Below are 54,314 nucleotides of genomic sequence, written 5' to 3' on the forward strand. Positions count from 1 at the left end.
GCACCTACTGGGACCTCTTCTACGCGGGGCACACGGTGGAGATGGCCAACCTCAAGGCGATCCTGGAGCACCGGCACCGCCATGGCCTGCCGGTGAGCGTGCCGCCGCGGTCGGCGGCCGCCGCCGCGGAGCCGGGCGCGGGGGCGGGGGCCGAGTGAAGACCGTCAGTCTCACCGACGTCTCCGGGCACCTGCCCGGGGAACCGGTGCCCGCCGCGTTCTACACCGGCCGGCCGGGGGCGGAGGACAGGCTCAGGGACAGCCCGATGTTCCGCGTCCCGGCGCTGCGGCACCATGTCGCCGGGGAGAGCAACGTGGACCTGGTGGAACAGGCCGTCCAGCCGCTGATCGAGCGGCACGGCCGGGCCGAGATCCGTGCGGTGGACGTCCTGCTGGTGCACAGCCAGCTGCCGGACAGCCCGTTCGTCGGAGCCGGCACCGAGGTCGCCCGCCGGCTCGGCCTCAACCCGTCCTGGCTGGTCGACGTGGCCAACGCGGGCTGCGCCTCCTTCGTGCACATGCTGGAACTGGCCGGGCAGATCCTCCGCACCACCGAGGCGAGGACGGCGCTGATCTGCAACGCGCAGACCGCCGCCGGGCAGCTCTTCACCCAGTCCGAGGTGCGCCGGCTCGCCCAGGCCGCGATCCCCGGGGACGGCTGCGGAGTCGGCTACCTCACCACGTCGGCGGCCTCGCCGGTGCTGGCCGTGGCCGGCCGCCACATCGGCGCTCACGGCGGCGACATGACCGCCGTCCTGGAGGACGGCCGGCGGTACTGGGAACCGGGGCGGTCCCAGCTGCGGATCGGCTTCACCGAGGAGAGCGTCGACACCGTCCTCGAACGCGGCAACCGGCTGGTGCCCGACCTGGTCTCCGAGGTCTGCGCGCGGATCGGCGTCCCCACCGCGGAGATCGACCTGCTGGTCACCAACCAGCCCAACCGCACCTTCCTGGGGAACTGGCGGCGGTCGCTCGGACTCCCGCCCGAGCGGCACCCCGACACCTTCGACCAGTGCGGCAACCTCTTCGGTGCCGCCATCCCCGTCACCCTGGACCGGGCGCTGCGCTCCGGCCAGGTGAAGGACGGCGACCTGGTGGTGCTGGGCGGCTTCGCCCACGCCGGCGACTACGCGGGCGCGGCCGCCGTCCGCTGGGGCGGCGGCACCGCCTGACGGTGCCAGGCGGAACGCGCCGTCCGCGCGGACGTTCGGACGCCGTGTCGTTCAGGATGCGGTGGCGGTGCGGACGGCGACCGGGAGGGGGAGGGACGCACCCTCCTCGAAGGCCGCGGCGAAGCGGGCCGCGCCGAGGGCGGTGCGAACCGCGGAGCCGATCCGGTCCACGTCCGCGCGTTCGCCGGGAGGAAGCGGGCCGCCGGTGCTTCGTCGGGCGGCGTCCGCGGCGCCGAGGAGCAGCGCCGCGCGGGTGGCCGCGGACGTGCCGCCGCCGGCCGCGGCCGCACCGGCCGTGCCTTCCAGGGAGAGGGCGAGGGCGCGCGGCTCGGCCAGCTGCCGGGCGTGGGCCAGGCCGCGTGCCTGGTGGGCGGCGGCCTGCACGGGCAGGCCGCGGAGTTCGGCGACGAAGCCGAGTTCCACCTCGATCAGGTGCTTTCCCGCGGTCGACGACGGGTAGTCGTCCCGCATCGCCGTGAGGTGGCGTTCCGCGTCGTCGAGGTCACCGGCGCGGCGCGCGCCGAGGGCCAGGCCCATGACGGCGAACACCTCACCGAAGAGATGACCCTGCTCGACGGCCGCTCGGCGGGCCCGCTCGTGGAGCAGCCGGGCCCGCTCCCAGTCGCCGGTGAGGAGCGCGAGGCGGCCGAGGCCCGCCAGGCAGGCGGAGGCTTCCACGGCCAGGCCGAGCTGCTCGGCGAGGCGCAGCCCGGCCGTGTGGCGGGATTCGGCGTCGGCGTAGTCGCCCTCGATCTCGGCGAGCGCGGCGAGGGGCGGCACGGTCTGCAACTCGCCCCATTCGTCGCCGAGTTCGCGGAAGTCTGCGGCGGCCGTGCGGCCGTCGCGGCGGGCTGCCGCCAGGTCGCCGGTGGCCAGCGCGGTCCGGGCCAGCAGGGCGTGCACCGCGGCGGTGCCCCAGCGGTCGCCGGCGGAGGCGCAGTGGTCGAGGGCGCGGGCGCCGACAGCACCCGCCGCGACCGGGTCACCGGCGTGGTGGAGGCCGTAGGCGAACAGCCACAGGGCCCGGCCGCGCCGGACGGGGTCGACGATGTCCGCCTCGGGGCAGTCCCCCACGGGCGGACGGTGGCCGGTGAGCATGGCGAACGCGGCGTGCAGGATGTGGAGTTCGGCGGCGGCCGGAGCGGAGGCCGGAGCTGAAGCAGCGCCCGAGGCGGACGCGGGTGCGGCGGCCGGATGGCGGGTGACGGCGTCCAGGACGGCGGCGAGGGCGCGTCGGGCCTCGTGGAGGCGGCCGCGCAGCAGCCACCAGGGGCACAGGGCTGCGGCCATGCGGGCGGCGCCGTCCGGGTCGCCGGTGCGCACGAGGTGGTCGAGCGCGGCGCGGATGTTGGCGGCCTCCGCATCCAGGCCGACGAGTTGGCGGCGCTGTCCCGGCCCGCGCAGGGAGACGTCGGCCTGTTCGGCCAGGTCGCGAAAGTACGCGGCGTGGCGGGCCGCGGTGGCCGAGGACTCCCCCGCCTCGTGGAGCCGGTCGCGGGCGTAGGCGGCGACGGATTCGAGCAGGCCGTAGCGCGGGCCGTCGCCGGTGTGCGAGGCCTCGACGAGCGAGCGGTCGACCAGCCGGCCGACCAGGTCGAGGACGTCGTCAGGGGTGAGGTCGTGCGAGGCACACACCGCCTCGGCCGCTTGCAGGGAGCAGCCGCCGACGGGGACGGCCAGCCGCCGCAGGACGGCCTGCTCGGACGCGGTGAGCAGGTCCCAGCTCCAGTCGATCACCGCGCGCAGGGTCTGTTGCCGGGCCGGGAGACCGCGCTGCCCGGAACCGAGGACCCGGAAACGGTCGCCGATGCGGGCTGCCAGCTCCTGCACGCCCATGGCCCGCACGCGGGTGGCCGCGAGTTCCAGGGCGAGCGGGATGCCGTCCAGGCGGTGGCAGATCTCGGCGATGGCGGCCCGCGTCCCGTCGTCTCCCGTTCCTTCGGGCCGCGCCTCGGCATCTCCCGATCCTCCGGGCCGCGTCCCGTCACCGGCAGGCGGGACGAACCCGGGCGCGGCCGCGGCGGCCCGTTCGGCGAACAGCTGCGCGGCGGCCACCGGGTCGAGCGGGGCGACGGGGAACACCGCCTCGCCGGGCAGCCGCAGCGACTCCCGGCTGGTGGCGAGGACTTTCAGCCCCGGTGCCCCGTCCAGCAGCGTCGCGACGAGGTCGGCGGCCGGCTCGATCACGTGTTCGCAGTTGTCGAGGACGAGCAGGGCCCGGCGGTCGCGCAGGACGGCGGCCAGCGCGGGGAGGGGGTCGGCCGCGGGCGCAGCCTGTCCGGCGGTCTGGCGGATGCCGAGCGCCGCGGCCACCGCCTGGGCGAGGTCGGCGGCGTCGGCGGGCAGGGCCGCGAGCTCGACGAGCCGCACCCCGTCCGGTGCGCCGCCTCCGGGATCGTCCGCGAGGCGGTGTGCGAGGGCCAGCGCGAGCCGGGTCTTGCCCACTCCCCCGGGGCCGGTGAGCGTGACCAGACGCTCGGTACGGACGAGACGGGCGAGGGCGTCCAGTGCGGGGCCGCGCCCGACGAGCGTGGTCCGCGGGGCGGGCAGGTTCGTGTGGCGGAACGCGCCCGGATCCGGGTCGCGGACGGCGGCCGCGCCGGGGGGCTCGTCGAGCGGGCGGGCCGGGACCGGACGGACGTCCGGCACGGCGGCGGGCAGCAGGGCGGCGTCCTGTCGCAGGATCGCCTCGTGCAACGCCGCCAGTTCGGGGCTCGGGTCGAGACCCAGCTCGTCGACGAGCAGCGCCCGCAGCTCGCCGTACGCGGCGACGGCCTCGCTCTGCCGGCCGGCCCGGTACAGGGCCCGCATCTGTACGGCGCGCAGGCGCTCCCGCAGGGGGTGGCGGTCCACCAGTTCGGCCACCTCGCCGAGCAGCAGCGGATCGCCGAGGTCCAGTCGGGCCTCCGCCAGTTCCTCGACGACGGCGAGCCGTTCCTCGGCCAGCCGCTGGGCGGCCGGGCGGACGAACTCCTCGTCGGCGAAGTCGGCGTACGGGCGGCCGCGCCACAGGTCCAGCGCCTGCGTGAGTGCGGCCGCCCGGGCGCGGACGTCGGTCTCGCCGCGGGCCTGTTCCGCCAGGGCCCGGAAGCGGGCGTCGTCGACCTCGGTGGCGCCGTCGAGACGGATCCGGTACCCGGCCGGCTGGTGGGTCACCCGGTCGCGGCCGATCGCCCGCCGCAGTTGGGAGACCTTGGCCTGGAGCGCGTTGGCGGGGTTGGCGGGCGCGGCGTCCCCCCAGATGTCGTCGACGAGGCGGTCGGGCGGCACCGGCCGGCCCTCGTGCAGCAACAGGTCGGCCAGCAGGGCGCGCACCTTGGTCTCGGGCACCCGCACGGGCCTGTCGTCGTCGTCCCACACTGCCAGCGGGCCGAGCACCCCGAACCTCATGGGGCCCACCCTACACATGATGATCATCGACTGATCGGTCCGGACTGCCGTCGGACCGTCAGCAGAGCATCAGCAGAGCCGAAGCGGGCTGCGGGATCGTCGGATCAGCCGGCCGGACGGCCCGGCAGACACCACCACGGACGACGAAGGAGCACGATCATGAGCACGCACACCGCGGTTACGGCGGCCACGGACACCGAGGCGGCCGGCACGGAGTCCCCGCTGTTCCAGCCCACCCGCCTGGGCGCCCTCCGGCTGACGAACCGCCTCGTGATGGCCCCCATGACGCGCAACCGCGCGGGCGCCGACGGCGTACCGGAGCCGATCATGGCCACCTACTACGCCCAGCGCGCGTCCGCCGGGCTGATCATCGCCGAGGCCACGACGCCGAACGCGGTGGGCGCCACGTACCCCAACATCCCGGCGATGCACGACGATTCGCACGTGGCCGGGTGGCGCCGCGTCACCGACGCCGTCCGGGCGGCGGGCGGGCAGATGTTCCTCCAGCTGCAGCACGGAGGCCGGGTCGGGCACCCCGAGACCAGCGGGCACCACCCGCTCGCCCCGTCACCGGTGCCGTTGCCCGGCACGATCGTCACCCCGTCCGGGCACCGGGAGAACGTCGTGCCGCGCGAGATGACCGAGCAGGAGATCCGCGCCACCGTGGCCGACTTCGCCGCCGCGGCGCGCCGGGCGGTGGCCGCCGGCTTCGCGGGGGTCGAGGTCCACGCCGCGAACGGGTACCTGCTCCACCAGTTCCTCTCCCACCACACCAACCACCGCACCGACGGCTACGGCGGGACGGTCGCCAACCGCATCCGCTTCACCGTCGAGGTGGTCCGCGCGGTCGTCGAGGCGATCGGCGCCGAACGGGTCGGGGTACGCATCGCCCCCGGCGTCACCGCCAACGACATGGCGGAGGACGACGTCGACGAGGTCTACCCGGCACTCCTCCGGGAGCTCGACGGGCTGGGCCCGGCCTACCTGCACGTCGTCTTCGCCGACCCGGACCAGCCGCTCTTCCGCACCCTGCGAAACGCCTGGTCCGGCCGGCTGATCGCGAATCCGGCCCTTCCCTGGCCCGGCCCGCTGCCCGCCGACGGCGGCCGCGCCGCCGCCGAGCGCCTGCTCGACGCGGGCGCCGACCTGGTCTCCCTCGGCCGCTCCTTCCTGGCCAACCCCGACCTGGTCACCCGGCTGCGCACCGGGGCGCCGCTCAACCCGATCCGGGACGCGCACCTGATGTACGTGGGCGGCGAGACCGGCTACACCGACTACCCGGCCCTCGGCTGAAGCCACCCACCGGGCGGGGAACGGCCGGCCGCCGGCCCGCGCCCGGTCGGCCGGCGGCGCCGGGGCGGGCCACCCGGGCGAGGTTCCGTCCAGGCATCGGCCTGTTCGCAGAACCTCACCTCGTGCCGGCGCTGTCACTCCTGCTCGTGCCGATGGCCTGCCAAGTCGTCGAGCAGCAGGTCGGCGACCACCTCCTCGACCACGGCGATGCGCCGTTCGGCCATCGCGTCGACGAGTGCCCCGTCCCACGGTGCGGGTGTGAGGCGCCCGGGATCGGGGGCTGCGGGAACCCGGGCCGCGGCGGTCCGGTAGTCCTCGGATGCCATGCGCCACGGGACGGCTCCGGTCTTGGCGAGGACGTGGGCCGCGATGCGGATGCCCTCGCCGTCGAAGTCGCCGTGGTAGCGCAGGGAGGCTCCCTCGTCGGCGAGTCGGCGCAGCAGGTGGATCACGGCGGTGTTGGGCCAGCCGGAGGTACAGACGAGCGGCGGGCAACGGGGGCCGAAGCGGCGTAGGGCCAGGGCCGGCACGCTGGGGTTCTCGGTGACGTGCACCGGTCCTGCGGGGCCGGTGAACCCGCCGGGTGAACGGAGTTGGGCGAGGGTGAGGCCGACGGGGTGACCTGCTTCGGCGCAGATCCGGGAGATCCTGGCGACCGGGCCGTCTCCTCCGGGGCGGAGACCGACGGCGAGCACGGTGGCGGACAGGTCGTCGTCCGCCACGCCGGCCCGGCTCCAGAGTGCGCGTCGCCCCTCGGCGGCGTCCGGCATGTCCGTGCCGTACAGCACCGCCAGGGCGCGCAGGACGAGAGAGGACAGCCGGGTGCCGTCGTCGAGGGCGTGGGAGTCGCCGTCGAGGAGGCGGGCGGCGAGGACCGGCAGGGGCTCGCCGCCGGCCGGGAGTGCGGCAAGGACGGTCAGTGCGGCGGTCAGGAGGCCCCGGGTCCGGTCGGGTGACCCGTCGACGAGGCCGTTGGTCCGCAGGTGGCCGGCCCATTCCAGGAGAACGGGCTGGGCGGTGACCACCTCATGGCCGGCCAGCCACCGCCACAGGGCGTCGCGCTCACCGGTCCTGCGTTCGCGCTCGGCGGCGCGGTCGGGGATCGGGCCGAGGATCGCGGTCACCACCTCCCGGACGGGCCGGCCGCAGGCGTCCAGCACGGCGCCGTCGAGGCCGGCGAGCGGGATCGTCGGTTCGGCGCCGGGGAGCCGGTCGAGTCCGAGGAGGTCGGCCAGGGCCTCCCGGCCGGCGTCGTCGAGCGGTCCGGACCTCACCCGGCTGACGGGCCGGCCGGTCGAGAGGCGGTCGTGGACGGCCGACCAGAGGGGCCGGAGTTCGGGGACGTCGAGGGGGTGGCGGTCCGTCATGCCGGTCCGTCCGCGCCGGCGTCGTCGGGCACGAGGTCGGTGCCCGTCCAGGTGAAGCGGGCGCTGGTGACGGCGTCGTCGCCGTCGCCTCCGGTGATCAGCTGGTGGACGGCGATGCCGGAGAGCTCCCGGTAGGTGCACCACTCGTGGTCCGACGTGAGCACCAGGTCGAGGTCGAGTGCCGCGAGGAGGGCGAAGACCTGCCCGCGGTTGACGGTGTCGACGCCGACGAAGACCTCGTCGAGGAGGATCAGCCGCGGGGCCTCCGGCACCGCCTCGTAGTGGGCCGCCACGGCGGCGAAGAGCGGGAGGTGGAGGGCGATGGCCTTCTCGCCGCCCGACAGCGCGCCGTGGAGCTTCTTGGTGAGCAGTTGCCACCCGGAGCCGTTGGCACGGTCCAGCTTGACGACGAACTGGTGCCAGGCCGTGTAGTCGAGGACCTCGGCGAGCTGCTCCTCCCACGTGGCGGCCGTGTTGCGGGTCTTGGCCTCCTCGATGCGGCCGCGGAAGAACGCGTGCAACGCCTCGCGGTCGGCCTCGGTGATCCGGGCCGGGTCCTTGAGCAGCAGTTCACGGGCCGTCCGGGTGCCGGCGGGCAGGTCGGGGTGGATCTGCCACACCAGGCGGACGGCCACCCGTGAGGCGGTGCGAACCCGTTCGAGGTGGCCGTTCATCCGCTCGACGAGCTCACCGGCCTGGCGGATGCGGGAGGCGAGGTGGCGGCGGGTGTCGCCGGTGAGGGTCCGGTCGAAGAGACCGCGTTCGGCGGCCGTGATGTCGTCCTGGCTGCGGTCACGGTCGCCGGTGAGGATGGAGAGCAGGCTGCTCGCCCCGACCCGGATGCCGTCGACGGTGGCGGTGAGGACGTGGATGTCCGCCTCGGCTTCGAGTTCGAGGTCGGCACGGCTGCTGAGGCTCTGGCGGGCGCGGTGCACGGCTTCGGAGAGACGGTTCAGGGCGTCGCCGAGGTTCCTGGTCCCGTGCGGCAGGCCGGGCCACGTGGCAGCGGTCTCGCGCGCCGCCTCGAGGGTGGCCCGGGTGCCGTCCGCGGAGGTGAGGACGACGCCGAGGCCCGCGTCCTCGGGGAATCCGAGGACGCAGAGGCGCCGGAAGGCGCGGGCGGCCTCGTTGCGGGCCGTCACGGCGTCGTCGCGCCGGGCCGCGTCCTGGGCCGTGGTGGCGCTCAGCGCGCCGATCCTGCCTTCCAGGACGAGGAGCGCCCGGGTGCCGGTGTCGATCTCGCGGCGGGTCCGGCCGGAGGCCTGCCGCAGGTCGCTGATCCGGTCGGCCACCTGCCGGTAGTCCTCGCCGACGGTGCTCTCGACGGCCTGCAGCGTCGACCGGAGCCCCCGGGCGGTGGCCTCGGCGTCCTCGGCCTCGTCCAGGCTCTCGGCTGCCGCGCCCCGGGACGTCTCGGCGTGGCTGCGGGCGGTGTCCCAGGCGTGCTGGGCGGCCGTCCACGCGAGGTGGGAGTCGAGCCAGACGTCGGCCTGCTCGCGCAGTGCGTCGACCGCCGTAGTGGTCGCTTCCAGAGCGGCGCGTTCGGTCGGCAGGGCGTGCTCGGCCGACGCGACGGCGAGTGCGCGCAGCGCGGCCGCGACCGTGCCCTCCTGCCGTGCGAGCCGTTCGACGGCTTCGCGGACGGCGTCCTCGCGGGCGCCCACCTCCGACTCGGACCGCTCCCAGGCGTGCCTGGCCTGGTCCACCTCCCGGTGGTGCGGCCGGGAGCGGAGGTCCGCGCCGAGGCGCGCCCGGCGGTCGGCGAGGGTGCGCAGGCGTGCCTCGAAACCGGTGACGGCGGCGTCCGCCTCGGCCAGTTCTGCGGTGAGTTCGGCGATCCTCCTCCGCCTGGTGCGTTCCCGGGCCGCTGCTCCGATGTGGCTGGACTCCTCCTTGGTCCAGGAGCCGACCGCCGCCGCCAGCCGCCAGCTTCCGTCGGCCGCCACGGCGGCCGGGTGGCCCGCGGGGAGTGTGCGGCCGTAGGCGATGCCGGCGAGCAGCCGTTGCACCTGACCGGCCGGCACCGGGCCGTCGGGTTCGGGCGACAGGACGTCGAGCAGCGAGGGGCCCGGTGCGGGCACGGCCGAGGCCGGGTCGGCCAGGGTGTCGTGGCCGTCGACGACGACGCCGCCGTCGGGGGTCATCCAGGCGTCCAGCAGGCCGGCCGCTTCCAGGGCCGCCTCGACGCCCGCCTGGTCGGCCGGCGGCACGTCCGGCCGGAACGCCAGCAGCCGCCACAGTGGCGCTCCCGGCAGGGCCGACCGGTCGGCCGTGCGGGTGCGGGGCGGGACCGGCGGGAGATCGGCCGCGGCCGCGGTGCGTTCCAGCTCCTCGGCGCACCGGTCCCGCGCGGCGCGGGCGTCGTCCCGGCCGGCGCGCACGGTCGTCTCGCCGGCGGTGATCGTGCTCTCCGCCGCACGGGCGGCGGCCTCGACCAGCGCGAGAACGTCGGTCTCGACGGCGGCGCGGGAGGCGAGTTCCTCGGCGTCGCCGATGTTCAGCTCGGTGCAGTCGGCCGTCGCCCACCGGCGGAGCAGGCCGGCGTGGGCGTCGACGGCGGACTCGTAGGTGCGGGCGTTGCCGTCGCGGCGCGCGGTCACCTCGGCCAGCCGCTCGCGCGCCGTGTCGAGGTGGTGCTCGGCCGTGGTCCGGTCCGCGACGGAACGCTCGTGGTGTTCGAGCGCCGTGCGGACCTGGGCGATCTGGCCGTGCCGGGAGGCGACCGCACCGCGCAGCAGGCGTCGTGCGGTGCGCCCCTGTTCCCCGAGGTCTCCCGACGGACCCGGTGTGGTGCCGAGCACCGTCTGCACCTCGGTGCAGAGCGACTCCATGGCCGCCCGGCGCGCCGCGGCCCGGGTGTCCTCCCGGGCGGCGCGGGTGTGCTCGGCGCGCTGCTCGGCACGCAGCCTCGCCCCGTCGGCGCGCTCGGCGTCCTCGGTGGCCGCGTGGACCTTCCGGTCGGCGGCGGCACGGATGCGGGCGGCGGTCTGGGCAGCGTGGTCGGCCCTGCGGCGCAGCTGGTCGAGTTCCTGGCCCTGCCGGTAGACCTCGGAGTCGAGCAGCCCCTCGATGGCGCCGTCGATCTCCTGCCGCCGGTGTTCGAGCTCCTCCTTCGCCTCCCTGCCCTCCGCGCGCTGACGCAGGGCTGCGGCGTGCTCCTCCTCGCTCTCCCGGGCGATGCGGGTGAGGTTGTCCATCTCGGTCGTCGCCGAGATGAGCGCCGCCGCCCCGGCGCGCAGGACGCGCTGGGCGTAGCCCCGTTGCTGGTTCGCGACGGCGGTGGCCGCGGCCACCTCGTCGTCCAGGGTCTTCAGGTGTTCGCGCTGGCGGTCGAGGCGTTCGAATCCCTCGGCCAGTTCGGTGATCTCGCCCTGGCCGAGCGGGGGCAGGGCCCGGGACAGCAGGGAGGACAGCAGTGAAGGATCAAGGCGCTCGGAGAGCTTGGGGGTGCGGAGCTGGAGCAGGGCGGTGATCAGGGCGTCGTAGCGCTGCTCGCTCAGCCCGGGGAAGAGCGTGCTGCGGACCGTGGTGCGGTAGTCGGCCGGTGATCCGTGCAGTTCGCCCCGGCCCTGCAGGGCTTCGGCCAGGGCCGCGCGGGTGAGCGGCTGGCCCGCGTCGTTGACCAGGGCGAGGCCGCCGGGGCGGTCGATCCGCGCGCTGGTGGTGAAGTAGTCGGCGGTGACACCGGGGGTGTGCACGCTGGCCTGGAGTCTGGCACCGCAGGTGAACCGGACGGGGTCGCCGCCGCCGCCGTGGACGAACTCCAGCCAGACGTAACCGACGCGGGTCTTGCCGGAGGCGCCCTCGCCCATCAGGTTCCAGTGCATCGTGCGCTCGGAGCCGCCGAAGGTGGAGAGCCGGTTGGGGCGCAGGCTGGCGTCGAGCAGGAACGGCAGCAGCACCTCCAGCGCCTTGGACTTGCCGGTGCCGTTCTGCCCCCGCAGGAGCAGCCGGCCCTCGTGGAAGGTGAAGGTCTCGTCGTAGTAGCGCCAGACGTTGAGGATGCCGGCCCTGGAGGGCTGCCACCGCGCCGCTGCCGCCGCCGTTCGGAACGCGGAGGACTGCGAGAGCTGGGTCACGGTCATCGGGAGTCCTCCCTGGTCAGGTTGCGGGGCCGTCGGTCACGGTGCTCCGGTACCGGAACGCCGCGGGCCGGGGAACGGTGCGGTCGCCGGTCCGGCGGGCCAGCCCGAATTCGCCGAGGACGCGGACGGCATCGGCCGAGAGGCGCTGGGCGCCGTCCTCCGACTGGTAGCTCTTCGCCCACTGGGGGAAGCGCCGCAGGAGTTCGCCCGCCTCGGCGGTGAGCTGTTCCGGTGTCAGCCCGCCCGGGGCGGCCGTCAGCGGTTCCAGCAGGAGCAGGGCGGCGACGCGGGCCGTCGCGGAGTCGTCCGGGAAGCGGCTGTCGGTGGCGATCCCGTCCGGGTCGACGAGCAGCAGGCCGTCGGCCCGTTCCTCCAGCACGAATCCGCCCTGCTCGGCGGCGCGCCGGACGATCTGGCGCCCGGTCGGCGAGGTGAGGTAGGCGAGTTCGTCGGCGCGGAGCTCGTCGTGGTGGAGGACCGGGTCGTCGAGGAGGCGGCGCAGCACCGTGTGCCGCAGCCGGAGGTTGCGCTGGGCGTCGGAGGCGTCGGCGCCGCCGTACCGGCTCTCGTGCACGGTGCCGCGCAGGAGTTCCTCGAAGCGCAGCGGCACCTCCTCCGCCGGCACGGCCAGCCGGGACGGCCCGACGGGTGCGGCGAGCAGGCGCATCAGTACGGTGGCGTCCACCCGGTAGAGCACCTTGGCCTGCGCCGAGTCGGCGAAGCTCTCCGTGACGCCGTCCACGGTGAGGAGCGCGCCGTAGGACTCCAGCAGTTTGAGGACGTCCACGAAGGCCATGCGCTCGGGCCTGCTCGCCGTGTCGAAGGGCGGCAGTGCCTCGTCGGTGGCGCAGGCCTGGACGACGCGGTCGGCGATCAGCCCGACCGTCGTCACCGGGACCGGGAGCAGCTCGGCCGCGACGACGCACAGCAGGGTGTAGCGGCGGCGGTCGAACGGCGCCTTGCCGGACCGCAGCCGGCGGGCGGGTCGCGAGCCGTCGGGGACGGTCCGGATCTTGAGCAGACGCGCGTACCCCAGGCGGGGCTCCACCACGAGCTGCCAGCCGCAGTTGTAGTCGAACCACTTCGTCAACGGGCCCTGCCGGCGGCGGATCAGCTCGAAGGCCGGCGGGTCGCCGCGCTCCGTGATCAGTGGCCGGCCGAGGAGCAGTCTGACGCCGCGGGCGACGTCCTGACGCTCGGCCAGGACCAGCTGATTGGCAAGAGTGCTCATGTGCCGCTCCTGGTGGTGGTCGCGCTCCACCCGCTCATGCGGTGTCCTCACGGGTGACCGCGCGCGGGGCTCCCGGACTGCGGATCTCCACCAGGACGTCGGGCCCTTCCAGCCGACCGCGGGAGGTCCGCAGGACGGCCCGCCCACCGCCGGGAAGCGGCCGGAGCACGATCTCGACGCGGCCGTCCGAGGTGACCGCCCGACGCGCTCCGCTGCCGTCCGGTCGCTCGGCGAGCGCCCGGCCGAGGAGGTCGAGCAGGCGCTCGAAGACGGCATGATCCAGCATGCCGAAGTCGGAGAGCCGCACCGGCCCGTCGGTGCCCAGGACGTCCCAGGCCGCTTCGAGTTCGGCCCGCTCCTTGCGGGCCCGTTCGGTCCGGGCGGCCTTGATCCCCCCGATGTCGCGCACCCTGCCGGTGCGGGTGAACCGCTCGGTGCGGCCGCTGGTGCGCAGCAGGGCCGACACCTCCACCGGCGGGGCCTCGGCCCAGCCGGCCGACGACGGCACCAGTTCCGGGTCGGGATGCGCGAGATGGGCGTGGCGGGCCGGGCCGAGACCGAAGGCGGCCGACCACAGCCGGTGCAGGTCGTCCTCGGCGGGCGCCGCGGCGAACCAGCGGGCGAGCTCGCGGAAGTCCTGGACGGCGCTGGACGAGCGGCGCCGTGACTCGGTGATCCGGTCGAGGACTTGGAGGAGCGTCACGATCGCGCGGCGCGCCACGTCGTGCAGCTGCTCCACCCGCGGTCGCGACCCGTCCGCCGGCCGGAACCAGGCCTGGAGCCCCTCCCAGCGCGCCCGTCGCCGCTCCAGCCAGGCCGGCGCGGGATCGCCGTCGGCGACCGGCGGCAGCTCGGCGCCCCGCAGCGCCCGCTCGTGCAACATCCCCACCCCGCGCTGCTCCAACCGCTCCACGGCAGAGGAGACCGACTGTCCTCGCTGGTCCAGGTTGACGAGGAACTCCTGGAGGTAGGCCACCGTCGCGGCCTTCACCTCGCGAAAGGTCGCCAGGTCGGCACCCTCGGCGCGCAGCAGGCGCTGCAACTCGCCGTTGAACGCCTTGGTGTTGGCCAGCAGCGCCTCCAGGTGGCCCTCCAGCTCCTGCAGCGTGGTGAAGACCCGCCGGTCCGAGGACGCCGGGTCGCCCAGCAGGACGTACAGCTCGTCGAGCCGGTCCGTGATCGCCTCCAGCACCGCCGTCTGCAGCGCACCGGTCGAGGCGAGCACGGACAGGGCGTGCTCGACCCCGGCGAACGCGGCCTCGCCGCGCCGGGTCAGCGAGTACTGGAGGTTGCGGCGCTCGTACTCCTCGGCGGTGCGGTAGTTCTCCGCGTGGTTCTGGACCACGTCCAGCAGCTGCCACTCCCTGAGCTTGTGCAGCGCGTCCCGGAGGTCGTCGTCGTGGACCGCATCGAGCCAGCCCACCGTCCGCAGCCGGGTGCGGACCTCGTCCAGCCCGAGCGCGGTCTCCAGCCGCTCGTTGGCCGCGCCGAAGGCCTGCAGGATCGCACCGTAGAGTTCGGCCCTGTCCCCCGTCGTGAACCGGAACATCTCCGGCGGCACCCTGTGCAACGGCTCCCCTCCCCTCCGTCGGACACCACAGTACGCGGACGCACCGACACCCGGCCTCGATCAACTCCCGATTCAGCCCGGTCCGGTGCGCGAGTCGCTCCAGCTGCTTCGTGACCACCCGGCGAGCGCGCCGACCGTCCGGGGACGTCGGCGGGAACCCGGCCACGCCCCGGCCGCGCGGGCGGGCCCGGGCGGATGAGAGGGTGGGCCCCGTGAACGAGACGATCATGGCAGCCGCCCGCGAACGGGTCGCCGGACACCGGCGCCGGTTCGACCTCCGTTTCGCGGCCTACTTCGCCGCCCTGCCGGAACGCCTCGACACCCCGCCGCTCAGCCGCTTCACCCCACGCTGCCTGGAACTGCTGCGGGAGCTGTCCCTGCGCGGCGGCAAGCGGCTGCGGGTCGCCCTGCTGTACGAGGCCGCCCGGCTGGTGACCACCGACCCGGTGCCCGGCCTGGCCGAGGCCGCGCTGAGCATCGAACTGCTCCAGACCCACGGGCTCGTCCACGACGACGTCATCGACGACTCGCCCCTGCGCCGCGGCGGCCCGTCCACCTACTACGCCTACCGCCAGGACTTCCCGGAGGCGGACCGCACCGCCCTCGGCCTGGCCGTCCTGGCCGGGGACCTCGCCGCCTTCCTCTCGATGCGGGTCCTGCTGGACGCGGACGTCCCCGCCGAGCTGCGCCAGGCGATGCTGGAGGTACAGCTCGACGCCGCCGCCGAGACGGTCACCGGCCAGATCGTCGACCTCGAACGCGACTTCCGGCCACTCCCGGACGAGGAGTTCCTGCACACCGTCTGCGAGTACAAGTCCACCCGGTACTCCGTGCTCGCCCCGCTGCGACTGGGGCTGCTCGCCGCGGGTGAGGACGTGGCCCGCCACGACGCACGGCTGCGCCGGTACGCGACCCTGGTCGGCATCGGCGGCCAGCTCCGCGACGACTACCTCGACCTGTTCGGCGACGACGGCAGCACCGGCAAGTCCACCGGCAGCGACCTCCGCGCGGGCCGCCGCAGCTACGCCGTGAGCGCCCTGCTCGCCGCCGCGGACGAGACGCAGCGGGCCGTGGTGGAGTCCGCGCTCGGTGACCCGCGCTGCCCCGCCGACACGGTCGAGCACCTCCGCGAGCTGGCCCGGCGGCTGGGCGTGGACGGGAAGCTCCGCTCCGACATGCGCCGCTGCGCCGATGCGGCCCGTACCGAGGCCCGGGGCTGGCGCCCGCACTGGCGCGAGGAGGCGGTGGCCTTCTTCGAGGGCCTGCCGCTGTCGAACGTGATCCCGGGCGGGTGAACGGAGGGCCCGGGCTCCGGTGGTCACCCGGTCAATCGGGAGCCCCTCCTGTGCACCTCCCTGCGCAGCCTCCGTCCGCCGCGTGATCACGCCTCCGAGCAGGCCGTTCGGCTTGCTCTCGAGGGCCCGCCGCCGCGCGCGTACGGTGGATGTACGGCCGGACGGGCAGCCGGTGGCAGGCCCTGCGGCCCGCCACTGCGGGTGACCGCACACCGCGCTGCGGCGTTCTGCTCCCCTACAGGAGGGAATGGCCATGCCCGAGCACAGGATCGGCACGCAGGAGGAGTTCGAGGCGGCCCGAGCGGAGCTGCTCGCGGAGGAGAAGAAGCTCACCCGGCGAAGCGACGAGCTCGCGCGGAAGCGGCGGGAGCTTCCCTGGGTGCCGGTCGAGAAGGACTACGGCTTCGAGACCGCGGGCGGGACCAAGTCGCTCGCGGACCTCTTCGGCGGACGCTCGCAGCTGCTCGTCTACCACTTCATGTTCGGCCCGCCCTACGAGGCCGGCTGCCCGGTCTGCTCCTCGATCGCGGACACCCTCAGCCCCAACGCGGTCCACCTGAAAGCCCGCGACGTGACGCTGATCTGCTCCTCGCGGGCGCCGATCGACAAGCTCCTCGCCTACCGGGAGCGGATGGGCTGGCGCTTCGACTGGGTCTCCAGCGGCGGCAGCGACTTCCACCGCGACCTCGGCTTCCAGTACACCGAGGAGGAGCTGGGGCCGTTCCTCGCGGGTGACATCCCGCCGACCGTGCGTCAGATGGCGGCGGCCTGCGGCACCGACGTGCTCGGATACGTCACCGAGGGACCCGGGCTGAGCGCCTACGCGCTCGCGAACGGCACCGTCCACCGGACGTACGTCACCACTGCGCGCGGCCTTGAACCGGCCATGGCCTACTACGGCCTCCTCGACCGGACCCCGATGGGCCGGCACGAGGAGGGCGAGGAGAGCCACTGGCTGCGCCGCCACGACGAGTACGGAAACGCCTGATCGGCCGGCCACCGCGCTCGACGGTCGATGGCGTGATATCGACCGGCCCCCTTGTCGGCGCATTCCGTCTCCGTAACATGACCGGATGTCGGATTCGATCGCGCAAGGAGGATCCCACTGGAGCTGCACTTCAGCACGCTCGGACCGCTCAGGGCCCGGCGCGGCGGTCGGGAGCTGCGGCTGAACCGGGCCCGGGACCGCGCGGTGCTCGCCGTCCTGCTCGCCCACGCCGGGCGGCCGGTACCCGTGGCGGAGATCATCGACGGCGTCTGGGGCGAGGAGGCGGACGAGGCGCCGAACCGGGCCAGGGGGCTGCCCCCCACCATGTACCGGCTGCGCAACACCCTGGCCGGCGAGGACGACACCGTCGAGGGTGGCAATGTCCTGCGCCACGTCGGCAAGGCGTACCGGCTGGACGTGGACCCGGCGAACATCGACCGCACGGTGTTCCTCGCCGAACTCGCCGCCGCCACCGCCGCCCGCCGGAACCGGCAGCCCGAGCGTGCCCACGCCCTGCTCACAGCCGCGCTCGGCCGGTGGTCCGCTCCGGTGGCCCTGGACGGCGTGCCGGGCCCGTTCGCCGAGCACGACCGCCGGATGCTGGCCGGGCGCCGGGAGGAGGCCCGGTCGGCCCGACTCGAACTCGACGTCGAACTCGGACTCGACGTCGGGCTCGACGTCGGGCTCGGACTCGACGTCGGGCTCGGACCGGCGCTCACGGCGGATCCCGGGCCGGAGCCGGCCGCCGTCGTCCCCCACGCGCTGGCGCTGGCCCGGGCCGGCCGCACCGAGCAGGCCCTCGCCCTGCTCGCCGGCTCCGCCCCCGGCGGTGAGGCGGCGGCCCTGGCGGCACGCCTCCGCGGCCGGGCCCCGGACCTGGCGAGCTGGACGCCCTGGGCCTCCCGGACCGCCCCGCGTCCGGTTCGCCGACCGTTCCAGCTCCCGCCGGACATCGCCGACTTCACCGGCCGAGCAGCCTTGCTGGCCGAGCTCGCCGCCGCCCTGGCCGCGCCGGGCCCGCGCTGGGTCACCGTCACCGGGCCGCCCGGCTGCGGCAAGAGCGCGCTCGCCGTACACGCCGCCCACCGGCTCGCCCCCGGCTATCCCGACGGTCAGCTCCACGCCGCCCTGGACGGGAGAGTCCCCGGCGCGGACCCGGCCGCCGTCCTGGCCGGCTTCGTGCGGGCCCTGGGCGTCGAGGAGCAGGCCGTCCCGCCCGGTCTCGCCGACCTGCGCACGCTCTACCTCCGGCTGCTCGCCGGACGGCGCGTCCTGGTGCTGCTCGACGGCGCCGTCGGTGCCGAGCAGGTCCGCCCGCTGCTGCCGGCCGAGCCCGGGAGCGCGGCTCTCGTCACCACCGGCCGACCGCTGCCCGGTGGACACACCGTCACCGTCGGCCCGATGACGCCCGACGAGGGGATCGAACTGTTGTCCCGCGCCGTGGGTCCCCGGCGTCTGGCCCGGGAACCGGACGCGGCCCGGGCCCTGGCCGCTGCGTGCGACCATCAGCCCCGCGCCCTGCGCCTGGCCGCGAGCCGTTTGGTGGGCCGTCCCGCCTGGCCTGTTTCCGCCCTCCTTTCGAACGCCCGCGCATAAGATCCGTCTGCGAATAAACGCCAGCGTTCATCCCTCGTCAACCGGCCCATCACAAAATCCCGTCGGCGGCCGTGACCACCGTCTGATCAGGCAGGCCACTCGGGACCACCAGCGATGGAAAGAGGACGAACAGATGAATGGGACCATCACACGCATCAGCCGCGCGTCGGCCGGCACCACCGCCGTCGTGATGGCCGCGACCGGCGTACCGGGGAACCCGCGGGCCGGCCTGAGCCCGTGGCGCCACGGGGACGTCCTGATCGGCAGCGCCTGCGGCAGTACCGTCCGGCGGCACCTGCCCGGCCGGACCCACGTCGGCGGCCGGCTCCACGGCGGGATCGCCGGCCCGGGTTCCACCGAGAGCCCCCATGTCGTCCGGCCGGCGCCGGAGGCCTGCTGAGCCCCCACACGCCATGCCCCCAGCGCTTCGCGGTCAGTCTCAGCCCGCTGCGCATCCCCACGCGCCACCGCCGTCCACCAGCTCCGGCGCGCAGGCCCGGCCGGGGCCCGACGAGCCTCCGGGAGAGCCGTCATCGCCACCGAACGCGCACCCGCCACCGAACGCGCACCCGCCACCGAGCCCGCACCCGCACCCGCACCCGCACCCGCCACCGAACGCGCACCCGCCGGCACGCCGGACCTGCACTTCCACCTGCTCGGCCCGCTCACCGCCCGGGCCGGCGGCCGCCGCCTCGACCTGGGCCGCAGCCAGCAGCAGGCCTTCCTCGCCATGCTGCTCGCCCACCCGGGCCGGCCACTGACCGCCGCCCGCCTCGCCGAGGGCGTCTTCGACGAGGACAACCCGCCCGCCCGGCCCAGGTCCGTCCTGGCCACCCACGCCTACCGGCTGCGTCGCGCGCTGCGCGACCACCACGCCGAACACCTCCTGGTCACCGTCGACGGCGGCTACCGCCTCGACGTCCCCGCCGAGTCGCTGGACTCCGTCGCCTTCGACCGCCTCGTCTCGCAGGCGGACGACGCCCGCGCCGCCGCCGACCGGCCACGGGCCCGTGACCTGTTGACCCGGGCCCTGGCCCTGCACGACGGCGAGCCGCTGGCCGGACTGCCCGGAGGCCACGCCGTCGCGCTGCGCCGCCACCTGACCGAACGCCGGGTGGACGCGCTGGAGGCCAGGCTCGCCCTCGACGTCGACCTGGGGGACAACCCGTCCTGCCTGGTCGAGCTGGACCAGGCCGTGTTCGCCCACCCGTTCCGCGAGCGGTTCCGCTCCCTGCTGATGCTGGAGTACCACCTGACGGGCCGCCCGGCCGAGGCACGGGCCGCGTACGCCGATGCCCGGCGCGACTACCACACCGAGGGGCTGGACTGCCCGGAACTCGACGCCCTGCACGCACGGATCCGGCGCGCCGACCCCACGCTCGGCACGGACGCCCGCCTGGCGGCACGCCCGGCCGCCGCCCACGACCAGCCGGTCCCCGGCCGGGGGACCACCTCCGGGCCCCCGGTCCCGGAACGACTTCCCCCTCCCCTCGCCGACTTCACCGGTCGGCAGAGCGCCGTCACGGAGCTGACCGCTGTGCTCACCCGGCCCGACCCGGGCGCCGTGGTCATCGCGGCGGTCAACGGAATCGGGGGTGCCGGAAAGACCAGCCTGGCCGTCCACGTCGCCCACGCCCTGCGCGAGCGGTTCCCCGACGGGCGGCTGCACCTGGACCTGCGCGGCGCCCAGGCCGACCCGCTCGACCCGGCCGAGGCACTCGGCCTGCTGCTGACCGCCCTCGGCGTCGCGGAGCGGGAGGTCCCGGCCGACCCGGCCGAGCGCGCCGCGCTCTACCGCACCGCAGTCGCCGGCCGCCGCCTGCTGGTGGTGCTCGACAACGCAGCCTCCGCCGAGCAGACCGCCCCGTTGCTGCCCGGTGCCCGGACCTGCGCCGTCCTGGTCACGAGCCGGGTCTGGCTGACCGGCCTCCCGGGCGCCCACCACCTCCACCTCGACGCGATGGAGCCGGCCGAAGCGCTGGACCTGCTCGCCACCGTCGTCGGCCGCGCCCGGACCGAGGCCGAGCCCGAGGCGGCCACCGCGATCGTCACGGCCTGCGGCCTGCTGCCGTTGGCCGTACGGGTGGTCGGCTCCCGGCTCACCGCCGACCCCGCGCAGTCCCTGGCCGGCCTGGCCGCCGGTCTGGCCGACGAGCAGACACGACTCGCCGAACTCGCCCACCAGCACACGGCGGTGGAGCCCGTCCTGGCGCTCTCCTACGCCCGGCTCGACCCCGAACAGGCCCGCGCCCTGCGACTGCTCGCCCTTCCGGACACGCCCGTGCTCGGCCTGGACCCGGCCGCAGCACTGCTCGACCGCTCCCCGGAACGCACCCGCGAACTCCTGGAGACCCTGGTCGACCTGAACCTGCTGAACTCCCCGGCCGCCGACCGGTACGGGCTCCACGACCTGCTGCGGGTCTTCGCCCGTCGGCGCGGCGCCGACGAGGACCCCCCGGCGGAGGTCTCGGCCGCGTACGCCCGGCTGCTCGACTTCTGCCTGGCCACCGCGCGCAACGCCGAGGCGACCGCCCACCGCGTCGAGCACGCCCGCCGCAGCCTGATCACGGCGGAAACCGCCGCGCCGGGCCGGATCTTCGACACGGTCGAGGACGCCACCGCCTGGCTGCGCGACCAGACCGACCTCCACCAGGCGGTGATCCGCCGGGCCTGCCAGGACGCGGCCCTGCCGCTCGCCCAGGCCGCCGACCTGACGGACAAGATGGGCTCGATCCTGTTCGGCCGCGACTACGTGAGCACGGTCGGCGACCTGGCGGCCCGGGTCGCCGAGGCGGCGCCGGCCCGTGGCGAACGGGACGCCGAGGCACTCGCCCGCTCGGTCCGCGGCAGCATGCTCTGGCACGCCGGCTCCTATGCGGCGGCGGGCGAGGAGCTCCGCCGTTGCCTGCCGCTGTGCGCCCGGGCGGCGCTGCGCCGACTGCGCGCCAACGTCCTGCTGCTGCTCGGGGCGAACGCACGGGTGCTGTGCGAGTTCGAGGCGGCGATCGGTCCACTCGAGGAGGCGGCGTCGCTGTTCCACCGGCTCGACGACGAGGCCGCCGAGGGCCTCGCACTCGGCGAGCTCGGCTACAACCACGCGAGGTGCGGCCGCCTCTCCCGGGCCCGTGCGGCCGGCGAGCGCTGTGCCGAGCTGACCGGTGGTGAGGTGTCCATCTCCTCGTCCGTCGGGAGCTACTACCTGGCCCGGATCCTCTACCTCTGCGGTGACCTCGCGCAGGCCCTGGAGCGGGCGGAAGCCGCCCTGGCCCGGTTCCGTTCGTTCGGCATGCCCGGCTTCCAGGCCGCGACCGGAGGCCTGACCGCCCGGATCCACCTCACCGCGGGGCGGCCGACGGCGGCGGTCCGGGCCGCGGAGGAGGCACTTCCGCAGGCGCGCTGCGTCGGCGGGATGCTGGAGGGCACCGTGCTGCGCGTCCTCGGCCAGGCCCTCGCCGACCTGGGCCACCACAGCCGGGCCAGGGCCTGTCTCGGGCAGGCGCTGGAGCACTTCCGGCGGCTGGATCTCGACGCCGACGCGGCCGAGACCGAGCAGCTGCTCGGCGTGCTCATCGAATGTCCATCACCGTGACCGAGCCTCGTGTCGTGCCCCGGTCAACCGGACGGGGGCGCGTTACGAAGGGAATGCACATGTCCGTCAAGGGAATCCGTCGGGCCGTCCTGGGCCTGGCCACCACCGCGCTCGCCGGCGGGATCGCGCTCACCGGCGCCGGGACGGCTTCGGCATCGAGCGGCGGCGGCTGCGGCGGCCCGGACTGGAAGCAGACCTGCATCAGCGCCGGCGGCGGCCAGGTGTCGGCGCAGGTGACCACCAACTTCGCCAGCAACAACTGCACCGAGCAGATCATCATCTGGGACTACACCACCGGCAGCCAGGCGCTCTCCACCTCGTTCCCCTGCCACTCCGGCCAGTACACCTACACCTACACCCTCACCAACCCGACCCCGGGCCACGACTACAAGGCCGAGGCCCGCTTCTACTGGCAGCCCGGCAGCGGCTACGACTACCAGCTCAGCCCCGACCTCTGGTACTGAGTCACCGGGCGTGAGACGACTCCGCCCTCACCCCCCGGCAGGCCCTGAGCCCGCACCGCGTCCCGCCCCCGGCACCAACGGGGGCGGGACGCTCCTCGCAGGCCTCCCGTCGGCAGCAGTGCGCCCGCGCGGGGCCGGCGAGCTGCTCGTTCAAGTCGTATGCACTACAGGTAATTTCACAACCTCGAAGACTTCTACCACAAGGTCGTCGACCCGCAGTGGCTGTCGAACAGCGACGCCCCCGACGCCGCCGCCCTGCGGCAGACCCGCCAGAACTCGGCGAAGCCCCCGTGCTGGCGCGTCCTGCACCGGGTCACGTACGTCAGCCGGGTGCTCGCGCCCGTCCCGCCGCCCGGGGCGCCGCCGCTGGAGAAGGCGATGCGCGCCGAGAACATCGACAGCAACTACGAGCTGATCAGGCGCCTCGAACCGTACGTCCGACCCGCCGCCACCACCAGCGAGGCCCTGGCCGCCGCCACCCGCAGCGCCCTCGCCGCGCAGCTGCCCGAACTCCTCCCCCACGCACCGGAGATCATCGGCTACCTGCGCCGCTACTTCGGATTGGAGAACTGACCGGCACACCCCCGCCCGCCCGCCGTGCGAACGGCGGGCGGGCGCCCTTCCGCAGCGGCCCGGTCAGGTGACCAGGCCGTGGCGGTAGGCATAGACGACGGCCTGGACGCGGTCGCGGAGTTGGAGCTTGGCGAGGATGCGGGAGACGAAGGTCTTGACGGTCTCGTGGCTGATGACGAGCGCTGCGGCGATCTCGCTGTTGGAGAGGCCGTCGGCGATGAGGCGGAGAACCTCCAGTTCGCGAGGCGTGAGGGGGATGTCCCGGTGGGTCTTCTCGGCGGGGCGGATGCGGGCCGCGTAGCGCCCGACGAGTCGGCGTGTCACGTCGGGGTCGAGAAGGGCCGCGCCGGTGGCCACGGTCCGGATCCCGTGGAGCAGCCGGTCCGGAGGCGCGTCCTTGAGGAGGAAGCCGCTGGCGCCGACGCGCAGTGCCTCGTAGACGTACTCGTCCAGGTTGAACGTGGTCACCACGAGGACTTTGACGGGGTGGGGCACGCCGACGCCGGCCAGCAGGCGGGTGGCCTCGAGGCCGTCGAGGACCGGCATGCGGATGTCCATCACGACGACGTCGGGCCGCACCGTGCGGGCAAGGTCGACTCCGGTCCGTCCGTCTCCGCACTCGCCCGCCACCTCCATGTCGGGCTGGGCGCCGATGATGGTGACCAGGCCGGTGCGGACGAGCATCTGGTCGTCGCAGACCAGGACCCGGATCGGTGCGCTCACGAGGTGCCGTCGGCGGGGATGCGTGCCCGGACGGTGAAGCCGCCGTCGGGGTCGCGGCCGGCGCTGAAGTCGCCGCCCAGGAGGTCGACGCGCTCGCGCAGGCCCGCCAGGCCCCGTCCGCCGCCGACGGCGACGGCCGTGGCGCGTGAGCCGGTTCCGTCCGTGCTGACCTCCACGGTGACCTCCCTCGCGCCGCGCTGTACCTGCACGGAAGTGCGGCTGCCGTGAGCGTACTTGAGGGCGTTGGTCAGTGCTTCCTGCACCACCCGGTAGGCGACGAGGTCGGCGCTGCCGGTCGATGCCGGCGGCGTGCCCCGCTCGGTGAGGTCCACGGGCTGTCCGGCCCGGCGGGTCTGCTCGACGAGCGTGCGGACCCTGCCGACGGCCGGTGTCCTGGCCGGAGTGGCCTGCGCCGGGCCGACACCGTGATCGGCCTCAGGGCCGACGCCGTGGTCGGTGCCGCTGCCGGCGCCGTGGCCGTGGTCGGTGCCGGTGCCGGTGCCGTGGCCGCTGCCGACGCCGTGGCCGGGGTTGAGCAGGTCCAGCAGGTGCCGCAGGTCGCCGAGGGCGCGACGGCCGGTGTCGCTGACAGCGGCCAGGGACTGGTCCAGCCGCTCGGGTGCGGCCGTCAGGTAGCGGGCGGCCTCGGCCTGGACGACCATCGCGGTCACGTGGTGGGTCACCACGTCGTGCAACTCGCGGGCGATGCGGATGCGTTCGGCGGTCCTGGTCCCGGCCGCCACCCGCTCGCGGCGTGCGGCCTCCGCGGCCCGTGTGGACCGCAGCCACGCCCCGGCTCCCCAGGCCAGGGCGAGCGCCAGGTAGAACGTCACGAAGCCCGTCGCCGTCTCGCCGCCCGAACCGAGCCGGGCGAGCGCGACCGCCAGCGGCACGTACGCCACGGACAGGAGGACCACGGTGGTGCGCCGGCGCCGTTCCAGATGGGAGCCCGCGCTGACCAGCGCCACGGGCAGGGCGGTGCCGGCGGCCGAGTGGTAGCCGCACAGCTGGTCCAGGGCGAAGCCGCACGCCACCAGGGCGAGACAGCCGACCGGCCACCGTCGGCGCAGCACGAGGGAGAGGCATTCGAGCGCGAGGGCCACGACGGCGAGCGCGTCGAAGGGGCGGGTCGGCAGGTCGCCGACCTGCGTCCCGTGGCCGCTCAGTCCCGGCAGGAACGACGCGACCAGGAACAGTGCCCCGAGAGGGAGGTCGCGGAGGGTGACGTCGAGCCGTTGCCACACCTGACCGGCCTTCTGAAGGCTCATCACCGGGTGAGTGTAGCGAGGGCGTCGACGCGCCCGGCACGCCGCCGGGGGACGATGTGGCCGCGCCGACGGGCCAGCCGCAGGAAGGCGACCATGAGCAGCGCCCCGAACAGCGTCGCGTACACACTGGCCTCCGGGCCGAACTCGCCGCCGGTGATCAGCTTGGCCCCCGCCGTCGAGGCGTCCAGCAGTCCGTGCGTGTCACCGTTGCCCGAGACCTCGGTGCCGAAGATGCCGGACTCCGCGAAGTTCCAGCCGAAGTGCAGGCCGATGGGCAGCCACAGGGAGCGGGTGGCGGCGTACGCGGCGGCGAGCATGCCGCCGGCCTCGATCGCGATGGCGACGGCGCCCAGCAGGGTGGCGTCCTTGTTGAGCAGGTGGGCCGCGCCGAACGCCGTGCCGGACAGGGCCAGCGCGAGGTACGTTCCGAGGCCGCGCTCCACGAGCCGGAAGAGCAGGCCGCGGAACATCAGTTCCTCCGTGACGGCGGCGCCCGCCATGAATCCGACCAGCCCGATCGCCCCGGTCGGCGAGCCGAAGCCGTGGACCTGGTAGTCCCCGAGGACGTAGATGTTCGCGATGACCGCCCCGAACATCGCGACCCCGATCACCAGGCCCTGCAGGAGCGGCCCGGGCGCTTCCCCGCGGGCCAGTTCCGTGACCGGGCGCCGCTCGGTACGCCCCACGGCCCATCGGTAGACGAGCACCGAGAGCACGGCCGTCAGGCTGCCCCAGAGGAGCGACAGCCACGGGTTGTCCTGGACCGCGTTGGCACCTTGACCGCCGACCGCACCGGCCAGGACCACGGCCAGGATCTGCCACACCAGTTTCATGACGACTCTTTTCTCGGTTCCGTTTCCGGTTCCCTGTCCGGTCCGCGGCCGGGGCGCCGCGGCTGAACCGAACGCTAGGGAAACGGTGACCGGGAGTCGTCACCTCACAGGGGACACCTGCGCGTAGCTCTCACGGGGGACAGGCCCCCGGCACCGTCCCGGGATGCGAGCCCGTGCAGCTGCGGGGAGGCTCCGGTGCACGGCGCGCGGTTGCCACCGACGTCACTCCGACCGCGGGCGCCGCAGTCCGTCCAGGAGCAGTTCGATCAGGCGCCGGGGATCGTACTGCGGGTCTCCGCCGCCGATGCACAGGTTGCCGATGCCACGCATCAGTTCGTAGGGCTGGGTGCCCGCCCTGATCTCGTCGGCCTCGACCGCGGCATCGAGCAGCCGCGCGCAGACCGGCAGCAGACGGTCGAGGAAGTGGCCGTGCAGTGCCGCGAAGCCGCTGCTGTCCGACTGCATCGCGTCGGCCAGTCCGTGCTTGGTGACCAGGAAGTCGACGAAGAGGTCGATCCACTGGCGCAGTGCGGTGAAAGGGGAGTCGGCGCCGGCCAGCAGCTCCGGCCCGGCCTCCGCGCACTCCTCGATCTGGTGGCGGTAGACGGCCGTCACGAGATCGGCCCGGGTCGGGAAGTGCCGGTAGATCGTTCCCGTCCCCACACCCGCCCTGGCCGCGATCTGGCGGATCGGCGCGTCGACGCCGGAGGCCACGAACACCTCGGCGGCGGCCGCGAGCAGGGCCTGTTGATTGCGCAGCGCATCGGCCCGCTTGCTCCGGACCGACGCCCTCCCCGTGGGGCTCTCACTGGCCACGACTCTCCCTCCGGCACCCGTTGACAAACCGGAACGATGTTCCGGATAGTAAGCGGGACAGCGTTCCGTTTCAGGTTAGCCGAAACCGGGCGCAGCTGCCCCCTGCCCGCCGCCACCCACCCGGGGTCGGCCGCGGCACCGACCGCAGTCAGGAGAACCGCTCCTCATGAGCACATCCGCCCTCGCCACGCCCGTCCCCGTCCTGTCGTACAGCCCGGTGGTCCTGCCCGTACCCGGACGTCCCGTGGACCTCCAGGTACGCGTCTCCGCCCCCGCGTCCGGAACCGGCCTTCCCGTCATCCTCCTCTCCCACGGCCACGGCCCCTCGAACAACCTCTCCTCCCTGAACGGCTACGCGCCGCTCGCCAACTCCTGGGCGGCACAGGGATTCGTCGTCCTCCAGCCCACCCACCTCACCTCCCGGACACTGAGCCGGCTGGTCGCCGACACCCCCGGCGCACCGGACTTCTGGCGCTCCCGTGCCGAGGACATGAGCCACATCCTCGACCGGCTCGACGTGATCGAGCGCACCGTGCCGCAGCTCGCGGGACGGATCGACCACACCAAGGTCGCCCTCGCCGGACACTCGCTCGGCGGCTTCACCGCCGCCCTCCTGCTGGGCGCCGGACTCGACGACCCCGACACGGGGAACGTGGTGCACCTGGTCGAGCCGCGGATCAAGGCGGGCGTACTGCTCGCCGCGCCCGGCAGGGGCGGCGACGTCCTCAACGGGCCCATGGCCGAGCAGTGGCCGATCATCGGAGCCGTCGACTTCTCCACCATGACCGCTCCCGCTCTGGTCGTCGCGGGCGGCAAGGACGACTCCCGACACTTCACCGACATGGGTCCGGACTGGCACGCCGACCCCTACGCCCTCGCCCCCGGCCCCAAGTCCCTGCTCACCCTCTTCGAGGCGGAGCACGGACTCGGCGGGATCGCCGGATACGACGCCGCCGAAACCACCGACGAGAACCCCGAGCGGGTCGCCGCCGTCGGACGGCTCACCGCGGCCTACCTCCGCAGCCGCCTCCACCCCGGCGACACGGCCTGGCAGACCGCATGCGAGGCACTGCAAACCGATCCCGCCCCGATCGGACGAGTCGAAGCCAAGTAGACCTGATGGTCCCCACGGCCGGACCAGCCCGTCGACGGTTCGCCCGCCGCCGACGTATTCCTCCCCAGGACGTGCGCTGGTGCCCACAGACGGGCAGGCGCAGGCTGGGAGGTGCACGCCCGCCGAAATCCTTGGAGGTCTCCCGTGACCGATCCTCCTGTCCCCCACCCGGTCGGCCCGATCGTGGTCGGCACGGACGGTTCGGCCCTCGCCAGGCAGGCCATGACCTTCGCGCTCCGCGAGGCCCACCTGCGCGGTACCGGCCTGCGGGCCGTCTGCGCGTACGAGTACTCCCCCACCCGGCGCTCCGGCTTCGAATGGACGGCCGCATCCGGCCCCGGCAGCGGCCCCATCCCGCAGCAGCGCGATCTCGTCACGCAGGCCGTGGCCGACTCCGTCAAGGAACTGCAGCAACAACTCGGCGGGCCGCCCGTGGACGTGGAGATCGTCTGCGAATCCGGCCGTCCGGCGCAGGTGCTCCTCGAAGCGAGCAAGGACGCCTGCCTGCTCGTCGTCGGCTCCCGAGGGTCGGGGGCCTGGGGACGTCTCGCCCTCGGATCGACCAGCACCGAGGTCGTCCACCACGCCCGCATCCCGGTCGTCGTCGTCCCCGCGGAACACGACACCGCGTCTTCCTGAGCGTCGATTCCGGCGCGGCGCCGGCCTTGACTTGCTGAGATCCCCGCACAGTGTTCGTGACCGGTCACGGTCGGCCGCGTCGCTTCCGCTGCCCGAAGGGCCGCGAGGTGTCCGCCACTCCCCGCACCTATCTGCGCGTGGGCTGCCTCGCGTGCTCCGGCCAGGAGCTCCTCTCACCCGCGCTGTACGCCGATGACATCGAACCTGCACCATTTCGACTGAGCCCGGAGATCGCCGCCCAGTGGCACCCGGCCCTCAACGGCCGCACCAGCCTTGCCAAGATCTCACCCGGATCGCGCAGAACCGTGTGGCGGCGGGAACCCGAATGCGGCCACGAGTGGCAGGACACCCCGGCGCAACGCCAGAAGGGACAGCGCCTGCGGTGCCCGGTGTGCCGCACGATCCTCGACTCGCTCGCTTTCCACTTTCCCGGCCTCGCCGGCGAATGGTCTCCCGCCAACCCGGTCTCCGCCTGGCACGTACGACCGATCGGGCAGACGCCGTTCGTCCCTACCTAGGTGTGCGCTACGAACCCCGAGCAAATGTGGCAGGCACCCTTGGCGTCGCGCGCGAACGGCAGCGGATGCCCCGAGTGCCAGGAACACGGAAAGTCACAGGTGGAGCGGGTCGTGGCATCGCTCAGGACGGCACGAGTTCGAGGTGGGCAGTGTCCTCGTACGGTACGACCAGGGTGCGTCCGCCAGGCGCGGTCCAGTGCGCCGGCACCAGGAAGAGACGCCCGTTGGCATGCATCAGGAGCCGCAGCCCCTCGTAGCGGTAAAGGAGTTCACTACCCTCCGCCGGCTCCAGCCGGGTACCGCTGGCGCCGGCAGGGAGGTCGCGCAGCGGCTCCTTGGTGTACAGGACAACCTCCGGACGGCCCGGTAGGGAGTCCGCGTCGTCCAGCGCCCTGCCCAGTCCATAGGCGGCGGCGAAGCTGTTGACGATCCAGAATGCACTTGCGATTACCAGGAGGGTGATCCACGCCATCGCGGACCTGCACAGCCGCGCGCAGTCCGGTGAGGCCAACCAGTCCATGACCGCTGAGCGCGTGGGGGGATCCGCGCCCTCCGGAGTGCTGCCGAGCCGACGCCGATCCCGGCGTATTGCGATCCGGCGCAGCAGCCAGGTCCCATAGGTGAGTCCCACGGCGGCGGCGGCAAGGCACAGCGGCGTCGTGGCGACGGCCTCGGCGCGGGCGACACCCGGCACCAGTATCCCCACGACGCCCCGCGCCAGCGCCAGGCAGCCGATTAGGGCGACGAGGATCCCCACCCAGCCGGTGACGTTGTCCCGGTCCTCCGACAACAGCAGCAGGCGGACGCCCGTGTGGGCGGTGAGGCCCAGCAGTCCCATGACCGAGACTGCGAGGAGGGGCGGGTACACGGCCTCCACCCCATACAGCAGCATGTCCTGAAACGACAGGTTCATCAGTGACACGTAGGCGCCGAAGAAGCGGAAGCGTGCCGTAGTCGCCACGTAGCCGAAGTAGAAGAGCAGTGAGGTCGCCACCGTCGCCGGCCCCAGCACGTTGACCAGAGCCCTCACCCGTACCAGGACCTGCCCACCGGGAGACGCGGCGGCGGTCATGCTCCACCGCCCGCCGGGTCGGCGGCGTCGTCCGCGGACGGCGACGAGGCCGCGGGCGCCGACGGGGAGTGCCCCCTGAGCGGTGAGGGGCTGTTCGTCGCCCCTGGCGTCACGTCCCGGTCGGACGACGGCAGGGCGAACGTGATGACCTGCGTCTCGACCAGCCGGACCACGATCGGGTGCTGCGGTGAGAGGGAGTAACGCACGAGGTCAGGGCTGTTGCAGGGCCATGCAGCGTGCGAGGTGCAGGTTGCTTCCACCTCGACGTTGACCGTGGCCCGATGGGAACCCGGCTTGTCGGTCTCGACCCGCAGGGTACAGCCGTTGCCGTAGTCCGGTCGGAGCACGGTGCCCGGAGTACAGCCATGGGGCAGGGGAACGACCTCGGACCGCTTCGGGTGGCTGCCAGCGGTGATGCCCTCGCAACCCGGCACCAGCTTGACGTTGTCGGCGTTCGACAGCCACACCGATACGATCTTCAGCGGTACGGCGGGCGAACGGTTGGCAGGCGCGAAGCAGCCGCCTGACCTCGCACCGTCCGGTGCGGTGAAGGCCGGGAAGTGGTCGACCGGGTAGACGTTGTCCAGCGTCGCCCCGGGGAGTCTCATGTCGTCCGGGCTTCGGTCAGCCGATCACCGACCAACTCCTGTGCTTCCTAGGGTCATTGGCACTACCACGAACCGCGGAGTGTCAGTCCGCTCCGTACACTAGAGCCACGAGTACGTCGTCGAGTGTTTCCGCCGAGTTGAAGGCGAGGCCATGTCCGACTCCTCCGTTCCGCTCCCCCGCCCTCGTAGGTCCTCCCGACGTTCGAGGTCCCATATTGTCAGCCAAGACCGTTTTAATCGCACGGAGTTGCTCACCGATCGGCTGCTGATCCAGGTGGATGCCTCCCGGGTGGGGTTCGTACGGGACCAGCTGGACCCCACCCGCAGCGGGCTCGTGATCAGTGGACCGAAGGCCCTCCGGAAGGCGTCGGAGCTGCGGGACAACGACTACGCAGGCGTGCTCATCGCCGACCCGGCGTTCTACGAGAACGCCGTCGCGACAGCGGGCGAGCCATTCCTCTCGCGAACCGACGAGCTGCCCACAGCAGATCCGCTCGGCCAAGCAGTCCAGGAGCAGCTCGCCGTCGGCGCGACGGCGGCGCTCACCCCGACTGGATACCTCCGAGCCGGGGACACGGCCGCCGTACGAGCGGCTGTACGCGATGTGGTGGCGCGGGAGGATCCCCGGATCGCACTCACCCTCCCGATCGACGTCGGCTGGCTGCACGACGACCTGGTCGGCCGCCTCATCGAAGAAGTGAGCGCGGCACCGGGTATGAAAGCCGTCATGCTCGGTGGCCAGTTGGACCCGCTGGCGAGTTTCCCCGACGCGCTGGTCGGGCTGGCGCGGGTACTGACCGAGGTACCGGGAACCGCGCTGCTGCGGGCCGATCTCGCGGCGTTCGGAGCACTGGCACGGGGCGCGGTGTTCGCCGCCTACGGGCTGTCGGGGCGCTTCCGGCACGTCGTCCCGCCCGGTGAGCCTGCGAAGAGTTCCGGGTTCGCCGACTCCCCGGCCGTACTGTTCCCCGAGTTGATGGCCCTGTTCCTCGGCAAGACCCTCGCCCGCCGTTTCGCCGCGACGCACGCACCCGTGTGCGAGTGCGCTGCCTGTGGACATCGGGCGTTGGACAGCTTCCCGAGCAACCGCGACGTCCGGTCGGCAGCACAGCACAACACGGCCGTACTGATGTCCTGGCAGCAGACGATGCAGACCCTAGAGGCTGGGCCAGAGCGCCAGCGGTGGTGGCAGGAGCGCTGCCGGGCCGCAGTGGACCGGTATCCGCTTGTCAATGCCGCCGTCCAGCAGCCGAACGGCTTCAAGGTCCCGCCGCAATTGCTGAGGTGGTCCCTCCTCGATGCCGCGCCCTCGGCGCCGGCCGGCGCGGGAGCCGACTGACGGGCGGACGGACGGCTCATACCAGTCGTCCGTACAGCTCCTCGACGAAGTGCCAGGCCGCGGAGGTGTGCCGCTGCGGCCGGTACGCCTCGGGTTCCAGAGCGATCCGGATCCTGTCCGGCTCATTGACGAGCACGCCGATGCCGTAGAAGGCGGCCTCCGCCAGGATCTCGTCCAACCGTACGTGCGGGACCTCGTCGAGCAGGACAGCCCGACGGCAGAACGGTGCGAACCGGCCTGCGCGCTCCAGGCCCGTTCGCGGTTCGGCCGCCCGCACAACCACGAGGTCGACGGCGAGCGGTCGAACCGCCCGGCGCGTCACCAGATCCGTGTCCCACTCGACAGCTCCGCGCGGGAGGTCGCGGACCTCGGTCCGCTCCGGGAGGGAACCCACCGGAACCGGAAGACCGACCGGAAGACCGAGCAGGCACTCCAGCACAGGGATGCTGTCCAGACGCTCGGCACCGACCGTCTGTCGCCTGCGATGCTCGGTCTCATCGACCCGGTACAGCAGAAAGGCGCGGGTGCCCAGGACCGAGAGCATGATGCCTTCACTCTCCGCAGGAACCTGCGGCAACGCCGCCTCGCGTACCGAGCGCCACGCCGCGGGATTCGCCACACTCGCCATGGGCCCCACCCTGCCCTACCGGCTGGCGCGGCGGCCAGGCACCCCTCCGCCCAGGCCTCGTACGAGCTCGCTGGTCGCTGCCTTCCGGCGCACCGATCTGACGCTCCGGCAGCTCGCATCGCTGGTCGGGGGGTCCACGTACGGTTGCCGTTCGAGGACACCCCGGATGCATGGCACGGGGGTGCGTGCGTCCGACTGCAGGGCCCGGTACGACGAGCAGCTGAACGGCTGGAGTCCGGTACGGGCACCGCGGCGGGAAGCCCCGTGTCGGCCACGCCTGACCGTCCTGCGGGCCGGGTCTGGGGTAGCTTGCCGGAGAGCGTCCGTGTGTGGTGGCCGGCCCGCCGGCGCGAGGTCGATGCTGTCGCAAGGAAGTGAGAGCCTCGCATGTCGAACCTGCTCAGCCGCCATCGCGCGGTCATGCCGTCGTGGGTGTCGCTCTACTACGACGAGCCGATCGAGATCGTGAGCGGCAAGGGATGCCGCGTCACCGACTCCGACGGGCGGAGCTACCTCGACTTCTTCGCCGGGATCCTCACCAACATGCTCGGATACGACGTGCCCGAGGTCCGGGAAGCCGTCGAGCGGCAGCTGCGCACCGGCGTCGTGCACACGTCCACGCTGTATCTCGTCCGCTCCCAGGTGGAGTTGGCCGAGAGGATCGCGGAGCTGTCGGGCATCGCGAACGCCAAGGTGTTCTTCACCAACTCCGGTACCGAGGCCACGGAAACGGCGCTGCTGCTCGCCACCAACGCCCGCCGGTCCGACCAGGTGCTCGCCCTGCGCAACAGCTACCACGGGCGCTCGTACGGGGCCATGGCCGTTACGGGCAACCGGAGTTGGAAGAACTCCTCACTCTCGCCCGTCAACGTGCACTATCTGCACGGCACGGATCGCGCACGATTCCCGCACCTGTCCGACGGGGAGTTCCTGGCCTTCTGCGTGGACGATCTGCAGCACGTCCTCGACACGGCCACCGCCACCGACGTCGCCTGCCTGATCGCGGAGCCGGTCCAGGGTGTCGGTGGCTTCACCGCCGCACCCGACGGGCTCCTCGCGAGATACCGGGAGATCCTGGACCGGTACGGGATCCTGCTGGTCTCGGACGAGGTGCAGACCGGTTGGGGTCGTACCGGAGAGCACTTCTGGGGCATCCAGGCCCATGGCGTGACACCCGACATCATGACCTTCGCGAAGGGCCTGGGGAACGGATTCGCCATCGGCGGTGTCGTCACGGGCGGGGCGCTCATGGACGCGCTTCCGGCCAATGGCATCTCCACCTTCGGCGGCAACCCGATCGCGACGGCGGCTGCCAAAGCCACCCTCGACTACCTGCTCGCGCACGACCTCCAGTCCCACGCGCACCGGGTCGGCCGCATGCTGATCGACGGCCTGCGGACCGCCGCGGAGGGGCTTCCGGTCGTGGGAGACGTCCGGGGCAAGGGCCTGATGTTCGCCGTCGACCTGATCGCCCCTGACTCGGGAGCACCGAGCCCGTCGCTGGCCGGCCGGGTGCTGGACGAGTCGAAGCGACGGGGTCTGCTCATCGGCAGGGGCGGTCTTCGCGGCCACACCCTTCGGATGGCTCCCCCGCTCACCCTCAGCGAGGACGAGGCCCGGGACGGACTCGGCATCCTCGTCGACTCACTCGCCGCCGTCTGCTGACTCCGCCCGCCGAGGAGTCCGTGGGGCCGCACCCGGGCGGCGGGGGCGGTGGGACGCTCGGGGCCGGTACACACCGGGTCCGAGGTCCCGCTTCGGCGCCACGTTCTCGGCCCAACGGCGGCAGTGGTCACGGGCGTCGTCGCCGGCGTGCCCGTCCCGGACGGCGCGCTCCGTTCCGGCAGGCCGCGGAGGGCGCGCTGACCGGCCCTGGCCATCCTTGCCTCGTTCGGCTGCATCACGCTGCGCGGCGCGATCACGCGCGCACCTCCGGCGGGCCGCTCAGAGCTGGACGGTGAACCAGGTGGTCTTGCCGCTGCCGCTGGGGCGGACCCCCCAGCCGTCGGCCAGGGTGCCGACGATGATGAGCCCCCGGCCGGACTCCTCCTCGCTGGCAGCAAGGCGGGGGTGGGGCAGCTGGGGGCTGTGGTCGCTGATCTCGACGGTGAGTTCGGTGCTGGTGCGGCGCAGCTGCAGTTCGATCGGCCCCCGGCCGTGCTGGACGGAGTTGGTGAGAATTTCGGACAGCAACAGGCAGGTATCGGCGCTTCGCTCGGCGCAGCCCCAGGCGGTGAGCGTCTTGGTGAGGAAGGCGCGGGCCTCGCCGACGGAGGAGGGGATGGCGGGCAGGTCGGCGGTGGCGGTGGCCAGCGGGGCGGCGGGAAGCTGCAGCAGTAGGAGGGTAACGTCGTCGTTGTGGCCGTCGGTGTCGGGCAGCACCGCGGCGAGGACGTGGTCGGCGACGGCTTCCAGTCCGCCGTCCCCGGCGAAGGCGTGGCCGACGGTCGCGGCCAGCTCGGTGATCTGGGCCTCGATGTCGCCGCCGGGGGTCTCGACCAGGCCGTCGGTGTAGAGCAGCAGCGTGGCACCGGGCGGTACGGCCAGACATGCCTGCTGGTGGGGAATGCCGCCGACGCCCAGCGGGGCACTCACCGGGGCCGGCAGGTCCCGGATGGTCTCTCCGGGGGCGGCGAGGAGGACGGGCAGGTGCCCGGCCGAGCAGATCGTGACCTCGCCGGCGTCCGGGGCGATGACGAGGTAGCAGCAGGTGACCAGTTGGTCGGGCAGCTCCAGGTCGGTGACGGCCGCGTCCAAGGCCTGCATCAGCTGGCGAGGTTCCATACCGGTCTTGGCCAACGCGTGGGCGGCGGAGCGCAGCTGTCCCATGACGGCGGCCGCTTCCAGCCCGCGGCCCATGACGTCGCCGATCAGGACGCCGACGCGGCCGGCACCCAGGGGGATGAGGTCGAACCAGTCGCCGCCGACCCCGGCACCCTGGGTGGCGGGCAGGTAGCGGCTGGCGGTGGCCAGGCCCGGAATGGCGGTCGGGGTGCCCATCAGGCTGCGCTGCAGGGTGAGGGCGATGTGCCGTTGCTGTTCGTACAGCGCGGTGAGCTCCTCCTCCGCTCGTTTTCGGTCGCTGATGTCGCGGACGATGGCGCAGGCGCCGGTCACCGTACCGTCGGCGGTCCGGGTGGGCCACAGGGTCACGTCCACGTCGATCAGCCGGCCGGTGCGGTGGACCTGCAGCGTCTCGAAGTGCTCGACCTTCTCACCGTCGCCCAGCCGCTTCAGCAGTTTGGTGATCTCCTCCCGGTGCTCGGGCGGGGCCAGCATGGCCACATGGCGGCCGAGCGCCTCGGCGGCCGTGTAGCCGTACAGCGACTGGGCGGCGGCGTTCCAGTAGGTGATGCGGCCGTCGAGGGTCTTGGCGAGGATGGAGTCCTGGGAGGACTCCACCAGCGCGGCAAGCTCGTTGATGCGGGCTTCGGCGGCCTTGCGGTCGCTGACGTCGCGTACGGCAGCGGAGAACAGCAGACCGTCCGCCGTCTCCAGCGGGCTGAGACTGATCTCGACCGGAAACTCCGTGCCGTCCTTGCGCAACCCGTACAGCTCCAGCCCCGCCCCCATCGGACGCACCTGCCGGTTCGCCGCGTACTCGTCGCGATGCCGATGATGCTGACCCCGGAACCGCGTCGGCACCAGCAACTCCACCGGACGCCCCAGCAGTTCCTCACGCGGATAGCCGAACAGCGCCTCCGTCTGCGCATTGACCAGCGTGATGACCCCCGCGTCGTCCGCGATCACCATCGCGTCCGGCGCCGCCTCCAACAGCGCCCGGAAGCGTTCCTCCACCGCCCCCACACCCACCGTGACACCCCGGCAGCCCTGCCCCTGGCCGGCAGCCGCGTCTTTGCCCGATGATCTCCGGCCCACCACGTCGCCCACGCCTGCTCCCTTGCCTGCTGTACCGGTGGTGCTGCCCCACCCCAGCGCATCAGGACTCCGGGCGCCATTACATGTCCGCAACTGACCGTCGACGCTTGAACATACCCAAGAGAAGATCAAAAAACGACCATATGCTGGCCTTGGTCCGACTCCCCCACGACAGCGACCGGGCGGCTTCGGGAGCCCACGACGGACATGCCCATCGCAAAGCCCCGGCCAACGGATTCCGATATGATGCACGACGGCCGATCGGCGATCGAATGACAGGCCAGGCGGTCCTGACTGTTCGGGTGGTCCCACCGGGAGTGGTTCCCTCGAACGGGTGGGGCGGCCGCGGCGTTATCGTCCGACGAAGGGCCACAGCTCGGCCCAGCACGAGCACATCCGCTCCGCCGCCGCCTCGGTTATGCCTCCGCCGAGGCCAACCGACTCGCCGACAGCGTCGCCGACAACGAGTTCCGCGCCGCCCGACGCCGCCGCCGCGACCAGCGCTGACACGGATAGAAGTTCCAGCGGCACGGCCGGGGCCGTAGCCAGCCCCCGCACCCGCTCAACGATCTTTCCCCGAAGGCCCGCAGCAGGACCATTCGCTGTGCATCACGTCTGCTTGAGTGGTGTATCGACCCGTCGCATGTCGCGACGTCGCTACAGTCGCCGCTCATTTCGCACATAGCCGATGTGCGACCGCGGCCTCCGGCGGACAGTCCAGACGGGCCTGCGGGGCGGTCGCTTTTGTGCGGCCGGAATCTCCGTCTACTGTCCTGCCACTGGCCCTGTCAGGCGATGCTGATCCGCATTGCCTGACCCGGGACCGTCGCAAGGCCTACCTCCCGTGTCGCGCCCGGTGGGTCGCGATCACCTCGCGGTACCACGCGTACGACGCCCTCGGCGTGCGGCGCTGCGTCGCGAAGTCGACGTGGACGAGGCCGAAGCGCTGGTGGTAGCCCTCGGCCCGTCGAACAGGCTGTCATTCTAGACATGCAGCAACGGCGACCATCAACCGTCTTGTCAGCAGAAGCCATTGGCAATTCTCGACCACCTCTGCGTGAGCGCGACCCGGCCTTCGACACGCGATGCGCCGCAGTCCACTCTCTGTACAGCCCGAACAAGGCTTTCGACATTCGGCGCCGAGTCCTGAAGCCCACCTGAACCAGGTCCTGATCCGCGCCGGTCTCCGGCGTCATGCACCGGAGTGCACGTATGCGGCCCAGAGCGACGGTGCAGCACGGTATCGGTCCCGCAGCCTGTGCACCGTCCGGTGGAGGGCCTCAGCGGATCGCGGGATGTCAAGGTCGCCCGACTCGTCCCCGAGCATGTCGTAGAACGACCTCGCGGCCTGCTCCGCGACGGTGTCATCGATCTCCCAGAGTGTTCCGATGACATGCCGGAAGCCCGCCAACTGGAATGCGCTGGTTAGTTGGATGGCTTCATCTATGAGATCGGTGTTTGTGTTCGCCGCGGTGCTGCAGGCCGAGAGATAGGCAAGCTCTGCGGAGCCAAGATTGATCCGAGCGAGACTCGCCACGGTCAGCGGGGCGGATTGGTGGTCGCTGAGCAAGAGCCTGCTCCGTGATGGATCCGTCCGGTCGGTGATCCCGTGACAGGCAAAATGAACGATGGCGCTCTGCTCCAGCGCAACGAGGACCTTCTCTCGCGTCGGGCCATCAGCGCCGGCACCGCCGCCAGGAGGTGCTGTGCCGATAAAGGTCCGCGGGGAGGGCAGGCGAGCACCCACCCAGTCAGCCTCGGCCGCAGCCCTACTCAATGGGGCTCCGTTCGGAAGATCGGGTGTGACAGGCATAGCCACGACCAGCGAACAACGGTCGACGGTCGAGACTCCGCGCGTGGCTCTCCGGGCGTACCGCAGCGAACGCACACTCGGCGCGTACGAGGAGATCACACGGTCCAACACGGTGCGGCTATCCCGCCCATCTCGGTGGTACCCCGCGGCATGGAGGGGCAGGAGTCCGAGGACCCCACCTGGAAGCCACCAGACGCGCGGCATCGGCAAATCGGGGGACGGCAGGGAGTTCAGGCCGAGGCTCGTGAGAACCGGTTCAGCGGCAACGTCCCAGAGCCACTCCAGGACCGCCGACAAATCACGTTGCGCCTGGACTCTCTCGCCTCGGGTAGCCTGCGGGTCGCCGGCCGTGGCAAGAGCGGCGTAAAAGGCATTGATCCGGGCGATAAGCGACTCGGCGTCAAGTCCACCGAGGCGGACCCTGCCAGCACCGTTCTCCGTGACCGCGATGGCATCGCTGCCGTACCTGCTGACGTTGAACACTACGACGGGGCCTAACCGAGCTTCCTTGATCAGGTCCTCGGCAGACGGTTGACGAAGGAAATCCGCGAAGCCGCCCAAGTCGCGCACCTGGTCGATAAGCTCGCGAAGGTCCAAAGCCGCCCGATGCCTGCCGAGTGGCTGCGGCGCTCCCAGCGCGCCGACGCGCGTTGAAGCCTCGGCGGCCGCAGTTGGCGGCGAAGGAACATCGGAGTCGAGCACGTCGGTCAGCTGAACAAACCGATCGGCCATGCGTGGGTGGACTTGCCTAAGGGCTGTCAGGTCTGTCCTATTCTCTAACGCTTGGCCGAGCAGAACCGCACGCCCCGCCTCCAGTACGACCAGTGCTCGGTCGAGCACCGGAGAGGCAGGCGATTCCGAGCCCGAGCAACTCAGCAGCAGCGCCGCGGCATCACTGGCGAGCCCGGACACTTCACCGAGTTCGTGCTGCTGGTCGCTTCGCCTGAGCCACCGTTCTGCGACGATCGGCAACAGCTCGACTGCGGCAGCTAGCAGCTCGGCCGCCCGGGCAGGTTCCGACTCAGCGAGCAGTGCCGTCGCCGACCTCGCCGCGCGAATCCGAGTGGACGGCGCACCTGAGGTGAGTTTAAGCACCTCCTCGAAGGCGTTGACGGCCTCCTCCCTGCCACGGCCCGTCGCTTGGAATTGGGCTTCCAGGGAGATCCCGAGATTTGCCAGCACAGCCGTCCGGGAGGGTTGCTCCGCCGAACTGGATGCCACCGCCTGCCGGCCGGCTTCAATCGCGGACTCGAGGTCACGCGGATTACCGGTAGCGCTGAACCTCGAGCGCAGTGCGCCTCCGAGATTGGAGATGAACCATGCGCGGTCGGGGTGGCCGACCGGCGTGACATCCGCAGCCTCCCTGAGCAGCTCGACGGCGTCATCCAGGTCCCGTAGGTCGCCGCTGAGCCCGTACCTGGCCTCCAAGGACATCGCATAATTGGACAGAAGCAACCCACGATCCGGGTGGCCGGCCACCGCACGACGCATGGCCTCGGCGTTCGCCTGAATCGCCGCCTCCAAGTCTGCTTCCGCACCGGCACGCCAGAATCTCGTCTGCAATGCTCCCGAGAGATTGGACAGGTACCTGGGTCGGTCCGGGTGGTCCGACTGAGTGGCCGCGACAGCTTGCTCTCCGTACAAGATCGCGGCATCCAGGTCCGCCGTTGTGCCAGACCGCCGGAATCTCTCGGCCAGGGCGAGGGCCACGTTGGCCAAGTAGCCTGGCAGGCCCGGGTGGCTCTCCGGTGCCGCCTCAACTGCCTGTTCCCCAAAACCGATCGCCGCTTCCAGATCCGCAGCTTCTCCAAAGAACCGAAACCGGGTACTCAATGCGATGCCGAGATTAGACAGGTGGTTCGCGCGCTCAGCATGACCGTTCGGCGCTAGCTCGACCGCCTCCTGCAGAGCTTCGATGCCAAGCTCCATGTCGGTGGACACCGCTGTCAGCCGGAACCGCGCCTGCAACGCGCTGCCGTAGTTGGACAGCGCCGCTGGTCGCTCGGAGTGTCCGACCGGAGTGACCTCCAGGGCTCTCCCCAGGGCGTCGATGGCATCGTCGATGTCCTGTACCGCTCCGCCAGCTTCGAAGCTAGTCTGCATGGCGTGTCCGAGGTTGCCGAGAATCGCGCGCAGCAACCGCGAGTCGGTCGGCGCTCTGTTAGCCGCACGTTGACTCAGCAGGACGGCCTCAGCCAGGTCCTCCGCCTTCCCGGATTGCTCAAACCTGATCCGATGAGCAACTCCGAGGTTGGACAGGTACCCGGCAAATGCCGGGTCTTCCGGGTTTGCGAGTTCCATCGCCTGCCGATGTCTGCAGATGGCCTCGTCCAGGTCATCCATGTTCCCGTTATATCCGAAAGCAATCAGCAGCACCTCACCGAGATTCGCGGGCAGGCTCGGAGCGAGGGCGTCGTCCCGGATAGCTCGGTCTACGCCTTGCCGAGCAACACCGATGGATTCCTTCAGATCTGCTGACGCGCCAGCAGATCTGAATCGGTCCAGCAGTGCCTGGCTCAGTAGCATCACCGCAGTGCGGTGCCCCGGCTCTCCCGCCCGGAGAGCCTCAACTGCTTGCCTGAAGACAGCAATCGCTTCATCGAGGTCGGATGGGTCTGTGCGGCGTTGGAAGCGTTCCTGTAGAGCCACCGCGAGGGTCGTCAAAGCCTCTCCTCGGATCGGCGACTCAGGAAGGCCCGCAATCACCGCCTGCTGCATGCAGTCAAGGGCTTTGTCGAGATCAGTAGGCTCCTGGGTCCGAACGAACCTGCTCCATGCTAAGGATCCTGCGTTGAACAGAATCTCCGCGAGCGGGGAATGATCCGCTGAAGTGATCTTCACCGCCTCCTCGGCGAAAGCAAGGGCAGCATCCTGGTCCGCTGGGTCACCGAGCAGATCAAACTGTCGCTGCAGGGCAATGCTCAGCTGCGACAGGCGTCGGGCTCGCATGGGGTCATCAGGCGCGGTGGCCGCAGCGATGCGGTACCACAATCGGACAACCATGCCAACATTGGACCGGTCGACTTTCCCGAGCGTCGATGCCGCACTGTTCGCAGCATGGTCGACAATGACGGGGAGCAAGACCTCGGGCAGGGGCTCTACATTAGCGATAAAGCAGGGCGCGAACGCCTCGGCGGCGGCGATCCAGTCGCCTAGACCGGCCCCGGACTCCTGAGCCCTGATGCGGTAAAAGTGCACCCATCCCAGCACCAGCCACCCCTCGACGCTGCCCTCACCGTTCCGCAGGCTCTGCTTGAGCAGCTGCGCGTTCGCGAGGATCTCGGGACCGAGCGCAACCCTGGGATCATCGGCCAAGCGGATCGAACTCAGCTGCCCCATCGCAGTGTTCAGGTGGTCGCGGTACAAGGCTGCTCCCGGCTAGTGCTACATCCGGCCCCCGACGACGATGACAGCCAGCCGGGCAGTGATCCGAACAACGCCGACCTGAGTCTATGTCAGTGATCATACTGCCATGCGCTGTTGACGGAGCCGTCCATACGTACCGACATCACTACCAGCACTCCTACGCTATTGTCCTCCTGGGCTAGCTCCATGCGTCAACGGCTACTGAGAGCGCCATGCGAGTGGGATCGCCAACTCCTGGGAGGGTGAATGACCAACGGGCCAGAAGACCAGCTTGCGGACGCGCTCGCCCACATCTGCGGGGATACGGCGGGGATCCGCGAAGCTCTGGAACCCAACACCGACCCGCTGGACCACCTCCTAGAAGCCGTACGTACCGACGAGGGCGTCACCACTGCCCTGAACAACCTCCATGTCGCCCTACAGGCGGCGGGTGACGCCCTGGGCGTACACGGCCACAACCGATCCCCGGCGAGTGGTCTGCGCCTCGCCGGAGCCGTGGCCTCCCGGCCAAGGGAGGCTCTCCTGATCTGCCCAACCGGACGTTGCAGCCGGTACGACCGACCCAATCCGACCACTCCCACTCCAACCTGTGCCATCGACGGCCTGGCGCTGCGCCAGACGCTGCTCTGACATGGGCGGCCTGTGGGCAACACTCAGCAGCAAATTGGCGGAACGCTGGCTGTCCTTGCTGGTTCTTCCGGGCGCATTGTTCGTGTCGGCCGTCGCAGCCGCCCGGATGCTCGGCTACAGCCACGCCATAGATCTCGCTCTACTGGTGCGCCAGGTGAAGCACTGGACAACCGCGATCAAGGTGGCTGGCTTTCCCGGACTGGCCGTCGCCATGGCGGCACTTCTACTTGCCTCCGCTGCGGCTGGTCTTGTCGCCCAAGCCCTAGGTTCAGCGTGCGAGTACGTCGTGCTGGCGGGCCGATGGGAATCCTGGCCGCCGCCGCTACGGCAAATCGCTCGACAATGCGTCCACAGGCGGCGCCTCAGGTGGGAACGCGAACGGGCCGCCTACGCACAGGAATGGAACGCGGCCGCACGCCGCACAGCCCTAGCCGCCCGGTCGGATCCGCAATCCGGTAGGGCCGGCCAGGTAGCGCTCCAGCGAGACGTTCTCCTCGATGCCGCGTACCAACGGATCACTCTCATCTCAGAGTTCGAACCCGAGCGTCCCACATGGACCGGTGACCGCATCCATGCCGTCATGGTCCGTCTCGAAGAGGCCTACCGCCTTGATCTCGGAGTCGTCTGGCCATCGCTGTGGTGCACCCTGCCCGAAGTCGAACGCACCGAGATCAACGGAGCCCGTGAGGCCCTGACACGTGCCACCACCCTGGCCGGCTGGTCGCTGCTCTACCTCTCGCTCACGGCGATCTGGTGGCCCGGTCTCGTCATCGCCTGTGTCACGGCGGCCACCGCCTGGCGTCGCACTCGGGGTGCCGCCGACACCTACGCTCAGCTCATCGAGGCAAGCACCCAGTTGCATGCCCGCGCACTCGCCCGCCAGCTCGGAATCGGCCCGGAGGGCGAGGAGCGCCTCACTCCCGAAACGGGATGGGATCTCACGTGCTTTCTACAAGGGCGTAGTCGGGGCACTGTAGCCACCGGCACACAGGCATCGACGACCAGCTTGCCCTAGCCCGTCAAAAAACCTTCAACAGATGCCGCAAACTCCACTATATGGAAGGGGGGTTGGACCTCCAGTGTCGCCCAAAGCAGGCACTCTGGTCTAACTGTCGGTCTCACGTGCGAACATTCCGGGAGGGTGCGGGAGGAGCAGACAGGTGGACCCGGAGGACTTCTTCAACAGCCGGCCGACCGGCTGGCTCGGCGAGCACTGGGCATGGGCCCTCGACGTGCCTCTCCTGGAGGAACTGCGTCGCGGCCCCCTCACGGACCGAACAGACCTCGAAGTCGGTCTTGCTCTGACCAGGCTGCTCCACGAGGACTTCACTGCCTACGGCACGGGCGGTGGCGAGCGGATGAACAACGATTCGGTTGTGGTTGCCATCAAGGCCCACCGTGCCGTCCTAGAGAGGCTCGGTCTGGAGCCACCGCGCCTACCGTTCCGCAACTTCTCCTCCTTCTACGACTACTGGCGCCGCCAAGGAATGTCCGGCGGTGGCGGCTGGGCAGCCCGACGAGAATGCATGGAAGGGCTCTTCGGACCGTCTCGGGACGTGCTGGAAGAGATCGAGGAAGCCGAGTACGAGGCGCAGTTCCGGAAGTCCACTACCGGAAGGTTCAAGAACCTGATCTTCGCGGCCGTCGGACCGAAGCCGAAGATCGTCCTCCGCGACGCCGTCAACAATGACGTGGAAATCGTCGAGAACGCGGAGAACTGCCTCGTCTTCGATCACCAACTCCCGCCCAACGGCCTAACCTGGAGCCAGATGGTGACCTGGTGGGCCGAGCTCCACCAGGTCCCCGCCGTCGGAATCGACTCCGCCCATCAGCTTTACGCCCGCCTCTTCGCCTCACTCGACTCCGGGCCTGAGCAGATCCTCTTCCGCACCTACTGCTCCCGTTACGGGCACGCACAAGGCCCCGACACCCCGGCCCTCATTCCCCAGGTCTACCTGCACTCCGACCCATACACGCGCCGCACCCCCGGTCACACCCCGACTCTGCCCAGACAACGGATGGACTTCCTACTCCTGACCCCCGACCGCTCCCGCATCGTCATCGAGGTGGACGGGATCCACCACTACGCCGACTCGCAGCGCAACGCATCGCCGCGCCTCTACGCGGAGATGGTGGCCGAGGACCGCCGACTCCGCCTGAGCGGGTACGACATCTACCGATTCGGCGGCCACGAGTTCACCCAACCCGACATCACCGCGAAACTCGACACGTTCTTCGACGAACTGCTGCTGCGACACAAACGCCCCGGGACATAGAGCCCTCCGCGCCCGGGCCCCGCTACCGCACCACGGCCTTCGCCCGGCGGGCGGCGATCAAGTCGCGGTACCAGGCGTACGAGGCCCTCGGCGTGCGCCGCTGCGTCTCGAAGACGACGTGGACGAGGCCGAATCTTTGACTGAACCCTTCAGCGCGTCGAACAGGCTGTCATTATAGGGAAGTCTTAACTCTAAGTCACCACTCCTTCCAAGTACACTATCTGCCAGTTAAGTTGAAGGCCGCAGCGCCGGGGATCTTACTTCGCGAATCGCTCCCGATGCACACGGATCAGCTGCCGATACCACGCGTACGACGCCCTCGGCGTGCGGCGCTGCGTCGCGAAGTCGACGTGGACGAGGCCGAAGCGCTGGTGGTAGCCCTCGGCCCACTCGAAGTTGTCCAGGAGGGACCAGGTGTAGTAGCCGCGGACGTCGACGCCTTCGGCGACGGCTTGGGCGAGGGCGTCGAGGTGGGCGGCCAGGTAGTCGATACGGGGCTGGTCGGGATCGGTGGACTCTTCGACGGAGCAGCCGTTCTCGGTGATGGTGATGGGCGGGAGGGCGGTGCCGTACGACTCGCGCAGGTGGGCGAGGAGTCGGCGCAGGCCGTCGGGGACGACGGGCCAGCCGAAGGCGGTGTGCGGGACGTCGGGGATGTCGACGAGGTCGAAGGGCAGGCCGGGGTCGGTGGGGGCGGCGACGCGGGTGGGGTTGTAGTAGTTGACGCCGAGGCCGTCGAGGCCGGGGGTGTGGATGAGGTCGGTGTCGCCCGGGTGGACGGCGCCGTAGATGTCGTCGGGGACGCCGAGGGCGGAGAGGTCGGGGTAGCGGCCGAGGAGGACGGGGTCGGTGAACAGGCGGTTGTGCAGGGCGTCGTAGGCCTGGGCTGCGGCCGCGTCCTCGGCGGAGCCGGACGCCGGCTCCACGGGGGTGAGGTTGTTGGAGAGCATCACCTTCAGCCCTCGCTCATGGAGCACCGAGGCGGCGAGGCCGTGGCCGAGGAGTTGGTGGTGGGCCGCGGGGAGGGCCTCGAACATCAGGGCGCGGCCGGGGCCGTGGATGCCCATCGCGTAGCCGAACACCGTGTGCACGAAAGGCTCGTTGAGGGTGATCCAGGCGGGGACGCGGTCGCCGAGCCGGTCGGCGACGGTCCCCGCGTACTCGGCGAAGCGGTAGGCGGTGTCGCGGTTGAGCCAGCCGCCGTGGTCTTCGAGCGCCTGGGGCAGGTCCCAGTGGAAGAGGGTGGGCAGCGGCTCTATGCCGGCTTCGAGCAGGGCGTCCACCAAGCGGTCGTAGAAGGCGAGGCCGGCGGCGTTCACAGGGCCGGCGCCCGTGGGCTGGATGCGGGGCCAGGCGATGGAGAAGCGGTAGCCATCGAGCCCGAGGTCCTTCATCAGGGCGATGTCCTCGGGGTAGCGATGGTAGTGGTCGCAGGCCACCGCGCCCGTGTGCCCGTCTCGTACGGCCCCGGGGCGGGCCACGAACACGTCCCACACCGAAGGCCCACGCCCGTCCTCGTCCACCGCCCCCTCGATCTGGTAGGCGGCGGTGGCGGCACCCCAGCGGAACCCCGCCGGCAGGTCGAGACGATCCGGCATGGCTGCCTCCTGAACGAGAATATGAGGAGCACTCATGTTACTGACGCGGCGCCGAAGCGCCAGAGGCAAAGCTGCCCGGGCCCGCGCCCGCCGCAGCCCTCTCCGCAGCTGGCTACGCTCGGTGGCACGGGCGCAGGCACGAGCGCAGGCACGGGCGCAGGCCGCAGGCGAGATCGTCCGGACAGCCTCGTGCGAGGCATCGACACACGGAACGGCACAGGGACGAGCATGAGCAACCCATTCCAGGACCCGGGCTTCTTCCGGAACCCGTACCCCACCTTCGCGGCACTCCGGAGTGCCTCGCCGGTCCGGAAGGTGCCGGGTGGAGCAGGGCAGTCGAGCTACCTCGTCACCGGCTACGCCGAAGCCAGAGCGGCGTTCACCGACCCTGGCCTGTCGAAGGACACCGCGCGCTTCTTCGCCGGCAAGGAGACCGGGCGCAATCTGCACCCGGCCGTGTCGCAGAGCATGCTGGCGACCGATCCGCCGCAGCACACCCGGCTGCGAAGCCTGGTGGCAAAAGCGTTCACTCCAGGGGCCGTTGCCCTGCTCCGCCCGTACATCGCGCGCGTGACGGACGAGTTGCTCGACGCGTGGGTGCCGGGCGAGCGGACCGACGCCATCGAGGCCCTCGCGGTACCGCTGCCCGTCGCCGTCATCTGCCAACTGCTGGGAGTTCCGGACGCCGACCGCGCGGCGGTCCGCACCTGGTCGAACGAACTCTTCGCGGCCGGACAGCCCGAACGGATCGACTCCGCCTCGCACGCCGTCGCCGGCTACCTGGCCGACCTCATCACGGCCAAGCGCCGCACCCCCGACGACAGCCTGCTCAGCGACTTGATCCGGGCCCGCGACGGCGGGGACCGGCTCAGCGAGGACGAACTGGTCTCCCTTGCGGTGCTCCTTCTCGTAGCCGGGCACGAGACCACCACCAACCTGATCGGCAACGGCCTCCTGGCGCTGCTCCAGGCCCCGGAATCGCTGCACCGCCTGCGCGACGACCCCGGCCTGGTCGAGACAGCCGTGGACGAGCTGCTCCGGCTCGACTCCCCCGTCAGCATGGCCACGTTCCGCTTCGCGACCGAGACCATCAGGCTGGGTGAGACGGAGATTCCCGCAGGGTCACCCGTGCTCATCGCGCCGGGCGCCGCAAACCGCGACCCCGCCCGCTTCCCCGAACCGGACCAGCTCGACCTTGACCGCGAGCCCGGAGGACACCTCGCGTTCGGACACGGCATCCACCGATGCCTCGGCGCGCCCCTGGCACGCGCCGAAGCCGGGATCGCACTCCGCGCCCTCGCCACCCGCTTTCCCCGACTCCGCCTCGCCGTGCCCCCGGAGGAGTTGGAGTGGCGGCACACGAGACTGATGCGCGGCCTGGTTGCCTTGCCGGTCCTGCTGTGACGGGGGCCTGCCACGCCAGCGCAACCGTCCCCGCCCCTATTTGCAGGGCGTCATCATCTTGGCCCCTACATGTCGCTGCCGCCACGGTGCGCGCCGTGCTCCAGATACGCAGTCTCCGCGCGTGATCGGGCCTCCAGTGCGACGTGAACGCGGCGGGCGAGTCGTGGGATGAGGAGACTGTCGATCTGATCCGAGCCGTGGAAGGCGAACTCGCCGATCTCCACTCCGTCCAAGGTAATCTGGGCGCGTTCCTCGGCTGGCAGGACGCCTCCGTCGAAGACGAAGAGCAACTTGTCCCCCTCGGTCGGATGGGGCGCCCAGTCCACGACGAGAAGTCGACCGACGAGTGGGGTGATGCGAGCTCTTCCTTGACCTCACGAGCCGCACCTTGGCTCGGTGTCTCGCCCGGGTGCAGGTAACCGCCAGGGATCTCCGGCCCTCGCCGGTGACGTCGACGGTGGCGGTGTAGGTGACGGCCATGGTGGTCTTCCCTTCGTGTGGATCGGGGGAGGTGCGCGTCGGGGGCGGGCCGGCTGGTTGCGGGCGGCGTCCTGAACGGCTGCCCCAGACTCCCCGGCGGCGGCACCCCGTCGAGCCGGTGCCGGGCACTGGTCGCCCCCGGCCCGGGTACGGGCCCAGGCACGGGCCCGGGTGCCGGCCAGGGTTCGGCACCGGCTCGACGGGCCCGCAGTCCCGGCATCGTGATCGGTGATCGGTGAGGGGTGATCGGTGATGGGCGATCAGCCGATCGGTGGATGCGGACCGGCATCCACAGCGGCGAAGGAGCTGACGCTGGTGGAATTCAAGATCGAGGTCGTGGTCATCCCGGTTTCGGACGTGGACCGGGCCAAGGACTTCTACACCCGGATCGGGTTCCGCGAGGACGTCGACGTCTCCGGCTCCGGCGGCTTCCGGGTCGTGCACCTGACCCCGCCCGGTTCGGCCGCGTCGATCGTCATCGGCAGCGGTGTGACCGACGCGGCGCCGGGCTCCGAGCGCGGTGTGCATCTGATCGTGGATAACATCGTGGCGGCCCGGGCCGAGTTGGCGGTCGCCGGGGTCGAGGTCGGTGAGGTCTTCCACGATGCCGGCGGGGTCTTCCACCACGCCGGCACCGCCGGGCGGGTCGCCGGCCCGCACCCGGCGCGGCAGTCGTACGGCTCGTTCGCCTCGTTCAGCGACCCGGACGGCAACACCTTCGTGATGCAGGAGGTCACCACCCGGCGCCCCGGCCGGGTCGGCCACGTGGTCTACCGCTCGGCGGGCGAGCTCGAGTCGGCGCTGCGCGACGCCGCGCTCGCCCACGGCGCGTACGAGGGCGGGCCCGGCCGCCCGGACCCGGATTGGCCGGCGTGGTACGCCGCTCACATGGCCCGCGCGGCCGGGCTCGGCAGCTGACCGACGTCGGGGGGAAGTCCGGCCGCAGCAGAACGAAGACGCCGGGTGGACCGGTCGTCGGCACGGTCGGGATGGACGTCGCGCGGCATGCCTCCCGGGGGCTGCGGCGCGGTGAGTGCGAGATCAGGAAGGGGTGGGGCGGGCATGGAATCCGTCACCACGACGATGGTGGGCCGCGGGGACGAGCAGGCGGAGCTCGCGGCGTTCGTGGAGTCCGCCACCGGCCAGGCTCTCGTCCTGCGGGGGGAGGCGGGGGTCGGCAAGAGTTCGCTGCTCCGTCACGCCGCCGCGCTGGCGGAGCAGGAGGGCCACGTCGTCATCCGGGCCGCCGGCGTCGAGGCGGAGTCCGCGCTGCCCTACGCCGGGCTGCACCAGTTCGTTCATCCGCTGCTCGGCGACGTCGCGCGGTTGGACGACGGGACCCGGGCGGTGTTCGACGCCGTGTTCGGCGGGGTGCGGGGCGAGCCGCCGTCGGTCATGACGCTCGGCATCGCCGTTCTCGGCCTGCTGACACGCTCCGCCGCGCAGCGGTCGCTGCTGCTGGTCCTCGACGACGGGCAGTGGCTGGACGACTCCAGTGCCGATGTCTGCGGCTTCGTGGGCCGGCGCCTGGCCGGCGGCCCGGTGCGGCTGCTGGTCTCCGTCCGCACCGACGTCGCGTCGCGCTTCGACACCGCCGCGCTGCCCGAACTGCCGGTCGCCGCCCTCGCCGACGAGGACGCGGCACGCCTGCTGGACCGGCAGTATCCGGATCTGAGCCGACAGGTCCGCCGACTCGTCCTGGAACAGGCCCGGGGCAACCCGCTGGCCCTGCTGGAGCTGCCCGCCCACCTCGCCGGCCGGCCGGGGGGCGACCTCGCGGCCGAAGAACTCGTCGGTCAGCACGGCGTGCCGCTGCCGCGGCGGCTGCAACGGCTGTTCGGTGCCCGCATCGCGGCCCTCGACGAACGGGTGCGGGCCGAGCTGCTGAAGGGCGCGCTCGACGGCGCCGGCACCCCGAGCGGCACCGACACCGTCCCGGGCACGCGCTACGCCATGCGCGACGCCGACGCGGCGGTGGCCGTCGGGCTGCTGGACCTCGCGGTGACCACCGGCGAGTTCGTCTTCCGCCACCCGCTGGTGCGTTCCGCCGTCGTGCAGATGGCCACTCCCAACCAGCGCCGCGCCGCACACCTCGCGCTGGCCCGGGTGCACCGGGAGAAGCTCGAACGCCGGGCGACGCACCTGGCAGCGGCAACGCTCGATCCCGACGAGGAGGTCGCCGACGTCCTGGAGGCGGCGGCCGAGTCGGCGACCCGGCGCGGCGGCGCGCTGGCGGCCGTGAGCTGGCTGACCCGGGCCGCCGAGCTCAGCGAGAACCCCGCCGGCCGGTCGCGGCGGCTGGCCGACGCGGCCTTCGTCGCCAGCCACGCCGCCCGCCTGGGCCAGGCCCACCGGCTGGTCCGGGCGGAGCTCGCACCCGGTTCGACGGAGTCGCCGGCCTCGGTGCTGGCGGCCGCTTACCAGGCGCTCTACCAGGACGGGGAGGTGCGTTCCACCCACCGCCGGGTCTCGGCCGCGATCGAGAAGCTGCGGGACGGCGGGGCGGCCGCCGTCGCGACTGCCGACCGGGCCGCCGCGCCCACGGCCGGCGAATCCGCCGCACCCACGTCCGGCAAGGCCACGGTGCCCACGGCCGGCTCCACGGCCGGCAGGGCCGGCACCCCGGCCGGCAGCGCCGAACCGGAAGAGGTCCTCACCCGGCTGGTGATCGTCCTGCTGGCGGTCAGCCAGTACAGCGGCGACCGCGCGACCTGGGAGAGCACGCACCGACTCCTCGCCTCCATGGGCGGCCTCGTCACCGAACGCTCGCGCCTCTACGGCGCCACCTGGAGCGATGTGACCAGGCACGGGGCCGACTGGGCCGGGCCGGTGCGCGAGGCCGCCGCCGACCTGCCGGACCTGGAACCCTGGGACGTCACCCGGTTGGGCGCGGCCGCGTACCACCTCGACGTCCTGAGCCGGTACCGCCCGCACCTGCAGCGCGTCGTGGACCGCGAGTTGGAGACCGGGGCGGTGGCCACCGGCATGGTCATGCTGCACCAGATCATGCTCGACCAGCTGGCCGTCGGCGAGTGGGCCGAGGCCGAGGAGACCGGACAGCGCGGCCTGAACCTGGCGACCGAGCACGGCCACCACCTGTTCGCCGCCCAGAGCCGCGCCTACCTGGCCCAACTCGCGGCGCTGCGCGGACAGACCGGGCGGGCGCGGGACCTCCAGGCCGAGGTGGACGCCTGGGCCCGCCCGCGCGGAGTGGGGTTCCTGACCCAGATCGCCGACTCCGCGGGCGCGACCGCCGCGCTGGGCTCCGGCGACTACGAGGCCGCCTACCTCTACGCCATCGGCATCACGCAGCCCGGCACGTTCCGGCCCTACGCGTACCAGGCCTCGCGGACCCTGCTCGATCTCGTCGAGGCCGCCCGGCACACCGGACGCGTCGAGCAGGCCCGGGCGCACGCCCTCGCCGCCCGTGATGCCGGGCTGCCGGAGGTGTCACCCCGCCTGGGGCTGATCACCTACGGCGCGCTGGCGATGACCGCCGAGAGCGAGCGGGAGGCCGCCGAGATGTTCGCGCGGGCCGAGTCCCACCCGGACGCCGGCCGCTTCCCGTTCGAGCTGGCCCGGATCCGGCTGGCGCACGGCATCCGGGTGCGCCACGTCCAGGGGCCGGCCACCGCGCGGCCGTACCTGGTCCCGGCGGCGGAGGCGTTCGAGCGGCTCGGGGCGGCCGGCTGGAGCGAGCGGGCCCGGGCCGAACTGCGCGCCACCGGAACCCCGCCCCGCGCCTCGACACTGAACCTGGACTCGCTGACCTGGCAGGAGCGTCGCGTCGCCGACCTGGCCGCCGGCGGGCTGACGAACAAGGAGATCGCCCAGCGGATGCACCTGTCGCCGCGCACGGTCAGCTCGCACCTGTACCGCGTGTTCCCCAAGCTGGGCATCACGACCCGGGCGGCACTGCGCGACGCGCTGAGCCGGACCGAGGAGCAGGTCTGACGACCGCGCTCAGTCCGGTTTCGGCGTCAGTTATTTGACGTTGAATCAGGACGAGGGCAAGTCGGGGCCGGATGGAGAGTCAGATGACCGATGTGCCCCGGACGGACCACGGGCGACAGTGAGGACCGCCCCATCCACCGCATCGTCCGAACCTCCTGGAGCGTGATCTCCCCGTGTTCAGCTTTGAGAACGGCCGCAAGCACCGGCTCGCCGCCGCCACCGCCGCCCTGGTCGGCACGGCGGCCGTCGGCGCGTTCGCCGTCGCCGGCGCCGCGAACGCCGCGACCCGCGACCCGGCGGCCGACCGGGCCCCGAAGCCGACCGTCGTCCTGGAGCACGGTGCGTTCGCCGACGGCTCCAGCTGGGACGGCGTCGCCGCCGAGCTGCGCCGCGACGGCTACCCGGTGGTGGCCGCCGCCAACCCGTTGCGCGGCCCGGCCTCCGACGCCGCCGCGCTGCGCAGCCTGCTCGACCACATCAAGGGCCCGGTCGTCCTCGTCGGCCACTCCTACGGCGGCTCGGTCATCAGCGAGGCCGCCGTCGGCCAGTCGCGGGTCAGGGCCCTCGTCTACGTCGCCGCGTTCCTGCCGGCACCGGGCGAGTCCGCGCTGCAGCTGACCGACCGGTTCCCCGGCTCCACCCTGTCCGGCACGCTGGACCCGGTGCCGTACGCGCTCCCCGACGGCAGCACCGGGACCGACCTGTACATCCGGCAGGACAGGTTCCGGGCGCAGTTCGCCGCCGACGTCCCGGCCGACCGGGCCGCGCTGGCGGCCGCGGCGCAGCGGCCCGTCGCGCAGGCCGCGCTGACGGAGCAGGCCACCGCGGCCGCCTGGGAGACCGTCCCCAGCTGGGCCGTCGTCACGACCGAGGACCTCAACATCCCCGCTGCCGCCCAGCGGTTCATGGCCCAGCGCGCCCACGCCCACACCACCGAGGTGGCCGCGTCCCACTCCGTCGCGGTGTCGCACCCCGGCCTGGTGGCCGGTGTCATCGAGAAGGCCGCTCGCGCCACGCGCTGACCACGCGCTGACCGGCCCCGCCGCGCGCTCCGGCCGACGGAGTGCTCCAGCCGACGGAGTGCTCCGGCCGGCGGACAACGGCCCCTGAACGCCGGGAGGGCGGTCCCCCGTCCACGCCCTCCCGGCTCCCCCTGCCGGCGTCCCCTCCCGGCTCCCCCTGTCTGCATCCCCTCCCGGCACCGAGCGCCCGGCGATCACCGGTCGGCGAACGCCCCGGCGATCTCGCGACGGGAGGAGATCCCGAGCTTGGCGAAGACCTTGCGCAGGTGCCACTCGACCGTGCGCGGGCTGAGGAACAGCTGCGCGCCGATCTCCGCGTTCGGGTGCCCGGTGGCCGCGAGCCGGGCTATCTGCGCCTCCTGCGGCGTCAGGACCGGTGCGCCGACGGTCCGTTTGCGGACGGTCTCGCCGGTGGCCAGCAGCTCGCGGCGGGCCCGCTCGGCGAACGCCTCCATGCCCATCCCCGCCGCCGCCTCGTGCGCCGCACGCAGCTCGGTGCGGGCCTGGGCCCTGCGGTTCTGCCGGCGCAGCCATTCGCCGAACAGCAGCCGGGCCCGGGCCTCGAACACGCCGAGCCCGCCCCGGCCGAAGTGGTCGACGGCCTCCCGGTAGTGGTCCTCGGCCTGCCCGGGTGCTCCGGTCAGGGCGTCGGCGACCGCCAGTGCGCCGAGGGCCCAGGGCGTGCCGGCCCGGCCCCAGTCGGCCAGCCGCTCGCGTGCCCGGGCGGCAACGGCCGGGTGGCCGGCCCGGGTTGCGGCCTCGACCAGCTCGCTGCACGTCCAGTGGTGCACGACGAGGTCCTGGTACTCCCCGCCCCGGAGCGCCGCTTCCACGGCGAGCGGATAGTTGCCCAGGCCGCTGTGGAGTACGGCCCGCGCACACGCCGCCATGGCGGTGAGCCGGCCCAGGCCGCGCTGCCCGCCGTCCCGTTCCATCGCCTCGATCAGTTCCAGGGCCGGTCGTTCCCGTCCCCGGTACGCGCCGATCAGGGCTGTCGAGACCATGCGCGTCGCCACTCCGGCGGCTTCCTCGACGGCCGCGGCCTCGGCCAGCACGTCCTCGGCCTCGGCGAAGCGCCCCGCGTAGCCCAGTGAGGCCGCCCGGTAGGGCAACGCCGTCGAGAGGACCGACAGCGTGCCCGTCGTCCGGGCGAAGCGGACCGCCCGGTCGGTGATGTCCAGCCAGGCCTGGAGATCGCCCAGCTCCACGGCGGCGTTCGCGGCCGGCCACAGGACGGCCAGGTCCTCGTCCTCGGTGAGGGCGCGCAGCGCCTGCGCCAGCAGTGGGAAGGCGGCGACCGGGCCGTCCGTGGTCCAGGTGACCAGGGCGTGGAGGAAGACCCCCGCCGTCTCGTCGCCGGGTGGCAGGTCGCGGGCCGCCTCGGCGACCCGCCGGCGGCCGCCTTCGTCGTGCCGGCCGGCCCAGATGGCCGCGCCGAACGCCGCGAGATAGGTCTCCCGCGCGGCAGCCGGGTCGAGCTCCCTGAGGCGGCCCGCCGCGTCGAGCAACGGCCGCACCGCGCCGAGCCCCGGGTCGGTCATGGACGAGGCCTTGGCCCGCAGGCGGCTGGCGTTGGCCTGCTGCAGCGGGTCCAGCGGCCCCAGCTCGGCGGCGGCGAGCAGGTCGGGCACCCGGGCCGGGGGGGGCGCCGGCGCGGGGGGCGCCCCCCCCCCCCCGCCGGGCCGCGCACCGGTCCGCACCGACGGGGACGGACGGCGGACC

General features: G+C 72.4%; 38 protein-coding genes and 3 pseudogenes. 21 read left to right on the forward strand and 20 right to left on the reverse strand.

Annotated features, from left to right (window positions below):
* Nucleotides 1-154: 154 nt before the first annotated feature.
* Nucleotides 155-1,171 carry a 3-oxoacyl-[acyl-carrier-protein] synthase III C-terminal domain-containing protein gene (locus ABZ885_RS03835; protein ID WP_360183031.1) on the forward strand — a complete coding sequence of 339 codons (1,017 nt, stop codon included), beginning with the start codon at nucleotides 155-157 and terminating at the stop codon, nucleotides 1,169-1,171.
* A 51-nt stretch (nucleotides 1,172-1,222) separates the two neighbouring features.
* Here the strand turns inward: ABZ885_RS03835 and ABZ885_RS03840 are convergent, their stop codons facing one another.
* Nucleotides 1,223-4,561, reverse strand: a complete 3,339-nt coding sequence (locus tag ABZ885_RS03840; protein ID WP_360183033.1) for a BTAD domain-containing putative transcriptional regulator — start codon at nucleotides 4,559-4,561, stop codon at nucleotides 1,223-1,225.
* A 159-nt stretch (nucleotides 4,562-4,720) separates the two neighbouring features.
* Between ABZ885_RS03840 and ABZ885_RS03845 the strand changes: the two genes are divergently transcribed.
* A complete protein-coding gene (locus ABZ885_RS03845; RefSeq protein WP_360183035.1) occupies nucleotides 4,721-5,854 on the forward strand; it encodes an alkene reductase in 1,134 nt (377 codons plus the stop codon).
* A 134-nt stretch (nucleotides 5,855-5,988) separates the two neighbouring features.
* Here ABZ885_RS03845 and ABZ885_RS03850 read toward each other — a convergent pair whose 3' ends face one another.
* The 4 genes from ABZ885_RS03850 to ABZ885_RS03865 are packed head-to-tail and all read right to left on the reverse strand — an operon-like array spanning nucleotide 5,989 to nucleotide 14,086.
* Nucleotides 5,989-7,221, reverse strand: coding sequence for a TIGR02679 family protein (locus tag ABZ885_RS03850; protein ID WP_360183037.1), 1,233 nt, complete (start codon nucleotides 7,219-7,221; stop codon nucleotides 5,989-5,991).
* Nucleotides 7,218-11,306 (reverse strand): TIGR02680 family protein, encoded by a 4,089-nt coding sequence (locus ABZ885_RS03855; RefSeq protein ID WP_360183039.1) that lies wholly within the window; start codon nucleotides 11,304-11,306, stop codon nucleotides 7,218-7,220. Before ABZ885_RS03855 ends, ABZ885_RS03850 begins: the two co-directional genes overlap by 4 nt.
* A gap of 16 nt (nucleotides 11,307-11,322) precedes the next feature.
* Entirely contained in the window at nucleotides 11,323-12,537 is a 1,215-nt protein-coding gene (locus ABZ885_RS03860; protein WP_360183041.1) for a TIGR02678 family protein, read from the reverse strand.
* A gap of 34 nt (nucleotides 12,538-12,571) precedes the next feature.
* The gene (locus ABZ885_RS03865) at nucleotides 12,572-14,086 is read right to left on the reverse strand and encodes a TIGR02677 family protein (protein ID WP_360183043.1); all 1,515 of its coding nucleotides are present in this window, start codon (nucleotides 14,084-14,086) and stop codon (nucleotides 12,572-12,574) included.
* Nucleotides 14,087-14,334: 248 nt separating this feature from the next.
* On the opposite strand from ABZ885_RS03865, the gene ABZ885_RS03870 reads away from it, so the two are divergent.
* From ABZ885_RS03870 to ABZ885_RS03900, 7 genes are all read left to right on the forward strand, one after another.
* The gene (locus ABZ885_RS03870; protein ID WP_360183097.1) at nucleotides 14,335-15,402 is read left to right on the forward strand and encodes a polyprenyl synthetase family protein; all 1,068 of its coding nucleotides are present in this window, start codon (nucleotides 14,335-14,337) and stop codon (nucleotides 15,400-15,402) included.
* Between the two features lie 253 nt (nucleotides 15,403-15,655).
* Complete coding sequence (locus tag ABZ885_RS03875) at nucleotides 15,656-16,390, forward strand: DUF899 domain-containing protein (protein ID WP_360183045.1); 735 nt, start codon at nucleotides 15,656-15,658, stop codon at nucleotides 16,388-16,390.
* 204 nt (nucleotides 16,391-16,594) lie between these two features.
* A complete protein-coding gene (locus tag ABZ885_RS03880) occupies nucleotides 16,595-17,986 on the forward strand; it encodes a BTAD domain-containing putative transcriptional regulator (RefSeq protein WP_360183047.1) in 1,392 nt (463 codons plus the stop codon).
* A gap of 133 nt (nucleotides 17,987-18,119) precedes the next feature.
* Entirely contained in the window at nucleotides 18,120-18,386 is a 267-nt protein-coding gene (locus tag ABZ885_RS03885) for a hypothetical protein (protein ID WP_360183049.1), read from the forward strand.
* 297 nt (nucleotides 18,387-18,683) lie between these two features.
* The gene (locus tag ABZ885_RS03890; RefSeq protein WP_360183099.1) at nucleotides 18,684-21,575 is read left to right on the forward strand and encodes a BTAD domain-containing putative transcriptional regulator; all 2,892 of its coding nucleotides are present in this window, start codon (nucleotides 18,684-18,686) and stop codon (nucleotides 21,573-21,575) included.
* Between the two features lie 59 nt (nucleotides 21,576-21,634).
* The gene (locus ABZ885_RS03895; RefSeq protein WP_360183051.1) at nucleotides 21,635-22,039 is read left to right on the forward strand and encodes a hypothetical protein; all 405 of its coding nucleotides are present in this window, start codon (nucleotides 21,635-21,637) and stop codon (nucleotides 22,037-22,039) included.
* A 330-nt stretch (nucleotides 22,040-22,369) separates the two neighbouring features.
* Nucleotides 22,370-22,612: a hypothetical protein gene (locus tag ABZ885_RS03900; protein WP_360183053.1), complete on the forward strand. Its 243-nt coding sequence runs from the start codon at nucleotides 22,370-22,372 to the stop codon at nucleotides 22,610-22,612.
* Nucleotides 22,613-22,675: 63 nt separating this feature from the next.
* On the opposite strand, the gene ABZ885_RS03905 is transcribed toward ABZ885_RS03900, so the two are convergent.
* The 4 genes from ABZ885_RS03905 to ABZ885_RS03920 form a co-directional block, all read right to left on the reverse strand.
* Complete coding sequence (locus tag ABZ885_RS03905; RefSeq protein WP_360183055.1) at nucleotides 22,676-23,335, reverse strand: response regulator transcription factor; 660 nt, start codon at nucleotides 23,333-23,335, stop codon at nucleotides 22,676-22,678.
* Complete coding sequence (locus ABZ885_RS03910; RefSeq protein ID WP_360183057.1) at nucleotides 23,332-24,606, reverse strand: histidine kinase; 1,275 nt, start codon at nucleotides 24,604-24,606, stop codon at nucleotides 23,332-23,334. The genes ABZ885_RS03905 and ABZ885_RS03910 overlap by 4 nt, the downstream gene beginning before the upstream one ends.
* Nucleotides 24,603-25,436 (reverse strand): type II CAAX endopeptidase family protein, encoded by an 834-nt coding sequence (locus ABZ885_RS03915; protein WP_360183059.1) that lies wholly within the window; start codon nucleotides 25,434-25,436, stop codon nucleotides 24,603-24,605. The genes ABZ885_RS03910 and ABZ885_RS03915 overlap by 4 nt, the downstream gene beginning before the upstream one ends.
* Nucleotides 25,437-25,658: 222 nt before the next feature.
* Nucleotides 25,659-26,252: a TetR/AcrR family transcriptional regulator gene (locus tag ABZ885_RS03920; RefSeq protein ID WP_360183060.1), complete on the reverse strand. Its 594-nt coding sequence runs from the start codon at nucleotides 26,250-26,252 to the stop codon at nucleotides 25,659-25,661.
* Nucleotides 26,253-26,418: 166 nt separating this feature from the next.
* Between ABZ885_RS03920 and ABZ885_RS03925 the strand changes: the two genes are divergently transcribed.
* The 3 genes from ABZ885_RS03925 (at nucleotide 26,419) to ABZ885_RS03935 (ending at nucleotide 28,523) form a co-directional block, all read left to right on the forward strand.
* Nucleotides 26,419-27,366, forward strand: coding sequence for a chlorophyllase (locus ABZ885_RS03925; RefSeq protein ID WP_360183062.1), 948 nt, complete (start codon nucleotides 26,419-26,421; stop codon nucleotides 27,364-27,366).
* A gap of 144 nt (nucleotides 27,367-27,510) precedes the next feature.
* Nucleotides 27,511-28,005, forward strand: a complete 495-nt coding sequence (locus ABZ885_RS03930) for a universal stress protein (RefSeq protein WP_360183064.1) — start codon at nucleotides 27,511-27,513, stop codon at nucleotides 28,003-28,005.
* A 107-nt stretch (nucleotides 28,006-28,112) separates the two neighbouring features.
* Nucleotides 28,113-28,523 carry a zinc-ribbon domain-containing protein gene (locus tag ABZ885_RS03935; RefSeq protein WP_360183066.1) on the forward strand — a complete coding sequence of 137 codons (411 nt, stop codon included), beginning with the start codon at nucleotides 28,113-28,115 and terminating at the stop codon, nucleotides 28,521-28,523.
* A gap of 121 nt (nucleotides 28,524-28,644) precedes the next feature.
* On the opposite strand, the gene ABZ885_RS03940 is transcribed toward ABZ885_RS03935, so the two are convergent.
* Nucleotides 28,645-29,595: a hypothetical protein gene (locus ABZ885_RS03940; RefSeq protein ID WP_360183068.1), complete on the reverse strand. Its 951-nt coding sequence runs from the start codon at nucleotides 29,593-29,595 to the stop codon at nucleotides 28,645-28,647.
* Nucleotides 29,592-30,203: a hypothetical protein gene (locus ABZ885_RS03945; protein ID WP_360183070.1), complete on the reverse strand. Its 612-nt coding sequence runs from the start codon at nucleotides 30,201-30,203 to the stop codon at nucleotides 29,592-29,594. The genes ABZ885_RS03940 and ABZ885_RS03945 overlap by 4 nt, the downstream gene beginning before the upstream one ends.
* A 247-nt stretch (nucleotides 30,204-30,450) precedes the next feature.
* Here ABZ885_RS03945 and ABZ885_RS03950 point away from each other — a divergent pair, with 247 nt between their 5' ends.
* Nucleotides 30,451-31,542, forward strand: coding sequence for a hypothetical protein (locus ABZ885_RS03950; RefSeq protein WP_360183072.1), 1,092 nt, complete (start codon nucleotides 30,451-30,453; stop codon nucleotides 31,540-31,542).
* Nucleotides 31,543-31,558: 16 nt separating this feature from the next.
* Here the strand turns inward: ABZ885_RS03950 and ABZ885_RS03955 are convergent, their stop codons facing one another.
* Complete coding sequence (locus tag ABZ885_RS03955; protein ID WP_360183073.1) at nucleotides 31,559-32,170, reverse strand: hypothetical protein; 612 nt, start codon at nucleotides 32,168-32,170, stop codon at nucleotides 31,559-31,561.
* 387 nt (nucleotides 32,171-32,557) lie between these two features.
* On the opposite strand from ABZ885_RS03955, the gene ABZ885_RS03960 reads away from it, so the two are divergent.
* Nucleotides 32,558-33,835, forward strand: a complete 1,278-nt coding sequence (locus ABZ885_RS03960) for an aspartate aminotransferase family protein (protein ID WP_360183075.1) — start codon at nucleotides 32,558-32,560, stop codon at nucleotides 33,833-33,835.
* Nucleotides 33,836-34,114: 279 nt separating this feature from the next.
* Here ABZ885_RS03960 and ABZ885_RS03965 read toward each other — a convergent pair whose 3' ends face one another.
* From ABZ885_RS03965 to ABZ885_RS03975, 3 genes and pseudogenes are all read right to left on the reverse strand, one after another.
* On the reverse strand, nucleotides 34,115-35,977 hold the full coding sequence (locus tag ABZ885_RS03965; RefSeq protein WP_360183101.1) for a PAS domain S-box protein: 1,863 nt from the start codon (nucleotides 35,975-35,977) through the stop codon (nucleotides 34,115-34,117).
* A 907-nt stretch (nucleotides 35,978-36,884) separates the two neighbouring features.
* A pseudogene (locus ABZ885_RS03970) lies at nucleotides 36,885-36,965 on the reverse strand (hypothetical protein); the annotation flags it as partial.
* Nucleotides 36,966-37,241: 276 nt separating this feature from the next.
* Entirely contained in the window at nucleotides 37,242-41,228 is a 3,987-nt protein-coding gene (locus ABZ885_RS03975) for a CHAT domain-containing protein (protein ID WP_360183077.1), read from the reverse strand.
* 246 nt (nucleotides 41,229-41,474) lie between these two features.
* Here ABZ885_RS03975 and ABZ885_RS03980 point away from each other — a divergent pair, with 246 nt between their 5' ends.
* The 3 genes from ABZ885_RS03980 (at nucleotide 41,475) to ABZ885_RS03990 (ending at nucleotide 44,134) form a co-directional block, all read left to right on the forward strand.
* On the forward strand, nucleotides 41,475-41,858 hold the full coding sequence (locus ABZ885_RS03980; RefSeq protein ID WP_360183079.1) for a hypothetical protein: 384 nt from the start codon (nucleotides 41,475-41,477) through the stop codon (nucleotides 41,856-41,858).
* Between the two features lies 1 nt (nucleotide 41,859).
* On the forward strand, nucleotides 41,860-42,873 hold the full coding sequence (locus tag ABZ885_RS03985; RefSeq protein WP_360183081.1) for a hypothetical protein: 1,014 nt from the start codon (nucleotides 41,860-41,862) through the stop codon (nucleotides 42,871-42,873).
* Nucleotides 42,874-43,018: 145 nt separating this feature from the next.
* Nucleotides 43,019-44,134, forward strand: coding sequence for a hypothetical protein (locus ABZ885_RS03990; RefSeq protein ID WP_360183083.1), 1,116 nt, complete (start codon nucleotides 43,019-43,021; stop codon nucleotides 44,132-44,134).
* 22 nt (nucleotides 44,135-44,156) lie between these two features.
* Here the strand turns inward: ABZ885_RS03990 and ABZ885_RS03995 are convergent.
* Together ABZ885_RS03995 and ABZ885_RS04000 are read right to left on the reverse strand one after the other, a co-directional pair.
* A pseudogene (locus ABZ885_RS03995) lies at nucleotides 44,157-44,240 on the reverse strand (hypothetical protein); the annotation flags it as partial.
* 151 nt (nucleotides 44,241-44,391) lie between these two features.
* Complete coding sequence (locus ABZ885_RS04000) at nucleotides 44,392-45,732, reverse strand: GH1 family beta-glucosidase (protein ID WP_360183085.1); 1,341 nt, start codon at nucleotides 45,730-45,732, stop codon at nucleotides 44,392-44,394.
* Nucleotides 45,733-45,960: 228 nt separating this feature from the next.
* Here ABZ885_RS04000 and ABZ885_RS04005 point away from each other — a divergent pair, with 228 nt between their 5' ends.
* Nucleotides 45,961-47,136 (forward strand): cytochrome P450, encoded by a 1,176-nt coding sequence (locus tag ABZ885_RS04005; protein WP_360183087.1) that lies wholly within the window; start codon nucleotides 45,961-45,963, stop codon nucleotides 47,134-47,136.
* A 65-nt stretch (nucleotides 47,137-47,201) separates the two neighbouring features.
* On the opposite strand, the gene ABZ885_RS04010 is transcribed toward ABZ885_RS04005, so the two are convergent.
* The gene (locus ABZ885_RS04010; protein ID WP_360183089.1) at nucleotides 47,202-47,462 is read right to left on the reverse strand and encodes a hypothetical protein; all 261 of its coding nucleotides are present in this window, start codon (nucleotides 47,460-47,462) and stop codon (nucleotides 47,202-47,204) included.
* 62 nt (nucleotides 47,463-47,524) lie between these two features.
* A pseudogene (locus ABZ885_RS04015) lies at nucleotides 47,525-47,905 on the reverse strand (hypothetical protein); the annotation flags it as partial.
* Between the two features lie 26 nt (nucleotides 47,906-47,931).
* Between ABZ885_RS04015 and ABZ885_RS04020 the strand changes: the two are divergent.
* The 3 genes from ABZ885_RS04020 to ABZ885_RS04030 all read left to right on the forward strand — a co-directional run bounded on the left by ABZ885_RS04020 (nucleotide 47,932) and on the right by ABZ885_RS04030 (nucleotide 52,592).
* Entirely contained in the window at nucleotides 47,932-48,534 is a 603-nt protein-coding gene (locus ABZ885_RS04020) for a VOC family protein (RefSeq protein ID WP_360183091.1), read from the forward strand.
* Nucleotides 48,535-48,678: 144 nt separating this feature from the next.
* On the forward strand, nucleotides 48,679-51,570 hold the full coding sequence (locus ABZ885_RS04025; protein ID WP_360183093.1) for an AAA family ATPase: 2,892 nt from the start codon (nucleotides 48,679-48,681) through the stop codon (nucleotides 51,568-51,570).
* Between the two features lie 227 nt (nucleotides 51,571-51,797).
* Nucleotides 51,798-52,592: an alpha/beta hydrolase gene (locus ABZ885_RS04030; RefSeq protein ID WP_360183103.1), complete on the forward strand. Its 795-nt coding sequence runs from the start codon at nucleotides 51,798-51,800 to the stop codon at nucleotides 52,590-52,592.
* Between the two features lie 194 nt (nucleotides 52,593-52,786).
* Here ABZ885_RS04030 and ABZ885_RS04035 read toward each other — a convergent pair whose 3' ends face one another.
* Nucleotides 52,787-54,223: a LuxR C-terminal-related transcriptional regulator gene (locus ABZ885_RS04035; protein ID WP_360183095.1), complete on the reverse strand. Its 1,437-nt coding sequence runs from the start codon at nucleotides 54,221-54,223 to the stop codon at nucleotides 52,787-52,789.
* Between the last annotated feature and the right edge of the window lie 91 nt (nucleotides 54,224-54,314).

It is taken from the genome of Kitasatospora sp. NPDC047058 (assembly GCF_040643935.1).
In the GTDB taxonomy this organism is placed as follows: domain Bacteria; phylum Actinomycetota; class Actinomycetes; order Streptomycetales; family Streptomycetaceae; genus Kitasatospora.

Excerpts from the sequence above, each read along its gene's own strand:
- ABZ885_RS03875 (WP_360183045.1), top strand. The coding sequence starts at position 15,656 with ATGCCCGAGCACAGGATCGGCACGCAGGAGGAGTTCGAGGCGGCCCGA.
- ABZ885_RS03925 (WP_360183062.1), top strand. The coding sequence starts at position 26,419 with ATGAGCACATCCGCCCTCGCCACGCCCGTCCCCGTCCTGTCGTACAGC.
- ABZ885_RS03945 (WP_360183070.1), bottom strand. The coding sequence starts at position 30,203 with ATGAGACTCCCCGGGGCGACGCTGGACAACGTCTACCCGGTCGACCAC.
- ABZ885_RS03860 (WP_360183041.1), bottom strand. The coding sequence starts at position 12,537 with ATGAGCACTCTTGCCAATCAGCTGGTCCTGGCCGAGCGTCAGGACGTC.
- ABZ885_RS03885 (WP_360183049.1), top strand. The coding sequence starts at position 18,120 with ATGAATGGGACCATCACACGCATCAGCCGCGCGTCGGCCGGCACCACC.
- ABZ885_RS03840 (WP_360183033.1), bottom strand. The coding sequence starts at position 4,561 with ATGAGGTTCGGGGTGCTCGGCCCGCTGGCAGTGTGGGACGACGACGAC.
- ABZ885_RS04000 (WP_360183085.1), bottom strand. The coding sequence starts at position 45,732 with ATGCCGGATCGTCTCGACCTGCCGGCGGGGTTCCGCTGGGGTGCCGCC.
- ABZ885_RS03850 (WP_360183037.1), bottom strand. The coding sequence starts at position 7,221 with ATGACGGACCGCCACCCCCTCGACGTCCCCGAACTCCGGCCCCTCTGG.
- ABZ885_RS03895 (WP_360183051.1), top strand. The coding sequence starts at position 21,635 with ATGTCCGTCAAGGGAATCCGTCGGGCCGTCCTGGGCCTGGCCACCACC.
- ABZ885_RS03960 (WP_360183075.1), top strand. The coding sequence starts at position 32,558 with ATGTCGAACCTGCTCAGCCGCCATCGCGCGGTCATGCCGTCGTGGGTG.
- ABZ885_RS03865 (WP_360183043.1), bottom strand. The coding sequence starts at position 14,086 with ATGTTCCGGTTCACGACGGGGGACAGGGCCGAACTCTACGGTGCGATC.
- ABZ885_RS04005 (WP_360183087.1), top strand. The coding sequence starts at position 45,961 with ATGAGCAACCCATTCCAGGACCCGGGCTTCTTCCGGAACCCGTACCCC.
- ABZ885_RS03955 (WP_360183073.1), bottom strand. The coding sequence starts at position 32,170 with ATGGCGAGTGTGGCGAATCCCGCGGCGTGGCGCTCGGTACGCGAGGCG.
- ABZ885_RS03915 (WP_360183059.1), bottom strand. The coding sequence starts at position 25,436 with ATGAAACTGGTGTGGCAGATCCTGGCCGTGGTCCTGGCCGGTGCGGTC.
- ABZ885_RS04025 (WP_360183093.1), top strand. The coding sequence starts at position 48,679 with ATGGAATCCGTCACCACGACGATGGTGGGCCGCGGGGACGAGCAGGCG.
- ABZ885_RS03870 (WP_360183097.1), top strand. The coding sequence starts at position 14,335 with ATGGCAGCCGCCCGCGAACGGGTCGCCGGACACCGGCGCCGGTTCGAC.
- ABZ885_RS03855 (WP_360183039.1), bottom strand. The coding sequence starts at position 11,306 with ATGACCGTGACCCAGCTCTCGCAGTCCTCCGCGTTCCGAACGGCGGCG.
- ABZ885_RS03940 (WP_360183068.1), bottom strand. The coding sequence starts at position 29,595 with ATGACCGCCGCCGCGTCTCCCGGTGGGCAGGTCCTGGTACGGGTGAGG.
- ABZ885_RS03845 (WP_360183035.1), top strand. The coding sequence starts at position 4,721 with ATGAGCACGCACACCGCGGTTACGGCGGCCACGGACACCGAGGCGGCC.
- ABZ885_RS03985 (WP_360183081.1), top strand. The coding sequence starts at position 41,860 with ATGGGCGGCCTGTGGGCAACACTCAGCAGCAAATTGGCGGAACGCTGG.
- ABZ885_RS03980 (WP_360183079.1), top strand. The coding sequence starts at position 41,475 with ATGACCAACGGGCCAGAAGACCAGCTTGCGGACGCGCTCGCCCACATC.